The 57,671-nt window shown below is 61.7% G+C and carries 48 protein-coding genes and 1 pseudogene (1 of these 49 only partly in view); 33 read left to right on the plus strand and 16 right to left on the minus strand.

Translation table 11 applies throughout. From position 1 onward, the window contains the following. Positions 1-628 carry the 3' portion of a tRNA uracil 4-sulfurtransferase ThiI gene (gene thiI, locus J3D60_RS23195; RefSeq protein ID WP_253492958.1) on the plus strand. The gene continues 827 nt to the left of window position 1, outside the view, so the window shows 628 of its 1,455 coding nt (coding positions 828-1,455); its start codon lies off the left edge, out of view; the stop codon is at positions 626-628. A gap of 139 nt (positions 629-767) precedes the next feature. Then, positions 768-2,588 (plus strand): translational GTPase TypA, encoded by a 1,821-nt coding sequence (gene typA / locus J3D60_RS23200; RefSeq protein ID WP_253492960.1) that lies wholly within the window; start codon positions 768-770, stop codon positions 2,586-2,588. A gap of 193 nt (positions 2,589-2,781) precedes the next feature. Here the strand turns inward: typA and J3D60_RS23205 are convergent, their stop codons facing one another. Further along, on the minus strand, positions 2,782-3,216 hold the full coding sequence (locus J3D60_RS23205) for a YkgJ family cysteine cluster protein (protein WP_024072902.1): 435 nt from the start codon (positions 3,214-3,216) through the stop codon (positions 2,782-2,784). 240 nt (positions 3,217-3,456) lie between these two features. Here J3D60_RS23205 and J3D60_RS23210 point away from each other — a divergent pair, with 240 nt between their 5' ends. The 6 genes from J3D60_RS23210 to J3D60_RS23235 all read left to right on the plus strand — a co-directional run bounded on the left by J3D60_RS23210 (position 3,457) and on the right by J3D60_RS23235 (position 13,082). Next, positions 3,457-5,907, plus strand: a complete 2,451-nt coding sequence (locus J3D60_RS23210) for a glycogen/starch/alpha-glucan phosphorylase (protein WP_027605065.1) — start codon at positions 3,457-3,459, stop codon at positions 5,905-5,907. A gap of 157 nt (positions 5,908-6,064) precedes the next feature. Next, entirely contained in the window at positions 6,065-9,580 is a 3,516-nt protein-coding gene (locus J3D60_RS23215) for a DUF2339 domain-containing protein (protein WP_253492962.1), read from the plus strand. Beyond that, positions 9,580-10,932 (plus strand): DUF3999 domain-containing protein, encoded by a 1,353-nt coding sequence (locus J3D60_RS23220; RefSeq protein WP_253494030.1) that lies wholly within the window; start codon positions 9,580-9,582, stop codon positions 10,930-10,932. Before J3D60_RS23215 ends, J3D60_RS23220 begins: the two co-directional genes overlap by 1 nt. 108 nt (positions 10,933-11,040) lie before the next feature. Continuing rightward, positions 11,041-12,051 (plus strand): class 1 fructose-bisphosphatase, encoded by a 1,011-nt coding sequence (locus J3D60_RS23225; protein ID WP_027605062.1) that lies wholly within the window; start codon positions 11,041-11,043, stop codon positions 12,049-12,051. A 176-nt stretch (positions 12,052-12,227) separates the two neighbouring features. Further along, a complete protein-coding gene (locus tag J3D60_RS23230; RefSeq protein WP_027605061.1) occupies positions 12,228-12,482 on the plus strand; it encodes a hypothetical protein in 255 nt (84 codons plus the stop codon). Positions 12,483-12,512: 30 nt separating this feature from the next. Next, positions 12,513-13,082 carry a lipocalin family protein gene (locus J3D60_RS23235; RefSeq protein WP_027605060.1) on the plus strand — a complete coding sequence of 190 codons (570 nt, stop codon included), beginning with the start codon at positions 12,513-12,515 and terminating at the stop codon, positions 13,080-13,082. A gap of 53 nt (positions 13,083-13,135) precedes the next feature. On the opposite strand, the gene J3D60_RS23240 is transcribed toward J3D60_RS23235, so the two are convergent. Next, positions 13,136-14,500: a formimidoylglutamate deiminase gene (locus tag J3D60_RS23240; protein ID WP_253492964.1), complete on the minus strand. Its 1,365-nt coding sequence runs from the start codon at positions 14,498-14,500 to the stop codon at positions 13,136-13,138. A gap of 78 nt (positions 14,501-14,578) precedes the next feature. Here J3D60_RS23240 and hutC point away from each other — a divergent pair, with 78 nt between their 5' ends. From hutC to J3D60_RS23350, 22 genes and pseudogenes are all read left to right on the plus strand, one after another. After that, positions 14,579-15,358, plus strand: coding sequence for a histidine utilization repressor (gene hutC / locus J3D60_RS23245; RefSeq protein ID WP_169899740.1), 780 nt, complete (start codon positions 14,579-14,581; stop codon positions 15,356-15,358). Further along, complete coding sequence (locus J3D60_RS23250; RefSeq protein ID WP_253492966.1) at positions 15,355-15,915, plus strand: HutD family protein; 561 nt, start codon at positions 15,355-15,357, stop codon at positions 15,913-15,915. Before hutC ends, J3D60_RS23250 begins: the two co-directional genes overlap by 4 nt. A gap of 405 nt (positions 15,916-16,320) precedes the next feature. After that, positions 16,321-17,991 (plus strand): urocanate hydratase, encoded by a 1,671-nt coding sequence (gene hutU / locus J3D60_RS23255; protein WP_065940753.1) that lies wholly within the window; start codon positions 16,321-16,323, stop codon positions 17,989-17,991. A 69-nt stretch (positions 17,992-18,060) separates the two neighbouring features. Beyond that, complete coding sequence (locus tag J3D60_RS23260) at positions 18,061-19,509, plus strand: cytosine permease (protein WP_027605055.1); 1,449 nt, start codon at positions 18,061-18,063, stop codon at positions 19,507-19,509. A 70-nt stretch (positions 19,510-19,579) separates the two neighbouring features. Next, a complete protein-coding gene (locus J3D60_RS23265) occupies positions 19,580-20,545 on the plus strand; it encodes an ABC transporter substrate-binding protein (protein WP_027605054.1) in 966 nt (321 codons plus the stop codon). 71 nt (positions 20,546-20,616) lie between these two features. Then, positions 20,617-21,468 (plus strand): proline/glycine betaine ABC transporter permease, encoded by an 852-nt coding sequence (locus J3D60_RS23270; RefSeq protein WP_027605053.1) that lies wholly within the window; start codon positions 20,617-20,619, stop codon positions 21,466-21,468. After that, positions 21,465-22,289, plus strand: a complete 825-nt coding sequence (locus tag J3D60_RS23275; protein WP_051429333.1) for a glycine betaine/L-proline ABC transporter ATP-binding protein — start codon at positions 21,465-21,467, stop codon at positions 22,287-22,289. Before J3D60_RS23270 ends, J3D60_RS23275 begins: the two co-directional genes overlap by 4 nt. Positions 22,290-22,406: 117 nt before the next feature. After that, positions 22,407-23,915 carry a histidine ammonia-lyase gene (gene hutH / locus J3D60_RS23280; protein WP_253492968.1) on the plus strand — a complete coding sequence of 503 codons (1,509 nt, stop codon included), beginning with the start codon at positions 22,407-22,409 and terminating at the stop codon, positions 23,913-23,915. A gap of 33 nt (positions 23,916-23,948) precedes the next feature. Beyond that, entirely contained in the window at positions 23,949-25,487 is a 1,539-nt protein-coding gene (gene hutH / locus J3D60_RS23285) for a histidine ammonia-lyase (protein WP_253492970.1), read from the plus strand. Between the two features lie 160 nt (positions 25,488-25,647). Beyond that, positions 25,648-27,057, plus strand: coding sequence for an amino acid permease (locus tag J3D60_RS23290; RefSeq protein WP_065925740.1), 1,410 nt, complete (start codon positions 25,648-25,650; stop codon positions 27,055-27,057). A 15-nt stretch (positions 27,058-27,072) separates the two neighbouring features. Beyond that, positions 27,073-28,278 (plus strand): imidazolonepropionase, encoded by a 1,206-nt coding sequence (gene hutI / locus J3D60_RS23295; protein ID WP_253492972.1) that lies wholly within the window; start codon positions 27,073-27,075, stop codon positions 28,276-28,278. Between the two features lie 11 nt (positions 28,279-28,289). Then, positions 28,290-29,090, plus strand: coding sequence for an N-formylglutamate deformylase (hutG, locus tag J3D60_RS23300; RefSeq protein WP_253492973.1), 801 nt, complete (start codon positions 28,290-28,292; stop codon positions 29,088-29,090). Positions 29,091-29,221: 131 nt separating this feature from the next. Further along, entirely contained in the window at positions 29,222-30,169 is a 948-nt protein-coding gene (locus tag J3D60_RS23305; RefSeq protein WP_253492974.1) for a choline ABC transporter substrate-binding protein, read from the plus strand. Positions 30,170-30,501: 332 nt separating this feature from the next. After that, complete coding sequence (locus J3D60_RS23310) at positions 30,502-31,431, plus strand: alpha/beta hydrolase (protein ID WP_253492975.1); 930 nt, start codon at positions 30,502-30,504, stop codon at positions 31,429-31,431. A gap of 103 nt (positions 31,432-31,534) precedes the next feature. Beyond that, entirely contained in the window at positions 31,535-32,506 is a 972-nt protein-coding gene (gene pip, locus J3D60_RS23315) for a prolyl aminopeptidase (protein ID WP_027605045.1), read from the plus strand. Next, positions 32,503-32,940, plus strand: coding sequence for a D-aminoacyl-tRNA deacylase (gene dtd / locus J3D60_RS23320; RefSeq protein WP_065940761.1), 438 nt, complete (start codon positions 32,503-32,505; stop codon positions 32,938-32,940). The genes pip and dtd overlap by 4 nt, the downstream gene beginning before the upstream one ends. A 266-nt stretch (positions 32,941-33,206) precedes the next feature. Next, positions 33,207-34,943, plus strand: coding sequence for a glucan biosynthesis protein G (locus tag J3D60_RS23325; RefSeq protein WP_367399672.1), 1,737 nt, complete (start codon positions 33,207-33,209; stop codon positions 34,941-34,943). Next, positions 34,936-37,514: pseudogene (gene mdoH / locus J3D60_RS23330) on the plus strand (glucans biosynthesis glucosyltransferase MdoH); the annotation flags it as partial. The gene J3D60_RS23325 and the pseudogene mdoH, both read left to right, overlap by 8 nt. A gap of 169 nt (positions 37,515-37,683) precedes the next feature. Further along, positions 37,684-38,493 carry a transporter substrate-binding domain-containing protein gene (locus J3D60_RS23335; RefSeq protein ID WP_253492976.1) on the plus strand — a complete coding sequence of 270 codons (810 nt, stop codon included), beginning with the start codon at positions 37,684-37,686 and terminating at the stop codon, positions 38,491-38,493. Between the two features lie 210 nt (positions 38,494-38,703). Next, entirely contained in the window at positions 38,704-39,501 is a 798-nt protein-coding gene (locus J3D60_RS23340; protein WP_065940764.1) for a transporter substrate-binding domain-containing protein, read from the plus strand. 93 nt (positions 39,502-39,594) lie between these two features. Beyond that, positions 39,595-40,554 carry an amino acid ABC transporter permease gene (locus J3D60_RS23345; protein WP_065940765.1) on the plus strand — a complete coding sequence of 320 codons (960 nt, stop codon included), beginning with the start codon at positions 39,595-39,597 and terminating at the stop codon, positions 40,552-40,554. Further along, entirely contained in the window at positions 40,547-41,281 is a 735-nt protein-coding gene (locus tag J3D60_RS23350; RefSeq protein ID WP_027605038.1) for an amino acid ABC transporter ATP-binding protein, read from the plus strand. Before J3D60_RS23345 ends, J3D60_RS23350 begins: the two co-directional genes overlap by 8 nt. Before the next feature lie 12 nt (positions 41,282-41,293). On the opposite strand, the gene J3D60_RS23355 is transcribed toward J3D60_RS23350, so the two are convergent. The 11 genes from J3D60_RS23355 to ubiE form a co-directional block, all read right to left on the minus strand. Next, positions 41,294-43,201: a methyl-accepting chemotaxis protein gene (locus J3D60_RS23355; RefSeq protein WP_065940766.1), complete on the minus strand. Its 1,908-nt coding sequence runs from the start codon at positions 43,199-43,201 to the stop codon at positions 41,294-41,296. Between the two features lie 165 nt (positions 43,202-43,366). Then, entirely contained in the window at positions 43,367-45,283 is a 1,917-nt protein-coding gene (locus J3D60_RS23360; protein WP_065940767.1) for a methyl-accepting chemotaxis protein, read from the minus strand. 188 nt (positions 45,284-45,471) lie between these two features. After that, complete coding sequence (locus tag J3D60_RS23365) at positions 45,472-46,179, minus strand: 16S rRNA (uracil(1498)-N(3))-methyltransferase (protein ID WP_253492977.1); 708 nt, start codon at positions 46,177-46,179, stop codon at positions 45,472-45,474. Next, the gene (tatC, locus tag J3D60_RS23370) at positions 46,176-46,967 is read right to left on the minus strand and encodes a twin-arginine translocase subunit TatC (RefSeq protein ID WP_092490204.1); all 792 of its coding nucleotides are present in this window, start codon (positions 46,965-46,967) and stop codon (positions 46,176-46,178) included. The genes J3D60_RS23365 and tatC overlap by 4 nt, the downstream gene beginning before the upstream one ends. Next, positions 46,964-47,380, minus strand: coding sequence for a Sec-independent protein translocase protein TatB (gene tatB / locus J3D60_RS23375; protein ID WP_115486484.1), 417 nt, complete (start codon positions 47,378-47,380; stop codon positions 46,964-46,966). Before tatB ends, tatC begins: the two co-directional genes overlap by 4 nt. Positions 47,381-47,390: 10 nt before the next feature. Next, the gene (locus J3D60_RS23380) at positions 47,391-47,669 is read right to left on the minus strand and encodes a twin-arginine translocase TatA/TatE family subunit (protein ID WP_003171180.1); all 279 of its coding nucleotides are present in this window, start codon (positions 47,667-47,669) and stop codon (positions 47,391-47,393) included. A 26-nt stretch (positions 47,670-47,695) separates the two neighbouring features. Beyond that, positions 47,696-48,028, minus strand: a complete 333-nt coding sequence (locus tag J3D60_RS23385; RefSeq protein ID WP_027605032.1) for a phosphoribosyl-ATP diphosphatase — start codon at positions 48,026-48,028, stop codon at positions 47,696-47,698. A 2-nt stretch (positions 48,029-48,030) separates the two neighbouring features. Continuing rightward, positions 48,031-48,423, minus strand: coding sequence for a phosphoribosyl-AMP cyclohydrolase (hisI, locus tag J3D60_RS23390; protein WP_012721796.1), 393 nt, complete (start codon positions 48,421-48,423; stop codon positions 48,031-48,033). Between the two features lie 41 nt (positions 48,424-48,464). Beyond that, positions 48,465-50,069 carry a ubiquinone biosynthesis regulatory protein kinase UbiB gene (gene ubiB / locus J3D60_RS23395; protein ID WP_027605031.1) on the minus strand — a complete coding sequence of 535 codons (1,605 nt, stop codon included), beginning with the start codon at positions 50,067-50,069 and terminating at the stop codon, positions 48,465-48,467. Further along, positions 50,066-50,689 carry an SCP2 domain-containing protein gene (locus J3D60_RS23400; protein ID WP_065940771.1) on the minus strand — a complete coding sequence of 208 codons (624 nt, stop codon included), beginning with the start codon at positions 50,687-50,689 and terminating at the stop codon, positions 50,066-50,068. Before J3D60_RS23400 ends, ubiB begins: the two co-directional genes overlap by 4 nt. Beyond that, positions 50,689-51,459 carry a bifunctional demethylmenaquinone methyltransferase/2-methoxy-6-polyprenyl-1,4-benzoquinol methylase UbiE gene (gene ubiE / locus J3D60_RS23405; RefSeq protein WP_003171186.1) on the minus strand — a complete coding sequence of 257 codons (771 nt, stop codon included), beginning with the start codon at positions 51,457-51,459 and terminating at the stop codon, positions 50,689-50,691. Before ubiE ends, J3D60_RS23400 begins: the two co-directional genes overlap by 1 nt. Positions 51,460-51,603: 144 nt before the next feature. Here ubiE and J3D60_RS23410 point away from each other — a divergent pair, with 144 nt between their 5' ends. The 3 genes from J3D60_RS23410 (at position 51,604) to J3D60_RS23420 (ending at position 53,385) form a co-directional block, all read left to right on the plus strand. Beyond that, positions 51,604-51,879 carry a polyhydroxyalkanoic acid system family protein gene (locus tag J3D60_RS23410; RefSeq protein WP_065940772.1) on the plus strand — a complete coding sequence of 92 codons (276 nt, stop codon included), beginning with the start codon at positions 51,604-51,606 and terminating at the stop codon, positions 51,877-51,879. Between the two features lie 105 nt (positions 51,880-51,984). After that, positions 51,985-52,407, plus strand: coding sequence for a phasin family protein (locus J3D60_RS23415; protein WP_065940773.1), 423 nt, complete (start codon positions 51,985-51,987; stop codon positions 52,405-52,407). A gap of 12 nt (positions 52,408-52,419) precedes the next feature. Continuing rightward, on the plus strand, positions 52,420-53,385 hold the full coding sequence (locus J3D60_RS23420) for a phasin family protein (RefSeq protein ID WP_253492980.1): 966 nt from the start codon (positions 52,420-52,422) through the stop codon (positions 53,383-53,385). Between the two features lie 68 nt (positions 53,386-53,453). Here the strand turns inward: J3D60_RS23420 and J3D60_RS23425 are convergent, their stop codons facing one another. The 3 genes from J3D60_RS23425 to J3D60_RS23435 are packed head-to-tail and all read right to left on the minus strand — an operon-like array spanning position 53,454 to position 57,585. Continuing rightward, positions 53,454-53,984, minus strand: coding sequence for a fimbrial protein (locus J3D60_RS23425; protein ID WP_065940775.1), 531 nt, complete (start codon positions 53,982-53,984; stop codon positions 53,454-53,456). Positions 53,985-54,002: 18 nt separating this feature from the next. Then, entirely contained in the window at positions 54,003-55,022 is a 1,020-nt protein-coding gene (locus J3D60_RS23430; protein WP_367399673.1) for a fimbrial protein, read from the minus strand. Continuing rightward, complete coding sequence (locus J3D60_RS23435) at positions 55,009-57,585, minus strand: fimbria/pilus outer membrane usher protein (RefSeq protein ID WP_253492981.1); 2,577 nt, start codon at positions 57,583-57,585, stop codon at positions 55,009-55,011. Before J3D60_RS23435 ends, J3D60_RS23430 begins: the two co-directional genes overlap by 14 nt. Between the last annotated feature and the right edge of the window lie 86 nt (positions 57,586-57,671).

The following is a 57,671-nucleotide window of genomic DNA, read 5'->3' on the forward strand; positions in this document are numbered from 1 at the left end:
AATCGCCGATCAGTTGCAGATCGACGCGCTGGTGACCGGTGAAGCGATTTCCCAGGTTTCCAGCCAGACGCTGCCGAACCTGTCGCTGATCGACTGCGTGACCGAGAAGCTGGTATTGCGCCCGCTGATCGCCAGCCACAAGCAGGACATCATCGACTTGGCAGAAACAATCGGCACCGCCGACTTTGCCAAGCATATGCCTGAATACTGCGGGGTCATTTCGGTGAACCCCAAGACCCACGCCAAGCGCAACCGCGTGGAGTACGAAGAACAACAGTTTGATATGGCGGTTCTGGAGCGTGCGCTCGAGAACGCCAAGCTGGTCCCGATTGATCGTGTTATCGATGAACTGGGCCAGGATGTGCAGATCGAAGAAGTCAGCGAAGCCCTGGCCGGCCAGATCGTCATCGACATCCGTCACCCGGATGCCACTGAAGATGAGCCGCTGGAAATCGCCGGCATCGACGTACAAACGCTGCCGTTTTATGCATTGAACGTGCGTTTCAAGGAACTGGATAACAGCCGTCAGTACCTGCTGTATTGCGACAAAGGCGTGATGAGTCGCCTGCATGCCCACCATTTGCTCAGTGAGGGGCATGCCAATGTGCGCGTTTATCGACCGAGCTAAGAGCCCGGGGCTGTTTGCCTGTGGCCTGCGTCACCGGCCCCCCGACTCTGCCGTCAAGCTGTAACGGCAAGGCCTGACTCTACTGTTAATCGCTGCCACGACCTGTCAGCACACCGAATCCTCTGATCGAGATACACAAGTGATCGAAAATCTACGTAACATCGCCATCATTGCCCACGTTGACCATGGTAAAACCACCCTGGTAGACAAACTCCTGCGTCAATCCGGCACCCTGGAGCGCAACGAGCTCAACGACGAGCGCGTGATGGACTCCAACGACCAGGAAAAAGAGCGCGGTATTACCATCCTGGCAAAAAACACCGCCATCAACTGGAACGGCTACCACATCAACATCGTGGATACCCCGGGCCACGCCGACTTCGGCGGCGAAGTAGAACGCGTAATGTCGATGGTTGACTCCGTTCTGCTGCTGGTTGACGCTCAAGACGGCCCTATGCCGCAAACCCGTTTCGTGACCAAGAAGGCGTTCGAAGCCGGCCTGCGTCCGATCGTGTGCATCAACAAGGTTGACCGTCCGGGCGCGCGTCCGGACTGGGTTCTGGACCAGATCTTCGACCTGTTCGACAACCTGGGTGCTACCGAAGAACAGCTGGACTTCAAAGTCGTCTACGCCTCGGCCCTGAACGGCATTGCCGGTCTGGACCACACCGACATGGCCGAAGACATGACCCCGCTGTACCAGTCGATCGTCGACAACGTACCTGCGCCGAAAGTTGACCGTGACGGCCCGTTCCAGATGCAAATCTCGGCACTGGACTACAACAGCTTCCTGGGTGTGATCGGCGTTGGCCGTATCGCCCGTGGCAGCGTCAAGCCGAACACCCCGGTTGTGGCAATCGGCGCCGACGGCAAGAAGCGCAACGGTCGTATCCTGAAGCTGATGGGTCACCACGGCCTGCACCGTATCGACGTTGAAGAAGCCTTCGCCGGCGACATCGTGTGCGTCAGCGGCATGGACTCGCTGTTCATCTCCGACACCCTGTGCCAGCCGGACAATGTCGAGGCGATGAAGCCTCTGACCGTCGACGAGCCAACCGTTTCCATGACCTTCCAGGTAAACGACTCGCCTTTCTGCGGTAAAGAAGGCAAGTTCGTGACTTCCCGTAACATCAAGGAACGTCTGGACAAAGAGCTGCTGTACAACGTTGCACTGCGCGTTGAAGAAGGCGACTCGGCTGACAAGTTCAAGGTTTCCGGCCGTGGTGAGCTGCACCTCTCGGTACTGATCGAAACCATGCGTCGCGAAGGCTTCGAAATGGGCGTTGGTCGTCCTGAAGTGATCATCCGTACCGTTGACGGCGTGAAGCAGGAACCGTTCGAAAACGTCACCATCGACACCCCTGAAGAATCCCAGGGCAAGGTCATGGAAGAGATGGGCCTGCGTAAGGGCGACCTGACCAACATGGTGCCGGATGGCAAAGGCCGTGTGCGTCTGGAATACAACATCCCGGCTCGTGGTCTGATCGGTTTCCGTAACCAGTTCCTGACCCTGACCAACGGTGCTGGCATCCTGACCTCGATCTTCGATCGCTACGACACCATGAAGTCCGGCGACATGTCCGGCCGTCAGAACGGTGTCCTGGTATCGGTAGAAACCGGCAAGGCGCTGACCTACTCCCTGGAAACCCTCCAGGCGCGTGGCAAGCTGTTCGTTGAACACGGTCAAGAGATCTACAACGGTCAGATCGTTGGCCTGAACAGCCGTGACAACGACATGGGCGTCAACCCAACCAAAGGCAAGAAGCTCGACAACATGCGTGCTTCGGGTAAAGACGAAACCATCGCCCTGGTTCCACCTGTTCGCTTCACCCTGGAACAGGCCCTGGAATTCATCCAGGACGACGAACTGTGCGAAGTGACGCCGAAGTCGATCCGCCTGCGTAAGAAGATCCTGGACGAAGGCGAGCGCACCCGCGCTGCCAAGAAAGCCAAGAACTGAGTTAACTCAGGCTGAATGAAAAACGCCCCCGGTCGAAAGGCCGGGGGCGTTTTTTTATGCCTGCAGATTTTGGGGTGGCTGTACTGGTCTCATCGGGGGCAAGCCCCCTCCCACCTTTGAATGTGTTCACAGATCAAAATGTGGGAGGGGGCTTGCCCCCGATAGGGCCCTTGAGAGCCCCACAAAACCCGGATCAGAACTTGTCGAGGGTCTTGAACTTGGTCTCGCGCACCACTTCCTTCGGCTTGTACGCGCAATACCCCGGGCGCGGCCCGATCTTCGGGTGGTTGCGGCAAGTATCCGGGCGCTTGTCATAAATAGTGCAGAAGCGCGTCTTACGATCCAGGTACAGGCAGTCGTTGTTGCTCATGCGCTGCAGGGTAAAAATCTCGGATTTGTTGTTGTAGCGCTCGACGATACCTTCCTTCTGCAACCGCTTGGCGATGTTCTTCGGCGGGTCGCCGCGCTCGAACTCATCGACGATGCCAATGCGGATCAGGTCCTTGATCTTCACCTCAACCGGCAGCGTGCAGCAGCTGGACACGCAGCCGCCGCACATATGGGCGGAATATTTCTGCCAAGTCTCGAGACGGTCGAGTTCCGCGGCGGCGATCAGTTGAGGCTTCATCAGGGTTCCAAAAGGTGGGGCGGTATCCGGGCGCGCGATCATACCGGGATTGGTGGTTTTTTGAACAATATTTTGCGTATTTCAGCTCAAAGGCCTGGCCGTGGGCTGATCGGGCACGACCCCTGCATCAAAAGCGTATTAAAGGTGAATGAGTTAAAAAACTGCCGAACCAGAGCGTCTACCGTCTGTCAGACCGACTAGGCTCTAGCAACTCCTTCAATCTCGCCCGAGGTCACACCGATGTCTCAGGAACCGCTTGCACGAGAAGCAGAGGTAGCCGCATTCCGCGATGCTGTCTTGACCAAACTCACCTACGCGGTGGGCAAAGACCCGGACCATGCCTTCGACCATGACTGGTTCGAAGCCATTGCCCTGGCCGCCCGCGACCAGATGGTCGACCACTGGATGGACCACACGCGGCGTATCTACCGCAAAGGCCAGAAGCGGGTGTATTACCTCTCCCTGGAATTCCTTATCGGGCGCCTGCTCTACGACAGCCTGAGCAACCTCGGCGTGCTGGAGATCGCTCGCGAAGCCTTGTCCGAGCTGGGTGTGGACCTCGAACGCATTCGCCTGCTGGAGCCCGACGCGGCGCTTGGCAACGGCGGCCTCGGCCGTCTGGCGGCATGCTTTATGGAAAGCATGTCGACCTTGGGCATCGCCGGCCACGGTTATGGCATTCGTTATGAGCACGGCTTGTTCCGCCAGGCGATTGTCGATGGCTGGCAGCAGGAACAGACCGAACGCTGGCTGGATTTCGGCAACCCGTGGGAATTCGAGCGGGCCGAGGTGATTTACCCGATCGGCTTCGGTGGCAGCGTCGAGACCCTGCCGGATGCCTCCGGTAAGCTGATCCAGGTGTGGACGCCCAACGAAACCGTGCGCGCCGTTGCCTACGACACCCCGGTGGTCGGCTGGCGCGGCGCCAGCGTGAATACCTTGCGCCTGTGGCGTGCCCGTGCGGTGGAAGACCTGCACCTGGAGCGCTTCAACGCCGGTGACCACTTGGGCGCCGTCGCCGAAGTGGCCCGCGCCGAGAGCATCTCCCGAGTGCTTTACCCGGCGGACAGCACCGAAGCGGGGCAGGAGCTGCGCCTGCGCCAGGAATACTTCTTCGTCGCCGCCTCGCTGCAAGACCTGTTGCGTCGCCACAAGAACATGCACGGCTCGGTCCTCAGCCTGGGCGAGCACGCAGCGATCCAGCTCAACGACACCCACCCCTCGATCGCCGTGGCCGAGTTGATGCGTCAGTTGGTCGACCTGCACGACATTCCGTGGGAAGCCGCGTGGGATGTCACCGTCGAAACCCTGTCGTACACCAACCACACCCTGTTGCCCGAAGCCCTGGAAACCTGGCCGGTCGGCCTGATGGAGCGCATGCTGCCCCGGCACATGCAGATCATCTACCTGATCAACGCCCAGCACATCGATGCGCTGCGCGCCAAGGGTATTCATGACTTCGACGTACTGCGCGCCGTGTCCCTGATCGAAGAAGACAACGGCCGCCGTGTGCGCATGGGCAACCTGGCGTTCCTCGGCTCCCACAGCGTCAACGGCGTGTCCGGCCTGCACACCCAACTGATGCGCAGCACGGTGTTCTCCGAACTGCACAAGCTCTACCCGGAGCGCATCAACAACAAGACCAACGGCATTACCTTCCGCCGCTGGCTGTACCAGGCCAACCCCAAACTCACCGATATGCTGGTGGAAGCCTTGGGCCCGGACATTCTCGACACCATCGAAACCCGCCTGGGCGAGCTGGAAACCTTCGCCGAGAAACAGACCTTCCGCAAAGCCTTTGCCGACCAGCGCCTGCACAGCAAGCGTGCGCTGGCCGAGATCATCCATGAGCGCCTGGGCATTTCGGTGAACCCGGCAGCGATGTTCGACGTGCAGGTCAAGCGTATCCACGAATACAAGCGCCAGTTGCTCAACCTGCTGCACACCGTGGCGCTGTACCAGGCGATCCGTGCCGAGCCGGGCACCGACTGGGTGCCACGGGTGAAGATCTTCGCGGGCAAGGCGGCGGCCAGTTATCACCAGGCCAAGTTGATCATCAAGCTGACCAACGACATCGCGCGCACCGTCAACAACGACCCGACCGTACGCGGCTTGCTCAAGGTGGTGTTCCTGCCCAACTACAACGTCAGCCTGGCGGAAAGCATCATCCCGGCGGCGGACTTGTCCGAGCAGATCTCCACCGCCGGCTTTGAAGCCTCGGGCACCAGCAACATGAAGTTCGGCCTCAACGGCGCGCTGACCATCGGCACCATGGACGGCGCCAACGTGGAGATGCACGAGCGCGTGGGGGCCGATCACATGTTTATCTTCGGCCTCAGTGCGCAGCAGGTCGAGGCGCGTAAACATGCCGGTGAGTTCAACGCCGGGCCGGACATTGCGGCCTCCCATCGTCTGAGCGACGTGCTGCAAGCGATTCGGGGCGGGGTGTTCTCGCCGGACGATCCGGGCCGCTATGTGGGCTTGATCGACGGGTTGATCGACTACGACCGCTTCCTGGTCTGCGCCGACTTCGATTCCTACTGGGATGCCCAGGCGCGGGTCGAAGCGCATTGGCATGATTCCAAGGCGTGGTGGCGTTCGGCGGTGCTCAATACCGCACGGATGGGCTGGTTCTCGTCGGACCGGACGATCCGCGAGTACGCCACTGAAATCTGGAAAGCCCTCGACTAAACACCGCAATACAAAATGTGGGAGGGGGCTTGCTCCCGATGACGGAGTGTCAGTCGACAAATATGTCGACTGGTACACCGCTATCGGGAGCAAGCCCCCTCCCACATTGGTTGCGCGTCGATATACTGAGCGCCGGTTTGCTTAGGGAATATCGACCATGCAATGGATTTTCATGCTGATTGGCCTGGTGCTCGGCTGGACGCTCGATGAGTCGTTCTATGATGCGGGCATCGGTGCGCTGTTGGGGTTGGGCATCGGCCAGGCGATTCGCCTGTCGAAGCTGGCGACCCAGGCGCAGCAACAGGCTGTTCAGTTGGAAACCACGCAGAAGGCGTTGATCGCCCTGGGTGAGCGCCTGCGGCAACTGGAAGTACCCACACCGACACGCACTGTCATCGTCGAGCCGCCTGTGCCTGAGGCGGCACCTGTCGCCAAGGCGCCTGAACTGGTGTGGGAGCTGCCGGCTGAGTTGGCGCCTGTCGCCATGGTCGCCGAACCGAGCCAGCCATTGCCGGATGACGTCTGGACGCCTGCCCCGACGCCACGCCCGCCTCAAGAACCTGCCGCTCCCCGTGGCCCCAACCTGATCGAGCGCGCCATCGGCGGCGCACGCAATTGGCTGTTTGGTGGCAACACCGTGCTGCGTGTCGGCGTGGTGCTGCTGTTTCTCGGCCTGGCCTTCCTGTTGCGCTACGCCACCGAAGGCATGGTGGTGCCGATCGAACTGCGTTACGCCGGCGTTGCCGCGGCGGCCCTTGGCCTGTTGGGCCTGGGCTGGTGGCTGCGGTTGCGTAACAGTAACTACGGCTTGATGCTGCAAGGCACCGGGATCGCGGTGCTATACCTGACGGTGTTTGCCGCGATGCGCCTGCACCCGTTGATCGACCCGAGCGCGGCGCTGGGCCTGCTGGTGGCGGTCACGGTGTTCTCGGCGATCCTGGCGATTACCCAGGATGCGTTGGGACTGGCCTGTGCGGCCGCGCTCGGCGGCTTCGCGGCGCCGATCCTCACGTCGACCGGCGCCGGTAATCATGTCGCGCTGTTCAGTTATTTTGCCCTGCTCAACGCCGGTATCCTCGCCATCGCCTGGTTCAAGGCCTGGCGCTTGCTCAACCTGATCGGCTTTGTCGGCACCTTCGGTATCGGCTTTGCCTGGGGCATGCGTTCCTATACGCCGGAACTGCTGTGGAGTACCGAGCCGTTCCTGATCCTGTTCTTCCTGATGTACCTGGCTATCGGCCTGTTGTTCGCCCGGCGCAAATTGCGGGAGATGGGCGACGCGCCCGAAGGCCGCGATGCGTTGTTGCGCTGGTCGGCGGCCAAGGGCGATTACGTTGATGGCAGCATGCTGTTCGGCCCGCCGCTGGTGGGTTTTGGCCTGCAGTTCGCGCTGGTGCAGCACCTTGAGTTCGCCGCTGCGTTCAGCGCGCTGGGCCTGGGCATCCTCTACATGGGCCTGGCCCGCGTGCTCAGTGGCGGGCGCGCCTTGCTGTTGGCGGAAACCTGCCTGGCTCTGGGGGTGATCTTTGCCAGCCTGGCGATTCCCCTAGGCCTCGATGCGCGTTGGACCGCAGCCGCCTGGGCGGTGGAAGGTGCCGGGATCTTCTGGCTCGGCTTGCGCCAGCAACGGCCATTGGCGCGCGCCTTTGGCGTGTTGCTGCAATTGGGTTCGGCGCTGGCGTTTCTTAGTGAATTGCGCGTCGGCGAACACACGTTGCTGGAGGGCGCTCCCTTGGGGGCGCTGCTGCTGGGCGCGGCGTTGCTGTTCAGTTTTGACCAACTGCGCAAGGCCTCGACGGAGCAGGCGGCAGAGTGGGAGCGCAAGGGCCTGCCGGTTCTGGCCAGCCTCGGCCTGACCTTCATGTACCTGCTCGCGCCGCTGCTGTTGCTGACTCAAGGCACCGCGATCAGTTGGGCGCTCGCCGGTCTGGCGACACTGTTTATCGGCTTGCGGATTGGCTCGCGCACGTTCCTGTTCACGGCGTTTGCCGTGCAACTGCTGGGTGGGGCGTTGTTCCTGCTGCGCTTGCAAGGCGGTGACTCGGCGGCGGTACTCAATGCAGGCTGGAGCGGCTTGCTCACCGCCTCGTTGATCGGCCTGGCGTTGATCGGCGGCATGCTGCTGGCGGCCCGCGACGATATGGTGCGCAGCGATGTACGGCTGTTGCGCGGGCTGTCTGTGGTGCTGCTGGCCGGGTTGGTGCTGATCAACCTCGCCGTGCTGTTTGTACTGCCATGGGAAAGCGCCAGCGGTGTGTGGGCGGCCAGTGGGTTGTTGATCATCTGGTTGAGCCTGTACCTGCAACAGCGCGTCAGTTTCGTGTTCGGGTTGCTGCTGCAGGTGATCGGCGGCGCCTCGTTCCTGCTGGCGGTGCCGGAGCTGCTCGGGCCTCTGACCAGCGAAGGTTTGCGTCCGCTGGGACATAGCGGTTTCTGGACACCGATGGTGTTGGGCCTGGCCGCCTTGGTCGGCGCCTGGCGCTTGCAACGTGAGCCCCATGCGCCGGTGTTTGCCGTACTCAAGCTGCAACGCCTGTCTGACCTGCTGCTGGTGTGGGGCGCGGCGTGGTGGGCGTTGGCGCTGATCGCTGAAGTGCTGCGGTTTGTTCCCGCTGAGCTGCGTGCCTCGCTGCTGCTGGGCATTGCGGCGGTCAGCGTGGCGATCTGGGCGTTGCTCGCGACGCGGCTGCGCTGGGCCTCGCTGGGCGTGCTCTGCACCGTGTTGATGCCGGCGGCGGGGATGGTATTGCTGGTGTCTGCGCATAATTATTACCACCCGGCAGCGCACTACGGCTGGCTGGCCTGGCTGGCGGTGTTCGGGGTGCATTTCATCGCGCTGCGGCTTTTGGCGACGCTGGTGCCGGCAACCGTCCTGAGCATTGCTCATGTGTTGGGTAGCTGGATGTTGATCGGCGTATTAGCGCTGGAACTGCGCTACGGCCTGTTGTTGCTGTCGAGCGAATACAACGCCTGGCGCTGGCTGGGCTGGGCGATCCTGCCAAGTCTGTACCTGGTGCTGGCTGCCGCACCGCGCAACTGGCCGTGGCCGGTGTCGGCGTATCCACGGGAATATCGCGTGTTGGCGGCGCTGCCCTTGGCGGTACTGATGCTGGGCTGGTTCTGGCTGGCGAATACCTTCAGTGACGGCACGGCCAAGCCGTTGCCCTATGTGCCGTTGCTCAACCCGCTGGATCTGGGCTTGCTGTTTGCGCTGCTGGGCGTGTACCTGTGGTCGCGCAGCGTGGCGCCGCAACGCGGGCCGCGTGCCGAATTGCTTGCCCAGGGCATTGCCGGTGTTTCGCTGTTCGCGTTCTTTACGGCCCTGGTGATGCGCACCGCCCACCACTGGGGCGGCGTGCCGTTCCATCTGGATGGGTTGCTGGAATCGATGTTGGTGCAAGCCGGCCTGTCGATTGTCTGGACCCTGATCGCCCTCGGCCTGATGATCGGTGGCCACCTGCGCCATCGCCGCGAAGTCTGGCTGATCGGCGCGGCGCTGATCGCGGTGGTGGTGGCCAAGCTGTTCTTTGTCGAGCTGAGCAACCGTGGCGGCCTGGCGCGGATCGTGTCGTTTATCGGCGTGGGCGGGTTGTTGCTGGTGGTGGGCTACTTTGCGCCGCTGCCGCCCAAGCGTGCCGAACCTGTGTTGGAAACTGAAGGAGCATCCTCTTGATCGGTAAGTTAAGCGTGGTCGTGCTGGGCATCTGTACGACGTTGTCGGCGTGGGCGCAGGAAACGCCGGCCGACTTCAGCAGCCAGGTGCCGCTGAGCGTCAGCGGCAACGGCCCCTGGTATCGCCTTGAGTTGCCCTTGGCCGTGCAACTGAATGCGCGCCAGGCTGACCTCAGCGATGTGCGCGTGTTTAACGCTGCCGGTGAACCCCAGGCCTACGCGCTGGCGCGTCAAGCGTCGCAACGCACCGAAAGTCGTGAAGTCGCCGACGTGAAGTGGTTCCCGCTCTACGCCGCCGACACCCAGGCAACCTTGCCCGGTGTGGTGATGAAAACCACGGCCGAAGGCACCCTGGTGGAAATCAAACCGTCCACCGCACCCAAGCCCGGCAAGCAGGTGCTGCGTGGCTGGGTGCTCGATGCCAGTAAAATCAAGGCGCCGTTGCAGCAGTTGAGCCTGGACTGGAGCCGCGAGCAGGAGGGCTTCCAGCGCTTCAGCATTGAAGCCAGTGATGACTTGCAGCACTGGCAATCCTGGGGGGAAGGGCAAGTGGCGCGTTTGTCGTTTGCCGACGAGCGGGTCGAGCAGCATGACGTCAGTTTGCCGGGCCAGTCCGTGCGTTACCTGCGCCTGGTGTGGAAGGGGCAAGCGGCGCCGTTGCTGACCTCGGCCAGGTTGGCCAGTGCCACCAGCAGCAGCCTGCCGCTGCCGCTGGTTTGGTCGCAGCCGCTCTCGGGCACGCGGCTCAAGGCGGGTGAGTACACTTGGAAGTTGCCCACCGGGCTGGGTGTCGAACGCTTGCGTGTCGAGCTGAAGCAGGCCAATACGCTGGCGCCGGTGACCTTGGCGGGGCGACGCGATGGCAATCAAGCCTGGCAGCCGCTGAGCAATGGTCTGCTCTACCGCCTGACCCAGAATGGACAGGACGTGGTGCAGGACGAGTTGCAACTGCCCGGCCAGACGGTCACCGAACTCAAGTTGCAGGTCGACGAGCGCGGCGGCGGCCTGGGCGTCGAAGCGCCGGCCCTGCGCTTCGCGGTGCGCGCCACGCAGTTGGTGTTCCTGGCGCGGGGCGAGCCGCCGTTCACGCTGGCGCTGGGGAATGCCTCGGTGAAGGCGGCGAACCTGCCGTTGTCGACGCTGATCCCGGATTACACCGCCGAGCGCCTCAACACCTTGGGACAAGCCAAGGTGGCCGGGGCCGTCGCAGTCACTTCGCCACCGGTCCCGGCGGCTGTCGACAGCGGGCCGAACTGGAAAAAACTCGGACTCTGGGCCGTATTACTGCTCGGCGTGGCGGCGCTGGGAGGCATGGCCTACAGTTTGCTGCGCAAGCCGCCGGTGGCACGTTAAATAAAGTCCATGAACTCTATTGGGTTTAAATCCTCTGATAGGAGGAAATACGCCCCGACTCGCGTTAAACTGCGCGGGTTTTTAGCCCCCCCTTCATCGGAGCCTTCCATGTCCCGCGTTACCTTGAGTCGCTATTTGATTGAGCAGACCCGCAGCAACAACACGCCTGCCGATCTGCGCTTCCTTATCGAAGTGGTGGCGCGTGCTTGCAAGGAAATCAGCCACGCCGTGTCCAAAGGCGCATTGGGTGGTGTCCTGGGCAGCATGGGCACTGAAAACGTGCAGGGCGAAGTGCAGAAGAAGCTCGACGTGATTTCCAACGAAATCCTGCTCGAAGCCAACGAATGGGGCGGTCACCTGGCCGGCATGGCGTCCGAAGAAATGGACAATGCCTACCAGATCCCGGGCAAATACCCGAAAGGCGCCTACCTGCTGGTGTTCGATCCACTGGACGGTTCTTCCAACATCGACATCAACGCCCCGGTTGGCACCATCTTCTCGGTACTGCGTTGCCCGAACGAATACCTGAGCCAGAACGAAGCCCTGAACGAAAAGGCCTTCCTGCAGCCAGGCACCGAGCAGGTCGCTGCCGGCTACGCGATCTACGGCCCACAGACCATGCTGGTGCTGACCCTGGGCGATGGCGTCAAGGGCTTCACCCTGGACCGTGAAATGGGCAGCTTCGTCCTCACCCACGAAGACATCACCATTCCGGCTTCCACCCAGGAATTCGCGATCAACATGTCCAACCAGCGCCACTGGGAAGAACCGGTCAAGCGCTACGTGAACGAGTTGATGGAAGGCGAAGAAGGCCCGTTGAAGAAGAACTTCAACATGCGTTGGGTCGCGGCGATGGTGGCCGACGTACACCGTATCCTGACCCGTGGCGGCCTGTTCATGTACCCACGTGACAGCCGCGAGCCGTCCAAGCCGGGCAAACTGCGCCTGATGTACGAAGCCAATCCGATGTCCTTCCTGGTCGAGCAGGCGGGCGGTGCGTCCACCGACGGCCACCAGCGCATCCTCGACATCCAGCCCGACGGCTTGCACCAGCGTGTGGCGGTGTTCCTGGGTTCCAAGGAAGAAGTTGAGCGTGTGACCGCCTACCACAAGAAGTAAGCTGCGGCGATAAGTGAACGGCGTTGTTGTGAGCCGGTTCACCCTTAAAGAAGCCCCGAAACGTTTCAGCGTTTTCGGGGCTTTTTTGTTTTCGTTCGTCGGGAACCAGACACCCCTTTTCCCTTCTAAGCTTCTGGCAGATACCCAAGCTGCTTCGTCCCTCCAGGAGTTATTCCATGTCGTTACGCCGTCTCGCTTTGCTGGCTTTTTGCGTGCTGTTGGCCGCTTGCAGCAAGGTCAATCAAGAAAACTACGCAAAGTTGTCGGCCGGCATGCCTAAGGCCGAGGTGGAGTCGCTGCTGGGCAAGCCGACCGATTGTTCCGGCGCACTGGGCATGTCCAGCTGCACATGGGGCGATAAAAACAGCTTTATCAGCGTTCAATATGCCGGTGACAAAGTTCTGATGTTTTCCGGGCAAGGCCTGAAGTAAACCGGGGCGAAAGCCTGCGGGAGAAGAAGAATGATGCGTTTTGTTTTGTTCCTTTGCGCCAGCCTGTTTTTGGCGGGCTGCGCCAGCCATTCTGGCGATGATCTGCAACCCAAGACAGCGAGCAACGTCAACCTGAAGCGTTACCAGGGCACCTGGTATGAGTTGGCCCGATTGCCGATGTACTTCCAGCGTAACTGCGCGCAGTCCGAAGCCCGCTACACATTGCTGCCTGATGGCGATATGTCGGTATTCAACCGCTGCCTCACCACCGAGTGGAAGTGGGAAGAAGCCAAGGGCACGGCCACGCCGCAGGTGCCTGGCAAGACCGACAAGCTCTGGGTGGAATTCAACAACTGGTTTACATCGCTGCTGCCAGGCGTCGCCAAGGGCGATTACTGGGTGCTGTACGTCAGCGATGACTACAAGACCGCCATCGTCGGCAGCCCGAGCCGGCGCTATATGTGGATCCTGTCACGCACGCCGACGGTCAGCGCGGACACCCGCGAAGACCTGTTGAGCAGGGCGCGGCAGCAAGGGTATGACACCACGCGGTTGATCTGGCGTACGTCGGATAAGCAGATGGCGAAGACTTCGCAGTAACGCGAAAACCCCATCAATTAAATGTGGGAGGGGGCAAGCCCCTTCCACATTAGTCAGCCCAACAAATCCCTCAAGACCTGCGTGAACGCTCGGCTGCTGTCTTCCTCGCCAGCATGTCGCCCATCGCGCACGACCCACTTGCCGTTGACCAGCACATCGCGCACCTGCCGATCACCCCCAGCGAACAGCCAACGGTTGAGAATCGCGTCTTCGGTGGCTGTCGCCAGGTAAGGATCATTACCGTCCAGCACGATCCAATCCGCACGCTTGCCCACTTCCAGTCGACCGATCGGCTGCCCCAGCGCCTGTGCGCCACCGTCCAGCGCCGCCTCGAACAACGTACGCCCGACCATCGGCTGATCGCTGCGATACAAGCGGTTGCGCCGTTGATCGCGCAGGCGTTGGCCGTATTCCAGCCACCGCAGTTCTTCCACCACGCTCAGGGACACATGGCTGTCGGAACCGATGCCCAGGCGTCCGTCCTGGGCGAGATAATCCACGGCCGGGAAAATCCCGTCGCCCAGATTCGCCTCGGTGGTCAGGCACAAACCGGCAATTGCGCGGCTCTTGGCCATGCGCGTCACTTCTTCCGGGTTGGCGTGGGTCGCGTGCACCAGGCACCAACGTTCATCGACCTCGACGTTGTCGTACAGCCATTGCAACGGGCGTTTGCCGCTCCAGGCCAGGCAGTCGTCGACTTCCTTTTGCTGTTCGGCGATATGGATATGCACCGGGCACGTCTTGTCGCTGGCGGCCAATACCTCATTGATCTGCTGTGGCGTAACCGCGCGCAGGGAGTGGAAGCACAAGCCCAGTTGCTGCGCCGGTTGCGCCGCGAGGATCGGTTTGAGGTGCGCCTGCAGGTCCAGGTAGTTTTCGGTGCTGTTGATAAACCGTCGCTGGCCTTCGTTCGGCGCCTGCCCGCCAAAACCCGAGTGGGTGTAGAGCACGGGCACCAAGGTCAGGCCAATACCGCTGCTGGCGGCCGCGTGGCTGATCTGCCGCGACAGTTCCGTACGGTCGGCGTACGGCTGACCGCTGACGTCATGATGCACGTAGTGGAATTCGGCCACCGAGGTGTAGCCGGCCTTGAGCATCTCGATATACAACTGCCGCGCGATCACCTGCAGTTGCTCCGGGCTGATCTTGCCGACCATGCGGTACATCAGGTCGCGCCAGGTCCAGAAACTGTCATTCGGGTTGCCGGCTACTTCGGCCAACCCCGCCATGGCGCGCTGAAAGGCGTGGGAGTGCAGGTTCGGCATGCCCGCCAATACCGGGCCCCTGAGCCGTTCGGCACCGGCTGCGCTGGCGTTGGCCTCAACCTGTGTCAGCAGGCCATCGGCGCTGACTTCAAGACGTACATCGTTGGCCCATCCACTAGGCAGCAGCGCGCGTTCGGCAAAGAAAGCGGACATGATTAGAGCACCCCGGTCGTGTGTTTATTTGTATATACATATACAGACGTTTGCCTGCTCGGTAAACTCCGGCAATCTATGCATCTTTTCCCCTTGCAAGGATTCCCTGTGCCGACTCCGCCCGCCAAGTCTTCACTGGCTGCCCATATGGACGAAAGTCCGGCGCCCTTGTATGCCCGCGTCAAACAGATGATCAGCCAGCAGATCCTCAACGGCAACTGGCCGCCCCATTACCGCGTACCGTCGGAGAGCGAACTGGTCAGCCAGTTGGGCTTCAGCCGCATGACCATCAACCGCGCGCTGCGTGAGCTTACTGCCGAAGGTTTGCTGGTGCGCATGCAAGGCGTCGGCACGTTCGTCGCCGAGCCCAAGAGCCAGTCGGCGCTGTTTGAAGTGCACAACATTGCCGATGAGATCGCCTCCCGCGGTCATCGGCATACCTGCCAGGTCATCACCCTGGGCGAAGAGGCTGCCGGTTCCGAACGCGCCGTCGCCCTGGAAATGCGTGAAGGCGGGCGGGTGTTCCACTCGCTGATCGTGCATTACGAAAACGATATTCCCGTGCAAATCGAGGACCGTTTCGTCAACGCCCTGGTCGCGCCGGAATACCTGCAACAGGACTTCACCCTGCAAACCCCCTATGCCTATCTCAACCAGGTGGCGCCGTTGACAGAGGGCGAGCACGTGGTCGAAGCGATTCTCGCCGACGTTGCCGAGTGCAAGTTGCTGCAGATCGAGCCGAGCGAGCCGTGCCTGTTGATTCGCCGGCGTACCTGGTCCGGCCGTCAGCCGGTGACTGCCGCGCGTTTGATCCACCCCGGTTCCCGCCACAGCCTGGAAGGACGGTTCAGTAAATGAGTGCAGTAAAAGTCTGGCGCGCCGCCGATTACGTGCGCATGCCGTGGAAAAACGGCGGCGGCAGTACTGAAGAAATCACCCGCGATGCCGGCGAGGGCCTGGAAGGCTTCGGCTGGCGCCTGTCGATTGCCGATATCGGCGAGTCTGGCGGGTTTTCCACCTTTGCCGGCTACCAGCGCGTGATCACCGTGATCAAAGGCGCAGGCATGGTGCTGATCGTGGATGGTGAGGAGCAGCGCGGGTTGTTACCGCTGCAACCGTTCGCCTTCAAGGGCGACAGCCAGGTTTCATGCCGCTTGATTACCGGGCCGATCCGCGACTTCAACCTGATCTACTCGCCCCAGCGTTACCATGCGCGGTTGCAGTGGGTGGATGGTGTACAGCGGTTCTTTACTACGGCGCAGACGGTGCTGGTGTTCAGCGTGGCGGATGAAGTGAAGGTGCTGGACGAGGTACTGGGCCATCACGATTGCCTGCAAGTGGACGGTAACAGCGGTCTGCTGGATATTTCCGTCACGGGTCGCTGCTGCATTATCGAACTGACCCCGCGGGGTTAAAAAATGTGGGAGGGGGCTTGCTCCCGATAGCGGTGGATGAGTGGGTATATCCTGGGCTGACACACCGCAATCGGGAGCAAGCCCCCTCCCACATTTGTTTCTCACTGTTCTTGCGATCTGTTTCCAGGTCTCGCACCAATTTGTTACCGAACGCCCCAGCGTGGCGCAAAGCCGCGCTGTCGTGACACACCTCCTTCGCTATAAAACCCCTTCGCAAGAAATTTCATCACGCCTCGAAGCCCTGATTTCCAAGGCTCGTACGCGCTTTTCAGAAAAATCCGAATACCTTCCTCAGAAAGTTGGCCGCTTGATTGCATATGCTTGTATGTACAAGTAAAGATGTGTGCGTAAGACTCTCCTTCGCACCATCCATGTTCGCGCATCGATCGCCGAGGAGTTCTTGTTGTGACCAAGCCTACAAAATACCGTGACGTCGAAATCCGCGCCGCCCGCGGTAACAAGCTCACCGCCAAAAGCTGGCTGACTGAAGCGCCGCTGCGCATGCTGATGAACAACCTCGACCCCCAAGTGGCTGAGAACCCCAAGGAACTGGTGGTGTACGGCGGTATCGGCCGTGCAGCGCGCAACTGGGAGTGCTACGACCAGATCGTCGAGAGCCTCACCCACCTGAATGACGATGAAACCCTGCTGGTGCAGTCCGGCAAGCCGGTCGGCGTGTTCAAGACCCACAGCAATGCCCCACGCGTGCTGATCGCCAACTCCAACCTGGTGCCGCACTGGGCCAGTTGGGAGCACTTCAACGAACTGGATGCCAAGGGCCTGGCCATGTACGGCCAGATGACCGCCGGCAGCTGGATCTACATCGGCAGCCAGGGCATCGTCCAGGGCACCTACGAAACCTTCGTCGAAGCCGGTCGCCAGCACTACGATTCAAACCTCAAGGGCCGTTGGGTCCTCACCGCCGGCCTCGGCGGCATGGGCGGTGCCCAGCCTCTGGCCGCGACACTGGCCGGCGCGTGCTCGCTGAATATCGAGTGCCAGCAGGTCAGCATCGATTTCCGCCTCAACAGCCGCTACGTCGATGAGCAAGCCACCGACCTCGACGACGCCCTGGCCCGCATCGCCAAGTACACAAAGGAAGGCAAGGCCATCTCCATTGCGCTGCTGGGTAACGCCGCTGAAATCCTGCCGGAACTGGTCAAGCGTGGCGTACGCCCGGACATGGTCACCGACCAGACCAGCGCCCATGACCCGCTCAACGGTTACCTGCCGGCCGGCTGGACCTGGGACGAATACCGCGCCCGCGCCAAGACCGAACCGGCTGCCGTGATCAAGGCCGCCAAGCAGTCGATGGCGGTGCACGTCAAAGCCATGCTGGAATTCCAGAAGCAAGGCATCCCGACCTTCGACTACGGCAACAACATCCGCCAGATGGCCCAGGAAGAGGGCGTGGAAAACGCCTTCGACTTCCCAGGCTTCGTACCGGCGTACATCCGCCCGCTGTTCTGCCGTGGCATCGGCCCGTTCCGCTGGGCTGCGCTGTCGGGCGACCCGCAGGACATCTACAAGACCGACGCCAAAGTCAAAGAGCTGATCCCCGACGACGCCCACCTGCACAACTGGCTGGACATGGCGCGCGAGCGCATCAGCTTCCAGGGCCTGCCGGCGCGTATCTGCTGGGTCGGCCTGGGCCAACGCGCCAAGCTCGGCCTGGCGTTCAACGAGATGGTGCGCAGCGGCGAGCTGTCGGCACCGGTGGTAATCGGTCGTGACCACCTGGACTCCGGCTCGGTCGCCAGCCCCAACCGCGAAACCGAATCCATGCAGGACGGTTCCGACGCCGTGTCCGACTGGCCGTTGCTCAACGCCTTGCTCAACACCGCCAGCGGCGCGACCTGGGTTTCGTTGCACCACGGCGGCGGCGTGGGCATGGGCTTCTCCCAGCACTCCGGCATGGTCATCGTCTGTGACGGTACCGACGAAGCGGCCGAGCGCATTGCCCGCGTGCTGCACAACGACCCGGCCACCGGTGTGATGCGTCACGCAGACGCTGGTTACCAGATCGCCATCGACTGCGCCAAAGAGCAGGGCCTCAATCTTCCAATGATCAAGTAACCCGATGTGGGAGGGGGCTTGCCCCCGATGGCGGCGAACCCAGGACAATCCATCAGAGGTTGAATACACATGGCTGCAAACGACACCACCCCGTTGATCGAAAGGCGTTCGATCGACTACATCCCGGAAGCGGAAAGACACGGTCGTCTATTGAGCCAGTTCACCCTGTGGCTGGGTGCCAACCTGCAGATCACGGCGATCGTCACCGGGGCCCTGGCCGTGGTGCTGGGCGGTGATGTGTTCTGGTCGTTGCTCGGTCTGTTGATCGGTCAACTGCTGGGCGGCGGCGTCATGGCGTTGCATGCGGCGCAAGGGCCCAGGCTGGGCCTGCCGCAGATGATCTCCAGCCGGGTGCAGTTCGGTGTGTACGGCGCGGCGATCCCGATCGTGCTGGTCTGCCTGATGTACCTCGGTTTCACCGCAACCGGCACCGTGCTTTCCGGCCAGGCCCTGGGCCAGTTGTTTGGTGTCAGCGACAGCGTCGGGATCCTGATCTTCGCCAGTGTCATCGTGCTGGTCACGGTGCTCGGTTACCGGGTGATCCACTTCATCGGCCGCGTTGCCAGCGTCATTGGCGTGATTGCCTTTGTCTACCTGTTCAGCCGTCTGATGAGCCAGGCCGATGTCGGCGCACTCCTGCAAATCCGCCACTTCAGCTGGAGCAGCTTCCTGCTGGCGGTGTCGCTCGCGGCCTCCTGGCAAATCGCCTTCGGCCCGTACGTGGCGGACTATTCACGCTACCTGCCGAGCAACACGTCCTCGCTGAAAACCTTTCTTGCCGCAGGCGCAGGTTCGGTGGTTGGCGCGCAGGTGGCGATGATCCTCGGCGTGTTTGCCGCGGCCATGTCCAACGGGCAATTTGCCGGTCACGAAGTGGCCTACATCGTCGGCCTGGGCGGTACCGGAGCCACTGCGGCGCTGCTGTATTTCAGCATCGCGTTCGGCAAGGTCACCATCTCCACGCTGAACTCCTACGGCAGCTTCATGTGCATTGCCACGATCATCAGCGGCTTTCGCGGTCGCCTCGAGGTCACGCGCTTGCAGCGCCTGTTTTTCGTACTGGCCATCGTCGGTACGGCGACCCTGATCGCCTTGCTCGGGCAGCACTCGTTCCTGGGGGCGTTCAAGTCCTTCATCCTGTTCCTGCTGGCGTTTTTTACCCCATGGAGCGCGATCAACCTGGTCGACTACTACTGCATCACCCGCGATCGCTACGACGTGCCGGCGCTGGCCGATCCGAACGGGCGCTATGGCCGTTGGAACCTGCTCGGTATCAGCGTGTATGTCTTCGGTGTGCTGGTGCAATTGCCGTTCATCTCCACCAAGTTCTACACCGGTCCCCTGGTGGCGGCCCTGGGGGATGTGGATATTTCCTGGATCATCGGCCTGGTTCTTCCCGCCGCGCTCTATTACTGGGCGGCGAAAAAGTGGCCTCGCGCAACGCCTGAACACCTGACCCTGCCGACAGAGCAGGGCGCTGCACCGACGACGACAAACGGGCTGGTTGCACAGGCCTGATGGGACGTGGACAGGGCAGGATGCCTACTGACTGCCGTAATCCATTTCAAGATTTGGGAGCGTCACAACAATGAAAATGCATAAGACCCTGTTGGCCACCGTGTTTTCCGCGGGCTTGCTGGCCACTGCTGGCGCCCAGGCGGCCGGTTGGTGTGAATCCGGCAAACCGGTGAAATTCGCCGGCCTGAACTGGGAAAGCGGCATGTTGCTCACCGACATCCTGCAAACCGTGCTGGAAAAAGGCTACGACTGCAAAACCGACAGCCTGCCGGGCAACTCCATCACCATGGAAAACGCCTTGAGCAGCAACGACATCCAAGTGTTTGCCGAAGAGTGGGTCGGCCGCAGCGAAGTCTGGAACAAGGCCGAGAAGGCCGGCAAAGTCGTCGGTGTCGGTGCCCCGGTGGTGGGCGCCGTCGAAGGCTGGTACGTACCGCGCTACGTGATCGAAGGCGACGCCAAGCGCAAGCTGGAAGCCAAGGCGCCGGACCTGAAAAACATCGCCGACCTGGCCAAGTACGCCGCGGTGTTCAAGGACCAGGAAGAACCGTCCAAGGGCCGTTTCTACAACTGCCCGGCCGGCTGGACCTGCGAGCTGGACAACAGCGAAATGCTCAAGAGCTATGGCCTGGAAAGCACCTACACCAACTTCCGCCCAGGCACCGGCCCGGCGCTGGATGCGGCGGTGCTGTCGAGCTACAAGCGTGGCGAGCCGATCCTGTTCTACTACTGGTCGCCAACCCCGCTGATGGGCCAGGTCGACCTGGTCAAGCTGGAAGAAAAACCCGGTGTGGATAAGACCGTGAGCATCAAGGTCGGCCTGTCCAAGACCTTCCACGAGCAAGCCCCGGAACTGGTGGCCGTGCTGGAAAAAGTCAACCTGCCCATCGACCTGCTGAACCAGAACCTGGGGCGCATGGCCAAGGAGCGCATTGAGTCGCCGAAACTGGCGAAAATTTTCCTCAAGGAACATCCTGAAGTCTGGCACGCCTGGGTGAGCGACGAGGCAGCCAAGAAAATCGACGCGGCCTTGTAGGTCAAGTGTGCACGGCTACCCTCATGGGTAGCCGGGCGCCTGGCCACAACCCACTGGATCGAGAGCACGCTATGTTTCCTGAGAGTTTTACGTTTTCCATCGCCGACTGGGTCAACGGTTGGGTGGATTCACTGGTCACCAACTACGGCGATGTGTTCCGGCACATCTCCGACACCCTGCTGTGGGCCATCGTCAACCTGGAAGGGCTGCTGCGCGCCGCCCCATGGTGGCTGATGCTGGCCATCGTCGGCGCCGTTGCCTGGCATGCCACCCGCAAGGTGCTGACCACGGCGGTGATCGTCGGTCTGCTGTTCCTGGTGGGCGCGGTCGGCCTGTGGGACAAGCTGATGCAGACCCTGGCGCTGATGATGGTCGCCACGGTGATCTCGGTGTTGATCGGCATCCCGCTGGGCATCCTGTCGGCGCGCAGCAATCGCCTGCGTTCGGTGTTGATGCCGCTGCTCGACATCATGCAGACCATGCCCAGCTTCGTGTACCTGATCCCGGTGCTGATGCTGTTCGGCCTGGGCAAGGTGCCGGCGATTTTCGCCACGGTGATCTATGCCGCACCGCCTCTGATTCGCTTGACCGACCTGGGGATTCGCCAGGTTGACGGCGAAGTCATGGAAGCCATCAACGCCTTTGGTGCCAACCGCTGGCAACAGCTGTTCGGCGTGCAATTGCCGCTGGCGCTGCCGAGCATCATGGCCGGTATCAACCAGACCACCATGATGGCGTTGTCGATGGTAGTGATCGCCTCGATGATCGGCGCCCGTGGCTTGGGTGAAGACGTATTGGTCGGCATCCAGACCCTCAACGTCGGCCGTGGCCTCGAAGCCGGGCTGGCGATCGTGATTCTCGCCGTGGTCATCGACCGCATTACCCAGGCCTATGGTCGTCCACGGCATGAGGCGAGCAAATGACTACTGTCAGCAAAATCGAAGTTAAAAACGTCTTCAAGATCTTCGGCGCCCGCTCCAAGGAGGCACTGGCGATGGTCGGCCAGGGCAAGACCAAGGACCAGGTGCTGGCCGAGACCGGCTGCGTGGTCGGCGTGAACGATTTGTCCCTGAGCATCGGCACCGGCGAGATCTTCGTGATCATGGGCCTGTCGGGCTCGGGCAAATCCACGCTGGTGCGCCATTTCAACCGCCTGATCGACCCCACCAGCGGCGCGATCCTGGTGGACGGCGAAGACATCCTGCAACTGGACATGGACGCCCTGCGCCAATTCCGTCGGCACAAGATCAGCATGGTGTTCCAGAGCTTCGGCCTGCTGCCCCACAAGAGCGTGCTCGACAACGTCGCCTACGGCCTCAAGGTGCGCGGCGAAACCAAGCAGGTCTGCGCCGAACGCGCGCTGCACTGGATCGAAACCGTGGGCCTCAAGGGCTACGAAAACAAATACCCGCACCAGCTTTCCGGTGGCATGCGCCAGCGTGTCGGCCTGGCCCGCGCCCTGGCCGCTGACACCGACATCATCCTGATGGACGAAGCCTTCAGCGCCCTCGACCCGCTGATCCGCGCCGAGATGCAAGACCAGTTGCTCGAGCTGCAAAAGACCCTGCACAAGACCATCGTATTCATCACCCACGACCTCGACGAGGCCGTGCGTATCGGTAACCGCATCGCGATCCTCAAGGACGGCAGGCTGATCCAGGTCGGCACGCCGAGGGAGATCCTGCATTCGCCGGCGGATGAGTACGTGGATCGGTTTGTCCAGCGGCGTGCGGCGGTGGTCTGACCCAGGTTCTGTGGTAAGGCTCAAGCGCCCTCCCACATTTGCAATGCATTCCCCTGTGGGAGGGGGCTTGCCCCCGATGAGGCCGGCAAAGCTGTAGAGAATATGAAGAGGTCAACAATGTCCCAGGCAGTAAAAATCATCATCGCCGACACTCCGCTGCGCTGGCAGGACGTGGTCGCCGTGGCCCGTCACGGTGCGGTGCTCGAACTCTCGGGCCAGGCCTGGGCGCGGATCGACAATGCCCAGGCCATCGTGCAGCGCATCGTCACCAGCGGCGAACGTGCCTATGGCGTGAACACCGGGCTGGGCGCGCTGTGCAACGTGTCCCTTAAGGGCGAGCAGCTGAGCCAGTTGTCGCGCAATACCTTGCTCAGCCACGCCTGTGGCGTCGGCCCGGTCCTCAGCGACGAGCAGACCCGCGCGATCATCTGCGCGGCGGTCATCAACTACAGCCACGGCAAATCCGGCCTGCATCCGCAGGTGGTGCATTCGCTGCTGGCACTGCTCAACCACGGCATCACGCCGCAAGTACCGTCCCAGGGCTCGGTGGGTTACCTGACCCATATGGCTCATGTCGGTGTGGCGCTGCTGGGTGTAGGAAATGTGAGCTATCGCGGCCGGATCGTGCCGGCGCAACAGGCCCTGGACGAAGAAGATTTGCGGCCGGTGGTGCTCGGCGCCAAGGACGGCCTGTGCCTGGTCAACGGCACGCCGTGCATGACCGGCCTGAGCTGCCTGGCCCTGGCCGACGCCCATCACTTGCTGCAATGGGCCGACGTGATCGGCGCCATGAGCTTCGAGGCACAACGCGGCCAGATCGATGCCTTCGACGAAGAAATTATCGCCCTCAAGCCGCACCCGGGCATGCAGCATGTCGGCCGCAACCTGCGTGCGTTGCTCGATGGCAGTGAAGTGATTGCGAGCAGCAAAGGCATCCGCACCCAGGACGCCCTGAGCATCCGCTCGATCCCGCAGATCCACGGCGCGGCGCGCGACCAGGTGGAACACGCCACTCGCCAGATCGAGACCGAACTCAATAGCGCCACCGACAACCCGCTGGTGCTCGGCACGCCGGACCACTACCGCGTGGTGTCCCAGGCCAACCCCCACGGCCAGTCCGTCGCCCTGGCCGCCGACCTGCTGGCGATTGCCCTGGCCGAAATCGGCTCGGTGGCCGAGCGCCGCCTCGACCGCCTGATCAACCCCCACGTCAGTGGCCTGCCGGCGTTCCTGGTGAGCAACCCCGGGGTCAACTCCGGGATGATGATCGTGCAGTACGTCGCCGCCTCGCTGTGCGGACAGAACCGCCAATTGGCGCAACCGGCGGTGCTCGACAACTTCGTCACCTCGGGGCTGCAGGAAGACCACCTGAGCATGGGCACCAACGCCGCGCTCAAGCTGCACCAGGTAGTGGCCAACGTCACCCAGATCCTCGCCATCGAGTACCTGCTGGCGGCCCAGGCCTTCGAATTCCTGAAAGACCAGCGCTTCGGCGCGGGCACCGATCGCGCCTGGCGCCTGTTGCGTGAAGTGGTGCCGGCCTATGAGCAGGACCGTTGGCTGGCGCCGGATATTGCGGCCGCCGCCAAGGTGCTCAAGGACACCGCATTACCGAATCTGCACTGAACACTTATTTCAAAAGAATAATTCACAAGGAGTATGAATGTGACTGCGCTAAACCTGATTCCAGGCCAATTGAGCCTCGCCCAACTGCGGGCCATCTACCAGCAGCCGGTAACCCTGCGCCTGGATGACAGTGCCTCGGCCCAGATCGAAGCGAGTGTGGCCTGCGTGGAACAGATTCTCGCCGAGAACCGCACCGCCTATGGCATCAACACCGGTTTCGGCCTGCTGGCCTCGACCCGCATCGCCAGCGAAGACCTGGAAAACCTCCAGCGTTCCCTGGTGTTGTCCCACGCCGCCGGCGTCGGTGAGCCGATCAGCGATGCGCTGGTGCGGCTGGTCATGGTGCTCAAGGTCAACAGCCTCAGCCGTGGGTTCTCTGGGATTCGCCGACAGGTGATCGACGCGCTGATTGCGCTGATCAATGCCGAGGTGTACCCGCATATTCCTCTGAAAGGCTCCGTTGGTGCTTCCGGTGACCTGGCGCCGTTGGCGCACATGTCCCTGGTGCTGCTGGGCGAAGGCAAGGCGCGCTACAAGGGCGAATGGCTGGAAGCCACCGACGCGCTGAAAGTCGCCGGCCTGACGCCGCTGACCCTCGCCGCGAAGGAAGGCCTGGCGCTGCTCAATGGCACCCAGGTGTCCACCGCCTATGCCCTGCGTGGCCTGTTCGAAGGCGAAGACCTGTTCGCCGGCGCCCTGGCGTGCGGCAGCCTTACAGTGGAAGCGGTGCTGGGCTCGCGCTCGCCGTTCGACGCGCGTATTCATGCGGCTCGCGGTCAACGTGGGCAGATCGATTCGGCGGCGGCCTATCGTGACCTGCTCGGTGAGAGCAGCCAGGTGTCGCAATCGCACCAGAACTGCGACAAAGTGCAAGACCCGTACTCCCTGCGCTGCCAGCCACAAGTCATGGGTGCCTGCCTGACTCAGTTGCGCCAGGCGGCCGAGGTACTGGTGGTCGAAGCCAACGCCGTGTCCGACAACCCGTTGGTATTTGCCGCTGAGGGTGACGTGATCTCCGGTGGCAACTTCCACGCCGAACCGGTGGCCATGGCCGCTGACAACATGGCCCTGGCCATCGCCGAAATCGGCTCCCTGAGCGAGCGTCGTATCTCGCTGATGATGGACAAGCACATGTCGCAACTGCCGCCGTTCCTGGTGGGCAATGGTGGGGTGAACTCCGGTTTCATGATCGCCCAGGTGACCGCCGCCGCCCTCGCCAGTGAGAACAAGGCATTGGCTCATCCCCATAGCGTCGACAGCATCCCGACGTCCGCCAACCAGGAAGACCACGTGTCGATGGCCCCGGCGGCCGGCAAGCGCCTGTGGGAAATGGCCGAGAACACCCGCGGCATCCTCGCGGTGGAATGGCTGGCCGCGTGCCAGGGCCTGGACCTGCGCGAAGGCCTGAAGACCTCGCCGAAACTGGAAAAAGCCCGTGGCTTGTTGCGCGACAAAGTGGCGTTCTACGACAAGGACCGCTTCTTCGCCCCGGACATCATCGCCGCCAGCGAACTGCTCGCCAGCCGCTGCCTGAATGAGTTGGTGCCGGCCACGTTGCTGCCGAGCCTGTAAGCGGTTCAGAGAACGGCATGGCTCTCTGTGGTGAGCGAGCTTGCCCGCGCCGGGCTGCGCAGCAGCCCCAAAAAAGGCCGCGAGCGCTTCGCACTCGAGCGCGAGCAAGCTCGCTCACCACAAACAACTTTCTCAGGATAAAAATAATTAGGGACGAGAAATGCACCAGCAAGAAAAGGGTTTGAAACGCGGGCTGAGCGCCCGACATATTCGCTTCATGGCCCTCGGTTCCGCGATCGGCACCGGGCTGTTCTACGGTTCCGCCTCGGCCATCCAGATGGCTGGCCCCGCCGTGCTGCTGGCTTACCTGATCGGCGGCGCCGCGGTGTTCATGGTGATGCGCGCCCTCGGTGAAATGGCCGTGCACAACCCGGTCTCCGGCTCCTTCGGCCAATACGCCAGCACCTACCTGGGCCCGTTGGCCGGTTTTATCCTGGGCTGGACCTACGCCTTTGAAATGATCATCGTCTGTCTCGCCGACGTTACCGCCTTCGGCATCTACATGGGCTTCTGGTTTCCCGAGGTCGCGCGTTGGGTCTGGGTGCTCGGCATCGTGTTTTTGATCGGCGGCCTGAACCTGTGCAACGTCAAGGTCTTTGGCGAGATGGAGTTCTGGCTGTCGCTGCTCAAGGTCGGCGCCATCGTGGCGATGATCCTCGGCGGTTTCGGCATCATGCTGTTCGGCATCCACTCGGCCGGCGAAACCCAGGCCAGCGGCCTGAGCAACCTGTGGGCCCACGGCGGCTTCATGCCCAACGGCATTGGTGGGCTGATCGCCTCGTTTGCCGTGGTGATGTTCGCGTTTGGCGGCATCGAGATCATCGGCATCACCGCCGGTGAAGCCAAGGACCCGCAGCGCGTGATCCCCAAGGCGATCAACGCCGTGCCGCTGCGCATCCTGTTGTTCTACGTGCTGACGTTGTTTGTCTTGATGGCCATCTACCCATGGCCGCAGATCGGCAGCCAGGGCAGCCCGTTCGTGCAGATCTTCAGCAACCTCGGGATAGGCTCGGCGGCGACCCTCCTCAATATCGTGGTGATTTCGGCGGCCGTGTCGGCCATCAACAGCGACATCTTCGGTGCCGGCCGCATGATGTACGGCCTGGCGCAGCAAGGGCAGGCGCCCAAGGGCTTTGCCCGGTTGTCCAGGCAAGGCGTACCGTGGATGACGGTGGTGGTGATGGGCGCCGCCTTGCTCGGCGGTGTGCTGCTCAACTACCTGATCCCGGAAAACGTGTTCCTGCTGATCGCGTCGATTGCCACCTTCGCCACCGTATGGGTGTGGCTGATGATCCTGTTCACCCAGGTCGCCATGCGCCGCTCGATGACGAAAGAGCAGGTCGCCGAATTGAAATTCCCGGTGCCGTTCTGGCCCTACGCGCCGGCTGCGGCCATCGTGTTCATGCTGTTTGTGTTTGGCGTGCTCGGTTACTTCCCGGACACCCAGGCGGCCTTGCTGGTCGGTGCGGTGTGGATCGTGTTGCTGGTCGTTGCCTACCTGCTGTGGGTCAAGCCCGCCGCCGGGCAAGCGGCCAAGGTCCATTACGACCCGGCCTTGTCTCATCGATAACTTAGGGAGGCGTTGATGAAAACCCTTTGGCAACACTGCCACGTTGCAACCATGGCCCAGGGCAAATACTCGATCATCGAGGATGCCGCCCTGGTCACCGCCGGTTCGCTCATCGAGTGGATCGGTCCGCGCAGCGAAGTACCGACGGCGGATTACGCCCAGGTGCATGACCTGCACGGCGCGTGGGTCACCCCCGGGCTGATCGACTGCCACACCCACGCGGTGTTTGGCGGCAATCGCAGCGGCGAATTCGAGCAGCGCCTCGAGGGCGTGAGCTATGCCGACATCGCGGCCAAGGGCGGCGGTATTGCCAGCACCGTGCGTGCCACCCGCGCTGCCACGGAGGATGAACTCTTCGCCAGCGCCCATAAGCGCCTGCGCAGCCTGCTGCGCGACGGCGTTACCACGGTGGAGATCAAGTCCGGCTACGGCCTGGACCTGGCCAACGAGCGCAAGATGTTGCGTGTGGCTCGGCGCCTGGGCGAAGCGCTGCCGGTCAGCGTGCGTGCCACGTGCCTGGCGGCCCATGCATTGCCGCCGGAGTACAAGGACCGCGCCGATGATTACATCGAGCACATCTGCGCCGAGATGCTGCCGGCCTTGGCGGAGGAAGGATTGGTGGACGCGGTGGATGCGTTCTGCGAATACCTGGCGTTTTCCACCGAGCAGGTGGAGCGGGTGTTCAAGGTCGCCCGGCAACTCGGCCTGCCGGTAAAGCTGCACGCCGAGCAGTTGTCGTCGCTGCACGGCTCCAGCCTGGCGGCGCGTTACCACGCGCTGTCGGCGGATCACCTGGAATTCATGACCGAAGAAGACGCCACCGCCATGGCCGCTGCCGGCACCGTCGCGGTCTTGCTGCCGGGGGCGTTCTACTTCCTGCGCGAAACCCAGCTGCCGCCGATGGACGCCCTGCGCAGGCACGGTGTGAAGATCGCCATCGCCAGCGACCTCAACCCCGGCACCTCGCCGGCGTTGTCGGTGCGCCTGATGCTGAACATGGCCTGCACCCTGTTCCGCATGACCCCGGAAGAAGCCCTGGCCGGTGTCACACAACATGCGGCCACTGCCCTGGGCATGGGCGACACCCATGGGTCCCTGGAAGTGGGCAAGGTGGCCGACTTTGTCGCCTGGCAGATCGATCGCCCCGCCGACCTCGCCTATTGGCTGGGCGGTGAGCTGGATAAACGCGTCGTGCGCCACGGCGTCGACGTCACTGTATAAGGAGCACTGCTGTGGATAAGGTTCTGAGCTTCAAACAAGGCCGTGTGCCGCTGCTGATCAGCATGCCCCACGCCGGCCTGCGCCTGACGCCTGCGGTGGAAGCCGGGTTGATCCCCGAAGCGCAAAGCCTGCCGGACACCGATTGGCACATCCCCACGCTGTATGACTTCGCCGAAGCGCTGGGTGCCAGCACCCTGTCGGCGGAGTACTCGCGGTTTGTCATTGACCTGAACCGGCCTTCGGACGACAAGCCGCTGTACGCCGGTGCCACCACCGGTCTGTACCCGGCGACCCTGTTCGATGGCGTGCCGTTGTTCCGCGAAGGGCTGGAGCCGAGCGAGACAGAGCGCGCCAGTTACCTGCAAAAGATCTGGGGCCCGTATCACCGCACGCTGCAAGAGGAACTGGCGCGGCTCAAGGCTGAGTTCGGTTATGCGCTGCTGTTCGATGCGCACTCGATCCGCTCGGTGATCCCGCACCTGTTCGAGGGCAAGCTGCCGGACTTCAACCTCGGCACCTTCAACGGCGCCGCCTGCGATCCGGAACTGGCGAGCCAGCTCGAGGCCATCTGTGCCACCCATCCTCAGTACACCCATGTGCTGAACGGGCGCTTCAAGGGCGGGCATATCACCCGCCATTACGGCAATCCAGCGCAGGATATCCATGCGGTGCAGCTGGAATTGTGCCAGAGCACGTATATGGAAGAGTTCGAGCCGTTCCGCTATCGCCCGGATCTGGCCGAGCCGACGCAAGTGGTGTTGAAGCAGCTGCTGGAAGGCTTGCTGGCGTGGGGGCGCAAGCGCTACGAGTGACGAACGGTCGCCCCTGTGCAACTCACAGTCGCCACAGGTCGTGTTGGGAGAGGTCTCGCTCGGTAAGGTTGTGGTTATGGCGCACCAGACGCCACTTCCCATAATAAAAGCTGCCGAGTGAGACCTCTTTCATGAAAAGGCTGTTCAACCGTTACCTGTTGACCCTCACCGGCGCCGCACTCCTCAGTGCCCAAGCCATGGCCGCCGAACCGGCCTCCTGCAAAACCGTGCGCATGGGCGTGGTCAGTTGGACCGATGTGGTCGCCACCTCGGGCATGGCCGACGTGCTGCTCAGCGGCCTGGGCTATGACAGCAAGCAGACCAGCGCCGTGCAGCAGATCATTTTTGCCGGTATCCGCGATAAACGCCTGGACGTGTTCCTCGGCTATTGGAAGCCGGCGATGGACAACAACATCGCGCCGTTTCTGGCCACGAGGCAGGTCAAGGTCTTTGATAAACCCAGCCTCGCCGATGCCCAGGCCACCCTGGCCGTGCCGCAATACGTGGCTGACGCCGGGCTGAAGACCTTTGCCGACATCGCCCGTTTCAAGGACAAGCTGGGCGGCAAGATCTACGGCATCGAGCCCGGCAGCGGCGCCAATACCGATATCCAGAAAATGATCGACACCAACCACTTCGGCCTGGGCGGCTTCAAGCTGGTGGCTTCCGGTGAGGCTGGCATGTTGGCGGCGGTGCAGCGCGCGGTGAACCGCAAGGAGTTCGTGGTATTTGTCGGGTGGACCCCGCACCCCATGAACATCAATATGAAAATGGCCTATCTCACTGGCAGCGAAGACGTGTTCGGTCCTGACGAAGGGCGTGCCACGGTCTCCACCGTGACCGCGCCGGACTTTGCCGAACGCTGCCCCAACGCTAACCGATTGCTGGAAAACCTGACCTTCACCGCGGCCCAGGAAAGCCAGCTGATGGTGCCGATCATGGAGCGCCAGTCGCCGCAGGACGTGGCCAGGCAATGGCTGCGCGACCACCCCGAGGATTTGCAGCGCTGGTTGGCCGGGGTTACAGCATTTGATGGCAGCGATGGCTTGGCGTCGCTCCAGGCCTACCTCAAACCCTAAGCCAAGTGCAGCCCCGATAGCCATGGGTATCTTAAGGGTTGACGCATAACGCTGTGGTGAGCGGGCTTGCCCCGCGCCGGGCTGCGAAGCAGCCCCAATAAAGGCGCCGGGATTTTTCTGTTAGTACTCAGCGTGTGGGGTTTTAGGGCTGCTTCGCAGCCCAGCGCGGGGCAAGCCCGCTCACCACAAGGACTTCATTACCTCAGGTTATGCTTTCACCGAAGTAGATACGACTGCCCCGATAGCGCCATGCCGGGCAACCTATCAAGTGATTGATCCATCGCAATCGGAAGCCCCCGACCTTGAACCTGCCGCGCCAGAGATCATCGCGTATGTACCCGATATCCCCGCAACTCGCCGCCTTCGTCGCAAAAACCGAGTCCTTCACCTGCGCCGACTCTTCCCTGACGAGCCAGCGCCAAAGTTACCAGCACATGTGCCAGGCATTCACCCCGCCGAAACCGGAAGGCTTGCAGCTCACGGACTTCACCCTGGCCGGCGTGGACGTGCGCAGTTATCTGCCCCCCACACCGCCCCCCGCCGACGGCTGGCCATGTCTCCTCTATATACACGGCGGTGGCTGGGTGGTCGGCGGCCTGGATTCCCATGACTTCATCTGCTTCGAGCTGGCCAATGCCCTCCGGGTGCTGGTGATCGCCATCGACTACCGCCTGGCGCCCGAGCACCCATTCCCGGCTGCATACGACGACTGTCGCGCGGTGTGGCAGGCGATCCAGGCAGAGGAGGGCCCGCACGCCATCGATCGGCAACGCCTGGCGGTGGTCGGTGACAGCGCAGGCGGCAACCTGGCGGCGGCGTTGTGCCTGGGGTTGCGCGATGATGCCCAGCCTATGCCGCGGGCCCAGGTCCTTATTTACCCCGGGCTGGGCGGCCCGGCTGATTTGCCCTCGCGCCGTGACTGCATGGACGCACCGCTGCTCAGCACTGCCGACACCGATTACTACCTGGCGCTCTACCTGCGCGATTTGGCTAAACCATCGCCCTATGCCATGCCGCTGCTGGCCGATGATTTCAGTGGTTTGCCCAAGGCCTTGATCGCAGTAGCCCAATTCGACCCGCTGCGCGACGACGGCATGCTGTACGCCGAGCGCCTGCAACAGGCCGGTGTGCCTGCACTGTTGTATCCGGGCAAAGGCCTGGTCCACGGCTGTCTACGCGCAAAGGGCCAGGCCCCGGAGGTGGATCGGCTGTACGGTTACCTGTTGGATTACCTGAGGAGCGAACTACTGACGCAGCTCTAAGCGCTCAAGGACATGCTCATTGCACAATTCGGGTTTATAGTGCCAGACGGCAAAATAAAAGACGTCCCCCCAGGGATGAACCCGACCCCCTACGGAGCGCGCAATGCAGACTTGGTACCCGCAGATCAAACCCTACGCCCGGCACGATCTGGCAGTCGATGACACCCACACGCTGTACGTCGATGAAAGTGGCTCCCCCGAAGGCTTGCCTGTCGTATTCATCCACGGTGGCCCTGGCGCCGGTTGCGATGCCCAGAGCCGCTGCTATTTCGATCCCAACCTGTACCGCATCGTCACCTTCGACCAGCGTGGCTGCGGCCGTTCCACCCCGCGCGCGAGCCTGGAGAACAACACCACCTGGGACCTGGTCGCCGACCTCGAGCGCATCCGCGAACATCTTGGCATCGACAAATGGGTGCTGTTCGGCGGCTCCTGGGGCTCGACCCTGGCCCTGGCCTACGCGCAAACCCACCCCGAACGTGTGCATGGCCTGATCGTGCGCGGTATTTTCCTCGCCCGCCCCCAGGACATCGAATGGTTCTACCAGGCCGGTGCCAGCCGCCTGTTCCCGGACTACTGGCAGGACTACATCGCGCCGATTCCCGCCGATGAGCGTCACGACATGATCGCGGCCTACCACAAGCGCCTGACCGGCAACGACCAGATCGCCCAGATGCACGCCGCCAAGGCCTGGTCCGGCTGGGAAGGGCGCATGCTCGGCCTGTGCCCGAGCCCGCAGCACGTGGAGCGTTTTTCCGAGCCTCAGCGCGCGCTGTCCATCGCCCGTATCGAGTGCCACTACTTCACCAATAACTCCTTCCTGGAGCCCAACCAGCTGATTCGCGATATGCACAAGATCGCCCATCTGCCTGGCGTCATCATCCATGGCCGCTACGATATGATCTGCCCGCTGGATAACGCCTGGGAGCTGCATCAGGCCTGGCCGAACAGTGAACTGCAGGTCATCCGTGAAGCGGGCCATGCGGCGTCCGAGCCCGGGATTACCGATGCACTGGTGCGCGCGACCGGCGAAATGGCGCGGCGCCTGCTTGATCTGCCGCCAGAAGAAGCATGAAGGGCTTGCTGCAACGGGTGCGCGGCGCCCGGGTCGAAGTGGCGGGCGAAATTGTCGGGGCGATCGACCAGGGTTTGCTGGTGCTGGTGGCCGTCGAACCTTCAGATACGCCCGAGAGCGCCGACAAACTGCTGCACAAGCTGCTTAACTACCGGGTGTTCAGCGACGACGAGGGCAAGATGAACCTGTCGTTGAAGGATATCGAGGGGGGATTGCTGCTGGTGTCGCAGTTCACTTTGGCGGCGGATACCAAGAGCGGCCTGCGGCCGAGCTTTTCCACCGCTGCCCCGCCGGCCCTGGGAGCGGCGCTTTTTGATCACTTGCTGTTACAAGCGCAACAATTGCATGGCAAGGTGGCCTCGGGGCGTTTTGGCGCGGATATGCAGGTGCATTTGGTCAATGATGGCCCTGTGACCTTTCTCTTACAGACATGAATGTATTAAAAACGACTTTAATGCCTAAAAACGTAGGGTTTCGCTACAAATACTTCGTTGTCCCTGATGCGTTGTCTCGCGGGCTACTAGATAATCGCGCGCTACGGGGATCAGCGTTGTTTGGTCCATTTTTGACTTAGGTAGAGACTTGTCCGATAACCACTGGGGAATCATTTTGACCCAGGGGAGTCGGAACAATGCTCGCCAACCTGGCATATAGATAGCTGGCCGTTGGTTTTTTGATCTGTTTTCGGCGAGGGTTGCTCGTGATTGTTAGTCCCTGTAATGCACCAAAATTGTCTGCCAAACGGTTACGAAACGCACTGGTGACGGGCTCCGCCCTGTTTTGCCTGTTCGGCGCGGGTCAACTGTGGGCATTCAGTCTGGATGATGTGTCGGCCAAGGCAAAAGAGCTGGCCGGGCAGAAATACGAAGCTCCGCGCAGCAATCTGCCGAACGAATTCCGCGAAATGAAGTTCGCGGACTACCAGAAGATTCGTTTCCGCAATGAAAAAGCCGAATGGGCCGATCAGAACACCCCGTTCAAGTTGTCCTTCTATCACCAGGGTATGCATTTCGATACACCGGTGAAAATCAACGAAGTGACCGCCGACAGCGTCCAGGAAATCAAATACGACCCGACTCGCTTCGATTTCGGCGACGTGAAGTTTGATCCTAAAGCCACCGAACAGCTGGGTTACGCCGGTTTCCGTGTGCTGTACCCGATCAACAAGGGCGACAAGCAAGACGAAATCATGACCATGCTCGGCGCCAGCTATTTCCGCGTCGTCGGCAAGGACCAGGTCTATGGCCTGTCCGCCCGTGGCATGGCGATCGATACCGCGCTGCCGTCGGGTGAAGAGTTCCCGCGTTTCACCGAGTTCTGGATCGAACGTCCAAAACCGGGTGACAAGCACCTGGTGATCTTTGCCCTGCTGGATTCCCCACGTGCGACCGGCGCCTATCGCCTGATCCTGCGTCCGGGCACCGACACGGCTGTCGATGTGAAATCCCAGATGTTCCTGCGTGACAAGGTCAGCAAACTGGGGGTTGCCCCGTTGACCTCCATGTTCCTGTTCGGCGCCAACCAGCCGTCCAAGGTGCTCAACTACCGTCGCGAGCTGCATGACTCCAGCGGCCTGTCGATCCATGCCGGCAACGGCGAGTGGATCTGGCGCCCCCTGAACAACCCTAAACACCTGTCGGTCAGCAACTTCACCGTGGAGAACCCGCGTGGGTTCGGCCTGCTGCAACGCGGTCGCAACTTCAGCCACTACGAAGACCTCGACGATAACTACGACAAGCGCCCAAGCGCGTGGATCGAGCCTGAAGGCGACTGGGGCAAGGGTTCCGTCGACCTCGTGGAGATCCCGACTGCCGATGAAACCAACGACAACATCGTTGCGTTCTGGAGCCCGGCCGAGTTGCCGGAAGTCGGCAAGCCGCTGGAAGTGGCCTACCGCCTGCACTGGACCCTCGATGATGCCGCGTTCCATTCGCCGGACAGTGCCTGGGTCAAGCAGACCCTGCGCTCCACCGGTGATGTGAAGCAATCCAACCTGATCCGTCAGCCGGATGGCAGCGTGGCATACCTGGTGGACTTCGAGGGCCCGTCCCTGAAGAAACTGCTGCCGGACGCCCCGGTGCGCAGCCAGGTGAGCGTGAGTGACAACGCCGAGCTGGTAGAAAACAGCGTGCGCTACAACGAACACACCAAAGGCTGGCGCCTGACCCTGCGTATGAAGATCAAGGACGCAGGCAAGCCGACCGAGATGCGTGCAGCCCTGGTCCAGGACATCACGCCGCCTGAGCCTGAGCATGTTTCGACCCAGGTGCTGAAGGCCGACAAGGTCCTGGCCAAGCAGCACGAGAAACAGGCCAAGAAAGACGCGAAAGACAAGGAAGCCAAGCAGCCAGAAGCTGCCCCAGCCACACCGGAGCCGATCAAGACCGAGCAAGTCCTGACCGAAACCTGGAGCTATCAGTTGCCTGCCGATGAGTAATTCTCAAGTCCAGCCAGAGACTCTCTCCGAGTACCTGGCGCATCTTCCGATGACCGCTGAGCAGCGCGCCGAGTTGGCGGGCTGCACATCCTTCACCGAGTTGCACGAGCGCTTGTCGTCCAAGGCGTTCGATGCACCCGTCGACGCCGCCCAGGCGTCGGTGGGTCGCCGCTTGACCCTCAGCACTGCCGAAGAGCTGCAAGACGCCGAAATGCTCGGGCTCGACGCCAGTGGGCGCGTGTGCCTCAAGGCCACGCCGCCGATCCGCCGTACCCGCGTGGTGCCTGAACCGTGGCGCACCAATATCCTGGTGCGCGGCTGGCGGCGGATCACCGGCCGCAGCAACCCGCCGGCCCCGCCGAAGGATGAGCGCGTATTGCCTGCAGCCCGCTGGCGTACCGTGGGTTCGATTCGTCGTTACATCCTGCTGGTGCTGATGCTCGGCCAGACCATCGTGGCCGGCTGGTACATGAAAGGCATCATGCCGTACCAGGGCTGGTCGCTGGTCGACTTCGACGAGATCCGCAACCAGACCCTGCTGCAAACCGCCACCCAGGTGCTGCCTTACGCCCTGCAGACCAGCATCCTGATCATGTTCGGGATCCTGTTCTGCTGGGTCTCGGCCGGTTTCTGGACTGCATTGATGGGCTTCCTCGAACTGCTCACCGGCCACGATAAATACCGGATTTCCGGTAAAAGTGCCGGCGACGAGCCGATCCCGAAAGACGCGCGCACCGCGCTGGTCATGCCGATCTGCAACGAAGACGTGCCGCGGGTATTCGCCGGTTTGCGCGCGACGTTCGAATCGGTGGCCGCCACCGGTGACCTCGATCGTTTCGACTTCTTCGTGCTCAGCGACAGTAACGAGGCCGACATCTGCATCGCCGAGCAGCAAGCCTGGCTCGACGTTTGCCGTGAGGCGGGTGGCTTCGGCAAGATCTTCTATCGCCGCCGTCGCCGTCGCGTGAAGCGTAAAAGCGGCAACCTCGACGACTTCTGCCGTCGTTGGGGCGGCGACTACAAGTACATGGTGGTTCTCGACGCCGACTCCGTGATGAGCGGCGAATGCCTGACCAGCCTGGTGCGCCTGATGGAAGCCACGCCGGATGCCGGGATTATCCAGACCGCGCCCCGTGCGTCGGGCATGGACACCCTGTATGCGCGCATGCAGCAATTCGCCACCCGGGTGTACGGCCCGCTGTTCACCGCCGGCCTGCACTTCTGGCAGTTGGGTGAATCCCACTACTGGGGTCACAACGCGATCATCCGCATGAAGCCGTTTATCGAGCACTGCGCCCTGGCGCCATTGCCGGGTAAAGGTGCATTCGCAGGTTCCATCCTGTCCCACGACTTCGTTGAAGCAGCGCTGATGCGCCGTGCCGGCTGGGGCGTGTGGATTGCCTACGACCTGCCGGGCAGCTACGAAGAACTGCCGCCGAACCTGCTGGATGAACTCAAGCGTGACCGTCGCTGGTGCCACGGCAACCTGATGAACTTCCGCCTGTTCCTGGTCAAGGGCATGCACCCGGTGCACCGCGCGGTGTTCCTGACCGGCGTGATGTCCTACCTGTCGGCACCGTTGTGGTTCCTGTTCCTGGTGCTGTCGACGGCCTTGCTGGCGGTCAACACCCTGATGGAGCCGCAGTACTTCATGGCGCCACGCCAGTTGTACCCGCTGTGGCCGCAATGGCACCCGGACAAGGCGGTGGCGCTGTTCTCCACCACTATCGTGCTGCTGTTCCTGCCGAAATTGCTGAGCATCATCCTGATCTGGGCCAAGGGCGCGAAAGAGTTCGGTGGCAAGTTCAAGGTAACCATGTCCATGCTGCTGGAGATGCTGTTCTCCATGCTGCTGGCGCCGGTGCGGATGATTTTCCATACCCGTTTCGTGCTCGCCGCGTTCCTCGGCTGGGCCGCGACCTGGAACTCGCCGCAGCGTGACGACGACTCCACCCCGTGGGGCGAAGCGATCAAGCGTCACGGCACGCAGACCCTGCTTGGCTTCTTCTGGGCCCTGCTGGTGGTGTGGTTGAACCCGAGCTTCCTGTGGTGGCTGGTGCCGATCGTGGGTTCGTTGATGCTGTCGATCCCGGTATCGGTGATCTCCAGCCGGGTCAACCTCGGCCTGAAGTCTCGGGATGAGAGCCTGTTCCTGATCCCTGAGGAATACAATCCGCCGCAAGCGTTGCTGTCCACCGACAAGTACACCCACGAAAACCGTTGGCACGCGCTGAAAGACGGCTTCGTACGCTCGGTGGTCGACCCGCAGCAGAACGCCCTGGCCTGTGCCCTGGCGACCTCGCGTCACGGTCAGGCCGAGCCGATCGAGTACCTGCGTACCGAACGTGTGCGCCATGCGTTGAAAGTCGGCCCTGCCGGCCTCAACAACGGCGAACGCCTGGCGTTGCTCAGCGACCCGGTAGCCCTGGCCCGCTTGCATGAGCAGATCTGGAGCGAAGGGCATGCCGAGTGGCTCGCTGCCTGGCGTAATTCGATCAAGGCCGACCCGCACGCGCCGTTACTGCCGCTGCAACCGCTGTCGTCCCAGGCCCAACCGGCCTGATTCAGGCGCCCCCGAGGGTTCACTTCGGGGGCGTTCGAAGCGCTGGTCCTACAGCGTTTCTCTATCGCCCTAACTCCTTGTTATTTCGAAACAAAAGTCCCTTGTCCGAGGCATATTTGCGTGCCCGCGAGTGGGGTAGGATCGCCCCCCAAATTCGGCTCGATCACAGGGGGATTCATGATCAAAAGGTATTGTTCGGCATTGCTGATCGGCGTTATCACATTGATTCACAGTGGTCTGGTGCAGGCCGGTGCCATCGACGATGCGGTTCGGCGTGGTGTGTTGAAAGTGGGTACTACGCCCACCTATGTCCCCTTTGAAATGACCGATAAAGAGGGTCGTATCGTGGGCTTTGAAATCGACCTGCTCAAGGTGATGAGCCAGGCCCTGGGTGTTGAACTTGAATTGGTCAGCGTGCCCTATACCGAGTTGCTGCCTGGGCTGCAGGCGAAAAGGTTCGACCTGATCGGCAGCGGCATGACCGTCACCCAGGAGCGCAACCTGAAGCTGAATTTCAGCGACTCCTTTATCGTGGTGGGGCAAACCGTATTGCTGCACCCCAGCCTGAGGGGCAAGGTCACCAGTGTCGAAGACCTGGACGACGCCACTTACCGCGTCACCACCGTCCAGGGCACCACTGGCGAGGCGGCGGCGCAACGTTTCCTGGGGGCGGCGCGCTTGAGCAGTTTTGCAACGCCCCGGGAGGCTGTGCGCCAAGTGGTGAACGGCGCCGCCGATGCCTTTATTTATGATGCGCCCTACAACCTGATCGCCCTGAGCTTGCCGGAAAACCGCGAGCTGCTGGCGCTTGAACAGCCATTCACCTTTGAACCCTTGGCGTTTGGTGTGAAAAAAGGCGATTTTGACAGCCTCAACTGGATCAACCATTTCCTCAATCAAGTCGCCCAGGACGGGACCTACGATCGCTTGCACGACAAGTGGTTCAAGGACATGGACTGGCTGGTAGAGGTCGACTGGAAGTCATAACTTCTTGCACATCAATCCGTTGCCAGCGCTGCCAACGCAAGCGTCTATCCCAGCAGTTGGCTGCGTTGTTGTGGGACTTTTCCGACATACGCAGATAACAAATACCCGTGAAACCTTTGTGACAGGCAATGAGTGGGTTAGGATCGCACCCCGAATTGGTGCAGCCCTTTTGCGCGCCGACCGTATAAGAATCGTTCAGGGGACTTGATGATGAAAAAGTATCTTTCGATGCTGCTGCTCGGCGTCGCCGCGCTGGTTGCGGCCAATGCCGCCCAGGCCGGTGCCATCGATGATGCGGTCAAGCGCGGCACGCTGAAAGTCGGCATGGACCCGACCTACATGCCGTTCGAAATGACTGACAAACGGGGCGAAATCATTGGGTTCGAGGTCGATATCCTCAAGGCCATGGCCAAGTCCATGGGCGTCAAGCTCGAGCTGGTGTCTACCGGCTATGACGGCATCATCCCGGCGTTCCTCACCGGCAAGTTCGACATGATCGGCAGCGGCATGACCCTGACCCAGGAACGCAACCTGCGCCTGAACTTCAGCGAGCCCTTCATCGTGGTTGGCCAGACCCTGCTGATCCGCAAGGACCTGGAAGGCACCATCAAGTCCTACAAAGACCTGAACGACGAGAAGTACCGCCTGACCTCCAAGCTCGGCACCACCGGTGAGATGGTCGCCAAGAAGCTGATCTCCAAGGCCAAGTACCACGGCTATGACAACGAGCAGGAAGGTGTGCTGGACGTGGTCAACGGCAAGGCCGATGCCTTCGTGTATGACGCGCCGTACAACGTGGTCGCCGAGAAAAAAGTCGGTAACGGCAAGTTGGTGTTCCTCGAAGAACCCTTCACCTTTGAACCGCTGGCGTTCGGCCTGAAGAAGGGTGACTACGACAGCATCAACTTCATCAACAACTTCCTGCACCAGATCAAGAACGACGGCACCTACGATCGCATCCATGACAAGTGGTTCAAGAGCTCCGAGTGGCTCAAGGACATGGAATAAAGCGGGACTGTTTTCTGGTGTGAGAGGGCTTGCTGTGGGGAGCCCGCTCGCCACCTCAGGTGTGCGGGCCTCGATTTTTTGGATGCTGAGTAGATGAAACAGAAAAAAGCCCAATGGCCCTGGCACCTGCTGACCGTGGTCGTGCTGGTCGGCCTGGCCGGCGCCTTGTATTACGCCACCTCGCTGATGTCCTACGAATGGCGCTGGAACCGGGTCCCGCAATACTTCGCCTACCAGGCCGAAGAGTCCCAGCGCGCTGCGGACATCTCCACTGTCGTGGAGCTGGTCCGCAAGGGCGATGTGGCCGAAGTCACCCTGCGCAACGATACCGGCGTCGAACAGCGCGTGAGCGTGGCCGACAACAGCCTGCAAGTGGCGCGCGGCGACGATGTGGCCGAGGGCGATGTCATCGGGGTTAACCGCCATTGGGCGTTGGGCCCCTTGATGTGGGGCCTGTGGACCACGTTGTGGCTGTCGGTGGTGTCCGGGATCCTCGGCCTGGCGATTGGCCTGGCCACGGGGTTGTGCCGACTCTCCACTAATCCGACCCTGCGCGACCTGTCGACGATCTACGTCGAGCTGGTGCGGGGCACGCCGCTGTTGGTGCAGATCTTCATTTTCTACTTCTTTATCGGCACGGTGCTCAACCTGTCCCGGGAATTCGCCGGGATCGCCGCCCTGTCGCTGTTCACCGGCGCCTATGTGGCGGAAATCGTCCGCGCGGGCGTGCAGTCCATCACCCGTGGTCAGAACGAAGCCGCGCGCTCCCTGGGCCTGAGTGCCAGCCAGTCGATGCGCCATGTGGTGCTGCCGCAGGCCTTCAAGCGCGTGTTGCCGCCGCTGGCCGGGCAATTTATCAGCCTGGTGAAAGACACCTCGCTGGTCTCGGTGATCGCGATTACCGAGCTGCTCAAAAGCGGTCGCGAAGTGATCACCACCTCGTTCTCGCCGTTTGAAATCCTGTTCTGTGTCGCAGGGCTGTACCTGCTGATCAACCTGCCGCTGTCGAAAATGGCCAGCCGGCTTGAGCGGAGGCTCGCCCAAAGTGATTGAAGTCCGCGATCTGGTAAAAGTCTTCGATACCCGCGGGCACGTGGTGCGCGCGGTGGACCATGTGACCACCCAGGTGGCCAAGGGCGAAGTGTTGGTGGTGATCGGCCCGTCCGGCTCCGGCAAGTCCACGTTCCTGCGTTGCCTCAATGGCCTGGAAGAATTCGATTCCGGCTCGGTGAGCATCGATGGCCTGCAACTGGCCGACCCGAAAACCGATGTGAATGCCTATCGCCGTGAAGTCGGCATGGTGTTCCAGCACTTCAACCTGTTCCCCCACATGACCGTGCTGGAAAACCTGTGCCTGGCGCAAAAAGTCGTGCGCAAGCGCGGTAAGAAAGAGCGAGAAGCCAAGGCCCTGGCGCTGCTGGAAAAGGTCGGCATTGCGCAGAAAGCCAACGAGTTCCCGTCGCGGCTTTCCGGCGGCCAGCAACAGCGGGTGGCGATTGCCCGGGCGTTGGCGATGGAGCCCAAGGTGATGCTGTTCGACGAGCCCACCTCGGCCCTCGACCCGGAAATGGTCGGCGAGGTGCTGGACGTGATGAAGACCCTGGCCCTGGAGGGCATGACCATGGTCTGCGTCACTCACGAAATGGGTTTTGCCCGTGAAGTGGCGGATCGTGTGCTGTTCTTCGATCATGGCAAGTTGCTGGAAGATGCGGCCCCGGCCGAGTTCTTCGCGGCGCCCAAAGACCCGCGCGCCCAGGCGTTCCTGCGCCAGGTGCTATAGGGCGCGGGGCGTTCATACCTTGAACCGCCCCACGCATTGCTGCAAATCCGTTCCCAGCCGCGCCAGTTCGATACTGGCCGCTGCCGTCTGTTCACTGGCGGCGGCGGTTTGCTCCGAGGCGTCGCGTACTTTCAATACGCTGCGGTTGATCTCTTCGGCCACCGCACTTTGCTCCTCGGCGGCAGCGGCGATCTGCGGGTTCATTTCCTGGATGACCGACACCGTGCGGGCGATCTCCGTCAGAGAGTCCCCGGCATTGCGGGCCAGGCCGACGCTGTTGTCGGTCAGGGTGCGGCTGTAGTCCATGATGTCGGCCACTTGTTGGGTTCCGCTGTGCAGGCCGCCAATCAGCTCTTCGATTTCCTCGGCGGACTGCTGGGTCCGTTGGGCGAGACCGCGCACCTCATCGGCGACCACCGCGAAGCCTTGACCGGCCTCGCCGGCCCGTGCGGCTTCTATCGCGGCGTTGAGCGCCAGCAGGTTGGTCTGCTGTGACACGGACTTGATCACATCCAGCACACTGCTGATTTTCTGGCTTTCCCGTTGCAGCCCCACCATGGCCTGACCCGCGCGCGCCATTTCATGGGCAAGGTGCTCGATTTGCGCCACGGCATCCGTCACCACCTGATCGCCCAGCTCAGTCTGTTGATTGGCCTGTCCGGCGGCGAGCGAAGCCTGCTCGGCGTGGCGCGCAACCTCCTGGGCGGTGGCGAGCATCTGGTTCATGGCGGCGGCGACCTGCTCGGTTTCATCGCGCTGATGATTCACCCCGGCGCGAGTTTGTTCGGTCACGGCGGAAAGCTCTTCGGCGGCGCTGGCAATTTGCCGAGCGTTGTCGCTGATGTTGCCAATCAGCCCCCGCAGGTTCAGCGTCATTTGGCTCATGCTGCGTTGCAGTTGGCCCAACTCGTCACGCCGTCGGGATTGCACGTCATGGCTCAGGTCGCCCTGCGCAATGCGATTGGCAGCGGACAGCGCTTTGCGCAGCGGTTTCACGATCTGCCCGGCAATCAGCCAGGCCGCGAGGGTGCCCAACAGCAAGGCGGCAGCAGTTGTACCAAGGGTTTGGGTGCGGGCTTGTTCGGCTTCGCGTTCGCGCCGTTGAGTCTGGTCCTGGCTCAAGAGATCGCTCTGGGCGAGCAGTTGGTCCAGTTGCTGTTCCAATTGATTTTGCGCGCCTTCGGTTGTGAGTTGCGTGTCTTTGAGGCGTGTGAGGTGGGTGTGGATACTGAGCACGGTATTTTTCAGGGCGCCGCTGTCGACCGGCAATTTTGCTACGCCCGCCTGGGCGAGTTCGAGGTTGCGCTCGGCGTCGCTGACGGCCTGGGCGTAGGCATCCAGCGAGCTGGCGGCCCAGGCAGGGGTTTGGGCACGATCCTCCGCCTGCTCTATGGCCTGGCGCAGGTTTTCGATGGCATCGAGGGCTTTTTCATCCTCCTGGTCGGGTAAGTCGCTGGCCAGTTGTGCGAGTACATCGCCGGTGCGTACGGAGCTCTGCTTGAGCTGTTCACGGGCACTCTCACGTGTCTCGACCAGCGCGGGCACCTCCTTGAGCGTGGCTTTGAACGTTGCAGAAAGGCGGGTCATCTCCTGCAGGTACTGAATGGGTTTTGGGGCTTTGAGGCGGTTGGAAAGCTCGCTCAGGAGCCCGTCTATTTTTTCTATGCTCACGCTCAATTTGTTGAGGCTGTTGGTATCGTCCAGGGTGCGGTAAACGATTCGGTCAGCCCGCAGTTCTTCACCCGTCACGGCCAATTGCGCGAGCACGGTCAGGGTCTGCGAGCGGTAAAGGGACGCGGCCAGCGCCTGCCAGCCAGTCACGGCAATCACAAGGCTCAATGCCAGGACCAGGGAGAAGCCCAGGGCCAGTTTGAGAGTGACACTGGCGTCACCCAACAGGTAAGTCATTCGACGAAGCATGATCAACCTCCGACAAGTGAACAGTGGGCGTTCTCAACGTGCGCAGGCACATTGAGCTGAATTGAACGCTAGTTCTCTCGGCGCAGAGGTGGGGCTGATAAACGCGTAGGAAATTTCACAGATTGCAGGCGGCGACCCAGGGCGGGTCGCCACGCGGGGACGGGGTCAGACCCGGAAGCGGCCGACCAGCGCCTGGAGATGAGTGCCCAGGCGCGCCAGTTCGGTACTCGATGCGGCGGTCTCTTCACTGGCCGAAGCCGTCTGCTCGGAGATATCGCGCACGTTCAACACACTGCGATTGATCTCTTCCGCCACGGCGCTTTGCTGCTCGGCGGCGGTGGCGATCTGGGAGTTCATCGCCTGGATGGTCGAAACCGTACGTGTGATGTTCTCCAAGGCGCTGCCGGCGCGGCGCGTCAACTCGACACTGCTGTCGGTGAGGCCACGGCTGTTGTCCATGATGTTCGCCACCTGCTGGGTGCCGCTTTGCAGGCCGACGATCAGCTCTTCGATCTCTTCGGTGGACTTCTGGGTGCGCTGGGCCAGGCTGCGCACTTCATCGGCCACCACCGCGAAACCGCGTCCGGCCTCACCGGCCCTTGCCGCTTCAATGGCTGCGTTGAGCGCCAGCAGGTTGGTTTGCTGGGCCACGGACTTGATCACATCGAGCACGCTGCCGATCTTGTCGCTTTCGCGCTTCAGATCGGCCATGGCGACCGTAGAGTTGCCGACTTCAGTGGCCAGGCGTTCGATCTGGGCGATCGCTTCGCCGACCACTTTGTCGCCTTCGCGGGCCTGCTGGTCGGCGGCCACTGCGGCTTCCGAGGCTTCCTCGGCATTGCGCGCCACTTCCTGCACGGTGGCGGCCATTTCATTCATGGCGGTGGCCACTTGGTCGGTCTCGACTTTCTGGCTGTTGACCCCGGCGTTGGTTTGTTCTGTGACGGCCGACAGTTGCTCGGCGGCGCTGGCGATCTGGGTGACCCCTTCGCTGATGCCGCCGATCAACTCGCGCAGGCCCACGGTCATGCTTTGCATGGCCCGTTGCAGTTGGCCCAGCTCATCCTGGCGCAAGGAGGTGAGGTTGTGGCTCAGGTCGCCCGACGCTACGCGCTCGGCGACCTGCAGGGTCTGGTTCAGGGGGAGGATGATCTGGCGGGTGATGGCCCAGGCGGCAACCAGGCCGAAGATCAGCGCCAGCACGGTGGCCATTAGCAGCAAGTATTTGGCTTGCGCGGCATCCGCATCGCGTACCGCGGTCTGGGAAACCGTCAGTTTGTCACTGTGGCCCAGCAGGATATCGCCCTGGGCAGACATGGTCTTGAGTGCCGCTGCGCTGGCCACTTGAGAGTCGCGGTATTGGCTGACGGCAGCGCGGTAGGCTTGCAGTGAGACGCTGGCCTGTTGCAGGTTGGCTGAATACTGATCAGGTATTTGGCTGGTGAGGCTGGTGATTTTTTTCAGCGCGTTGTCGATGGCATCCAGCGCGGGCTGCTCGGCCTCCACCTTGCCGCTGTAGGTGTAGCCCCGTACTTGGAAGCGTGCTTGCTGGATCAGTTTGCTCAGGTCCACCACGCTGTTGAACAGCGTGACACTGTCGCCTTGCAGCAGGGATTTCTCCACTTCGCTGACTTTGAGTACCGCATTATCGGCGGTATCGCCCAGCTTGCTGCGGGCATTTTCGCGGTTGGTGCCTGCCTGCACCATATCGTTGAACGCGCGCTTGTACTGGTCCACGGCGGCCAATTGCTCATCGACCAGGGCGGCATCCGTGGGTTGTTCGATCAGGCTGCGTGCGGTCTTCAGGCCAGTGTCCAGCTTGTTCAGCAGCTCGCTGACGGCGGTCGGGCCTTGTTCGCCACGGCGCATCTCGTAGTCAAGGCGTGCCAGGCGCAGGTCTTTGGTCAAGCCGTTGAGGCTGGAGATGTAACCCAGCTTGTCACCACGGCTGATCACGTCGCCCAGGCCGGTCCAGCCGGTGAAGGTGATCATCAGTGTCAACAGCAATACCAGGCCAAAGCCCACCGCCAGCTTGGTTTTGACGCTGACATTCCCCAGCTTTTCGGCTAACCAACGATACATGTTGCGAACTCCCCTGGAACAAGGCTTGGACTTATTCACGGGTTATCGGCTTGCATACGGAATTCTGTAGCGACGCTGTCTCCTGTGGGAGGGGGCTTGCTCCCGATAGCGGTGGTTCAGTATCAGAAATGCTGACTGACCCACCGCTATCGGGAGCAAGCCCCCTCCCACAGGGTTATGCGGTGTGGTTAGAAAAGGCGGGCGAGCAGGGCCGTGACGGCCGTTTCGACGCGCAGGATGCGGGCGCCCAATTGCACCGGCTGCAAGCCGGCCTTGGCCAGCAGGTCCACCTCATAGGGGATCCAGCCACCTTCCGGGCCTATGGCCAGGGTAACCGGTTCATTCAGCCCACGGGGGCAGGCTGGGTAGTCGCCGGGATGGCCGATCAGGCCAAGGGTGCCTGCGGTCATGGCCGGCAGGCGGTCTTCGACGAAGGGCTTGAAGCGCTTTTCGATAACGATTTCTGGCAGCACCGTGTCCCGCGCCTGTTCCAGGCCGAGGATCAGTTGTTCGCGAATGGCCTCGGGTTCCAGGAAGGGGGTCTGCCAGAAGCTTTTTTCCACCCGGTAGCTATTGACCAGCACCACTTTCGGCACGCCCATGGCCGCCACGGTTTGCAGCACCCGACGCAGCATCTTCGGACGTGGCAGGGCCAGCAGCAGGGTCAGGGGCAGTTTGGCCGGCGGTGGTTGGTCGAAGCTCACTTGCAGTTCGGCTTCGCGGGCTTCCAGGCGCAGCAATTGCGCGTTGCCCATCAACCCGCCAAGGCGCCCGACCCGCAGGCTGTCGCCTACGGCGGCGCGGTGGACTTCCTGCATATGCACCAGGCGCCGATCACGCAGGATCACCCGGTCGGCCGCAATGAAGTCGGCATCGAACAGCAGCAGCAGGTTCACGGCTGGGTCGCTGGCGGCTGGTCGTCGTCGGCGGGTTGGTCATCCGGGTGATCGCCACGCTTGCTGATCAGGCCGCTGAACAGGATGCCAATCTCGAACAGCATCCACATCGGCACGGCCAGCAGGGTCTGGGAGAAGATGTCCGGCGGCGTGAGGATCATGCCGACCACGAAGCAGCCGATGATCACGTACGGGCGGATTTTCTTCAGGTACGCCACGTTGACCACGCCGATCCACACCAGCAGCACCACGGCCACGGGGATTTCGAACGCCACGCCAAAGGCGAAGAACAGCGTCATCACGAAGTCGAGGTAGCTGGTGATGTCGGTCATCATTTCCACGCCGGCCGGGGTGGCGGCGGCGAAGAACTTGAAGATCAACGGGAACACCAGGAAGTAGGCGAAGGCCATGCCGGTGTAGAACAGCAGGATGCTCGACACCAGCAAGGGCACGGCGATGCGCTTCTCATGCTTGTACAGGCCCGGCGCGATAAAGCCCCAGATCTGGTGCAGGATCACCGGGATCGCCAGGAACAGCGAGACCATCATCGTCAGCTTCAACGGTGTGAGGAAGGGCGATGACACATCGGTGGCAATCATCGTCGCGCCGGCCGGCAGGTACTGGCGCAGCGGCGTGGAGACGAAGGTGTAGATCTGCTGAGTAAAGGCGAACAGCCCGGCAAAGATCACGAAGATCGCGGCCACGCAACGCAGCAGGCGGGTCCGCAGCTCGGTCAGGTGCGAGACCAGCGGCATATGCTGGTCGTTTTCCGGTTTATCAGCGCTCATGGGGCTCGCGGCGGCAATGTAGGGTCATGGGGCGCGGGCGACGCAGCGGGCGTCGGCGCAGGCTCGGTTGCAGCGGTCGGGGTCGGGGCGGCTGGCGGGGTATCCACCGCAGGCGCAGGCGCGATGCTGTGCTCGGCCACAGGCTCCACCGGTTTGGTGGGCTCCTGCACCGGCGACAGGATCTTCCGGGCTTCCTGCTCCAACGACAGAATATGTTCGTTGTGCAGTTGGCGACGGATCTCGTCGGCGCCGATTTCCCGTTCAACTTCCTGTTTGATGGCGTTGAAACTGCGTTTCAGGCGCCCGATCCACAGGCCGGCCGTGCGTGCGGCACCGGGCAGGCGTTCCGGCCCCAGTACCAGCAAGGCAACCAGGCCGACGAGCAGCAGTTCAGAGAAGCTGATACCAAACATTAGTCAGTGCTCACGAGTCTTTGCGGGTCGGCTCTTCGACTTTTTCAGCCTGCACGTCGAAGGTACGACGCTCGGTGATCGGCTGGGTGGCCTGGGGGTGCACAGGCTGTGCCGGTGGCACCGGGTTGGCGGCCGGGTCGGCAGGCTTCTCATCGTCGTTCATGGCTTTACGGAAGCCCTTGATCGACTCGCCCACGTCGGTGCCGAGGTTTTTGAGTTTCTTGGTGCCGAATACCAGTACCACCACCACCAGAATGACGATCCAGTGTTTCCAGTCAAAAATGCCCATGCTGCAAATCCTCTAGTAAAAGTTATTCAGGCGGACGGGCGCGAGGCCTTTTCGGCGTGCCCGGACAAGCCGAAGCGACGGTCCAGTTCATCCAGCACGGCCTGTGGATGCTGCCCCAGTTGGGCGAGCATGACCAGGCTATGGAACCACAAGTCGGCGGTCTCATAGATGACATCGCTGCAATCGCCGCTGATTTGTGCGTCCTTGGCGGCGATGATGGTCTCGATGGACTCTTCGCCGAGTTTTTCCAGGATCTTGTTCAGGCCCTTGTGGTACAGGCTGGCGACGTAGGAGCTGTCGGCGTCCGCACCTTTGCGGTCCTCCAGCACCTGGGCCACACGGTTGAGGGTATCGCTCATGGTCAGTGTCCTGCCGAGTAGATGGCGTGCGGGTCTTTGAGCACCGGCTCTACAACCTTCCATTCGCCGTTCTCGAACACGCGATAGAAGCAGCTGTGGCGGCCGGTGTGGCAGGCGATGTCGCCGATCTGCTCGACCTTCAGGATCACCACGTCGGCGTCGCAGTCGATGCGCATCTCGTGCAGGGTCTGCACGTGCCCGGACTCTTCGCCCTTGCGCCACAGTTTGCCACGGGAACGTGACCAGTAAATGGCGCGCTGCTCAGTGGCGGTGAGGCTCAGGGCTTCGCGGTTCATCCAGGCCATCATCAGCACGCGCCCGGTCTTGTAGTCCTGGGCAATGGCCGGCACCAGGCCGTCACTGTCCCACTTGATCTCGTCCAGCCAGTCTTTCATCTTCGGCTCCGGCAATTTGCGACAGTGTATAACCGGATTGGCTATCGACGCACGATCAGATAAACACCCACGGCGACCATGATGCCGGCCGGCCAGTGGCCCAGTTGGTTCAGCGGCCCGCCAATGGCCAGCATCACGCCACCGACCAGGTGCGCGGCCCCCAGCAGGCGCAGGAACCAGTCGTCCTTGCGCTTCTGCCAGGGCGGCGCGGGGTCTTTGGCATGGGGCTGGGACATGCGCTCCAGCAGGTCGCGGGTCATGTTGGCCAGGTGCGGCAACTGTTCGAACTGGCTGTGCAGGTTGCCCAGCAGGGTTTTCGGGCTGACCCGCTCGCGCATCCAGCGTTCCAGGAACGGCTGGGCGGTGTTCCACAGGTCGAGGTCCGGGTACAGCTGACGGCCCAGGCCTTCGATGTTGAGCAGGGTTTTTTGCAGCAGCACCAGTTGCGGCTGCACTTCCATATTGAAGCGCCGCGCGGTCTGGAACAGGCGCATCAGCACCTGGCCGAAGGAGATATCTTTCAGTGGCTTTTCAAAGATCGGCTCGCACACGGTGCGGATCGCCGCTTCGAATTCATTGAGCTTGGTTTCCGCCGGCACCCAGCCCGAATCGATGTGCAACTGCGCCACGCGGCGGTAGTCGCGCTTGAAGAAGGCGAACAGGTTACGCGCCAGGTAGTCCTGGTCTTCCGGGGTCAGGCTGCCGACGATGCCGCAGTCGATCGCGATGTACTGCGGGCTCCACGGGTTGACGGTACTGACGAAGATATTGCCGGGGTGCATGTCGGCGTGGAAGAAACTGTCGCGGAACACCTGGGTGAAGAAGATCTCCACACCGCGCTCGGCAAGCATCTTCATGTCGGTGCGTTGGTCGGCCAGGGTCGCGAGGTCGGTGACCTGTACGCCGTAGATGCGCTCCATCACCAGCACTTTCGGGCGGCACCAATCCCAATACACCTGCGGCACGTACAGCAGCGGCGAGCCTTCGAAGTTGCGCTTGAGCTGGCTGGCGTTGGCTGCTTCGCGCAGCAGGTCGAGTTCGTCGTAGATGGTTTTTTCGTAGTCGGCGACCACGTCCACCGGGTGCAGCAGGCGCGCATCGGCAGAGAAACGTTCGGCGGCGCGGGCCAGGATAAACAGCCACGCCAGGTCCTGGCCGATGATCGGCTTGAGGCCCGGGCGAATCACCTTCACCACCACTTCTTCGCCGCTCTTCAACTGCGCGGCGTGCACTTGCGCCACCGAGGCCGAGGCCAGCGGTTCGACGTCGAAGCGGCTGAACACCTCGCTGATCTTCTTGCCCAGTTGCTCTTCGATCAGCTTCATCGACTGCTGGGAATCGAACGGCGGCACGCGATCCTGCAGCAGCATCAGTTCGTCGGCGATGTCTTCGGGCAGCAGGTCGCGGCGCGTGGAGAGGATCTGCCCGAACTTGATAAAGATCGGTCCCAGGTCCTGCAGCGCCAGGCGCAGGCGCGCGCCCCGGCTCAGCTCCAGCTGTTTGCGTGGGAACCAGCGCCACGGCAGCACATAGCGCACCGCCAGCAGGAACCATGGCAAGGGCAGGGCGAACAGCAGGTCATCGAGGCGGTAGCGGATTACGACGCGCTGGATACGGAACAAACGGCGGACGGCGAGCAGCTTCATGCGTTATCGCTTGGATCAAGGGAACGGCTCAGGCGCTCGAAGCGGGCCTCGAGGCGTTCCAGGTCGATTTTGGCCTTGTCGAGCTCACGAAAGCGCGCTTGCGCTTCGCGTTCTCCGACCAGGGTGCGCGATTCTTCGCTCAGGTATTCGGCGAGGTTCTGGTTGAGGCTGGCGAACCCCTGCTGGTACCAGCGCGTGCGACTGCGCAGGTGCCCGCTGATCAGTTGGGTGGCGACGGGGCCGATCCAGCGTGACAGCTCGTATTCCCAGTCCAGCTCCAGGTCCTGCAGCACGGCGGCCAGGTCCATCAGGACCGCACTGTCGCCTTCCAGGTGCACTTCGGGGCCGTGGAGGATGGCGGTCTTGTTGCGGCTCAGCGCCAGGTGCAACAGGCTGGAGGCCGGTGCGCGCAGGGTGCAGTCGGCTTCGGCGGCCCATTGAGTGGCGAGCAGCAGGCCTTCATCGCTGGGCAGGATAAACAGCTGCAGGGCGGGGCTGGTGCAGTCCACGGCGATGACCTTGCCGTTCAAGTGCGCGAGCCGTGCCAGGGCGGTGCTGTCCAGGCGCAGTACACGGTTGATACCGTGTTCGACGCTGGCGAGAAGGCCTTTGAGCAGCATCAGGGCTTGATGCCACGGTGCAGGGCGACAATGCCCGAGGTCATGTTGTGGTAGGTCACGCGGTCGAAACCGGCCTCTACCATCATCGACTTCAGGGTTTCCTGGTCGGGGTGCATGCGGATCGATTCGGCCAGGTAGCGGTAGCTTTCGGCGTCATTGGTGATCAGCTTGCCCATCAGCGGCATGAAGGCGAAGGAGTAGGTGTCGTAGACCTTGGACATCAGCGCGTTGGTCGGCTTGGAGAACTCCAGTACCAACAGGCGGCCGCCTGGCTTGAGGACGCGCAGCATCGAGCGGATCGCGTCTTCCTTGTGGGTCACGTTGCGCAGGCCGAAGGCGATGGTCACGCAGTCGAAATGGTTGTCGGGGAACGGCAGCTTTTCAGCGTCGGCCTGGACGAATTCGATATTGCCGGCCACGCCCTTGTCGAGCAGGCGATCACGGCCGACCTTGAGCATCGAGCCGTTGATGTCCGCCAGCACCACCTGGCCGGTAGGGCCGACGAGCTTGGAGAACTTGGCCGCCAGGTCACCCGTACCGCCGGCGATGTCCAGCACACGGTTGCCGGTGCGTACGCCCGACAGCTCGATGGTGAAGCGTTTCCACAGGCGGTGCATGCCGCCGGAGAGCACGTCGTTCATCAGGTCGTACTTGGCTGCCACGGAGTGGAACACCTCAGCGACTTTTTCCGCCTTCTGGCTTTCCGGGACGTTCTTGAAACCGAAGTGAGTGGTGGGTTCGGCATCGCTGCCTTTGCGCTGATCAGTCATATCGCTGTCACCAAAAGAGAATGCGGGACATGATAATCCCCAAGGCCTGCTTTGTCTTGGCAAGGCTGCAGGTAAGATAGGCACGCACCGAGACCTTTTGCCGCATTCAAGGTATTCAAATCCCTATAAAGAGGAGTCATCGTAATGGCCCGTATAACCGTTGAGCGTGCACATTCCCTGGGTAAAGAAGGGGCACGCGCAAAGGCCGAGAAGTTGGCGCATAAACTCCAGGAGCAATATGGCCTGGAGCCCTCGTGGTCCGGCGACACCTTGAACCTCAAGCGTTCGGGGGTTAAAGGCACCGTGTTGGTGGCGGATGATTTGCTGCGCATTGATGTGGAACTGGGCCTGTTGATGTCCGCCATGAGTGGCACCATCAAGTCCGAAATCGAGAAAGCCCTGGATAAAGCCTTGGCCTGATGCGCGAGTACTTAGGGTGCCGATTCTAATTTTCCAGCCTACTTTGTGCCCAGGTCCTCAACTCCTGCGGGCCGTTCCTCCCCCCTTTCCTGCGTGAGGTGCACCATGGCCAAAGTTATCCTGAAGAAAAAAATCGATGCTCAGACCGGCGCGTTGAGTGACGTTAAAACCTATGCCCGCAAGATCTGGTTGGCGGGTCTTGGTGCCTACGCGAAGGTCGGCAGCGAGGGCGGCGACTACTTCAAAGAGCTGGTTAAAGCTGGTCAACATGTTGAAAGTAAAGGCAAAAAAGTTGCAGTGGAACAACTTGATGCGGCCAACAGTCAGATTGATCAAGTAAAGAGTAATGTCTCCGCGGTCAAAGGTCTGGTAGAAGTTCAGCTGGATAAAGTTGAAAAAGCTTTTGATACTCGCGTTGCCAGTGCCTTGAATCGAATTGGCATTGCGTCTAAACATGACGTGGAGACACTCTCTGCTAAGCTCGAAGAGCTGACGGCATTGCTCGAACGTGTCGCGCGTAAACACTAAGGAGACATCGGGATGGCTGTTAAAAAGACTACTCAGAAAGAAGGCAGCTCGTGGGTCGGGAAAGTTGAAGAGTATTCCCGCAAGATCTGGCTGGCTGGTTTAGGCGTTTACTCGAAGATCGACAGTGACGGCAGTAAACTCTTCGAGACGTTGGTTAAAGACGGCGAGAAAGCCGAGAAGTTGACCAAGAGCGCAGTGGGTAAACAAGTAGGTGCTGCCAAAGCGACTGCCGGTTCGCGCATCAGTGATGCGAAAAAACAGGTATTGGGTACTTGGGGCGAACTCGAAGGGGCTCTGGACAAGCGCCTCAACAGTGCTATTTCGCGCCTGGGCGTGCCGAGTAAAGCTGAGCTGAAGACCCTGCACAGCAAGGTCGATACCCTGACAAAGCAAATTGAAAAACTGACCGGTGCCAAAGTGGCTCCAGTGAAAGCGGCTGCCGCTAAACCGGCTGCCAAGCCTGCTGCAAAAACGGCCGCTGCCAAACCGGCGGCTAAAACGGCTGCCAAACCTCTGGTGAAAGCTGCCGCCAAGCCAGCTGCAAAACCTGCGACCAAGGCTGCTGCAAAAGCAGTCGCTAAACCGGCTGCCAAAACCGCAGCGGCCAAACCGGCTGCCAAGGCCACCGCTAAACCCGTGGCTGCGAAAGCCGCTGCCAAACCTGCGGCCAAGCCAGCAGCCAAAGCCGCTGCCAAACCGGCCGCTAAGCCAGCCGCCAAACCCGCGGCCAAGTCTGCCGCTGCTAAACCTGCAGCCAAGCCTGCTGCCGCGAAACCGGTGGCCAAGCCAGCCGCCAAACCTGCTGCGGCGAAGAAGCCAGCTGCAGCGAAAAAACCGGCAGCGCCTAAGCCTGCTGTTGCCGCCAAGCCGGCAACCACGGCACCGTCTGCTTCGACAGCCAACTCGGTGTCGGCACCCACGCCTGCTGCCGCCCCGACTGCAACGCCGGTCACCCCGACGCCAACCAGTCAGTCCTGATTTTTCCGGGACACAAAAAATGCCCCACCTGAGAAGGTGGGGCATTTTTTTTGCGCGTTGTCAGTGCCTCAGTTGTAGGTGATCGAAACAGTCACCGCGCTGGCCAGGGTTCCTTGGGTGATCGCTACGCCGGTTTTGTGATAGGCCGCCGTGAGTGGTATCACGGCTTTCTTGCCTTTTGTTGCAATCGTACGGCTGCGCTGCTCGACCTTGCCGTTCGCTGGGATGGCGTACGCCTTGGCCGCGCGGTGTGATAACGCCAGGGCCGTCCCTGTCGACGTTCCGGTATTGGAGAACAACAAGGGGTTCGCCTCTGCGGGTGTGCCCCCGAACTGGAAAACCACCTTGCGTATATCCGAGTCGCATTCGGCAGAAATCTCAAAATCAAGCGAGCCTGCCGTGGAGGTCGAATCGAAGTCCGAAATCTTGATGGCCGGCAGGGCGAGGCTGCGGTTCAGGTCACCTGCGGCAAGGTCGCAGGTACCGGCGTTGATTTGGCCGGTAAAGTTTAAAGTGCCGGTGGTATCGGCGTGCACGGCAGGCAGGAAGGCCAGGCTCGCAGTCATTGTCAGCAGCAGGGCGCGCGTTCGGATCTTCATCAAAGAGTGCTCAGGGTTTCAGTTGTAGGTAATGGTGACGGTGGCGGTACTGGCGAGCGTGCCCTGGCTGACCGTGCCGTTCAGGTGGTACGCCGCGCCAAGCGGCAAGACTGCACGGTTGCCGGAAACCGGTACCGTGCGGCTATTCTCGGTGCCATTGGCGAGAATGTTCTGGACGCCCCCATCGAGGCGGGAGTAAAGCCATAGGGCCACTCCGCCAGCGGTGCCGGTATTGGCGAACAGCCGGTCATTGCCTGGTGCGGGGGTGCCAGAAAAACTGAAGGTGACGTTGGAGGCGTTGGTGCACTGCGCCGACAGCTCAAATTCGCGGGCGCCGACGGTGGTGGAGTGTTCGAATGCGCCGACTTGCACCGGGTCTAGGGAGATCGTGCGGTTGGCGTCGCCGGCTGCCAGATCGCAGGTGGCGGCGGGCCTGACAAAGCGTACTGCGTTGCCGAGCCTCAGGGTAAAACTCTCCGGGCGGTTATCCAGTCTCTGCACCCAAATGTCTCCGGCAGGCACTGTCCCGTCTGTTACAGGCCCGGCCTTATAGAACCTCAACTCCGCAGCCATGAAGCTCGTGAGCGCACCGCTGATGGTGTTTTTTTGACTATGCATGCCAAAGAAAGGGTAAAGCGCGCCGGAATGTCGGATGCGCATGTGTACACCCACACCGGGAACCTCGGTCTCGTAGTACTTTGCGTGAGACCTTGGGCCATAGCGCCCGGTAATCGTTAATAAAGTGTTGCTGCAGTACATAGTGAAATAGGGGGCCGTGCCAGTGAACTCCTTAATGACAATTTCAGACTCCACCGGGAGGCTGTCCGGTACGACGATTGTGGAAGGAAGGGTGAGTGTGAATGTGTCGTTCTGATACCTGTCACACGCCGCTTGAGCCGCGATTGGCGAGCCAAGGATCAGCACTGTTGATATGAGTTGTATGGCGCGTTTCATCTTCAGTCCCGCAAAAGAAATAGGGCGTTTGCAGGCAAGCAGTGCAATGGCATTACTCGCCTGCGCCGGATCAACTGCTTGCATTGCTCTCGCTCGAGGGTGTCATGCGCTGTGCTGTATCGGGCCGGCAGGTGCCCGCGTTCAGATTGAGTAAGCGCTGGGTGCCGGCAGTGTTCGACTGTGTAGCCAAGTCGTAATGCAACTGACATGCGGCACCGGCATGGGGACCCCACTTGATCGTCAATGGCCCCTGTGTACGGGGCACGCGCACAAAAGCCTGACCGCCCTGCCCGACCACCCCGACGCTCGCGCCGTCCTCATCGAACACATCCGCACCGAACGGCAACGAGCTGCCATCCTCGCGCAGTGCCGTGATCAACAAGGCCTGGCCGCTGGTCGTCTCGAACTGCAGTTTCACCACTGCTCCGGCGCGCGGCGCCACATTCCGGGCCGCGGTCTTGAGCTCCACATCGGTGGACAGATCCTTCGGGTCCAGTTCCACGATGTTCTGGCGGTAAGGGGTGAGGTGCGGCACCACGGCAAAGCCGCCTTTGCCGATTTGCGCGCTGTGATTGCCATTGATTCGCGCGCCTTGGGCGTCAGGCGCCTGGACGATGCCGATGGTATCGCCGAGTTCTGGGGCGAGGGTCACACCGTCTGCGTGGGCGACAATGCCTCCGGTCATGCCAAGCGATGTGGAGCGGTATGTGCTGCTCTGGCCATGGCTGGCGGAGAGTACGCCATGGCGGGTGTGGTATTTCATGTCGGCACTGGTGGCGTTGCTGTTGCCCTGGGTCCGGTTGGCACTGACGCTGTAGCTGAACTGATTGTGCTCACCCAGGCTGCCGCCCAGGCTGGCGCGCTCGCCGCTGCCTTGATCGCCGCCATAGGCCGTGGTGGTCAATGTCGGCGAATGGGCGTGGCTGCCCAGTGGCAGGCTCAAGGTGAGCTCCAGTTGCTTGTCCCCGTGCTCACTGCGCAGATCACGGCTGCGCTGTGCGCTCAGCAGATAGTGGAGACCCCGCCACGTGCCGCTGTACCCGGCGGTAAAGGTCAGGTTGCCATGGGTGCGGTTCCAATAATGTTGTGAAGAACCGGTCAGGTACACCGAACCGTTGCCCAGGCTCTGGTTGAGGCTGATGTCCATTCTGTTGCGCAGCCGCGACAGGTTATCGGGGTTCAGTCCGTCGATGGCCAGGTCGCGAATGCGTGCGGCATCAGCCACATTCAGGAAACCTTCGGTGGAGTAGCGGTACGCCCCGAGGGCAAAGTGGGTGCCGGTGTCCGTGAAGTTCTTGCTGTAGCGCAGTTGTACGCTTTGCCCCTGTCGTGAACCATGCCCCGGCAGATGCGCGCTCGAATGCGTCAGGTCGCACGACAACGCACCTACTGAGGTGTTGACCGCCGTACCCAGCAACTGCGACTGGTAGTCGTCGCCGAGCGTCGCGCCGGTGTACCCCGTGAGGAGATTGCTCAGGCCATGCTGATAAGTGGCCTGCACCAGCGCGGGCGGATGGTGCAGGCCCACTTCATCCAACTGGCCGACGCTCAATGCATAGCGGCTGTGGCCGGGACGCAAGAGGTTGGCGTTGGCGGCGAACGGTACGATGAACTCACGCTGGCGGCCGTCGGCCTCGGTGATGGTGACGCTCAGGTCGCCCCCGTACCCGGTGGGAAACAGGTCGTTGAGGACAAACGGGCCGGGTGCTACAGACACTTCGTCCAATAACACGCCGCGTTGGCGCACGCTGACCCGCGCGTTGGTCTCGGCAACGCCACGCACTACCGGTGCAAATCCGCTCAATGAGTCGGGCAGCATCCGATCGTCGCTGGACAGGCTGGCACCCCGCAGGCGCACGCTATCGAACAGTTCGCCCGGCGTGTAGATTTCGCCCGCCATCAGTTGGGACTGCAACGTGTCCACTTCGTGCTGCACATAGGTGGCGCTGCTTTGATAGCTCGAGGCAACCTCTGAATGGCTGTAGCTGCCGCTATGTCGCCAGTGCCAGTCGCCCAGATTGAGCCCAGTGTTCAGGCCCAGGTAGCTGGAGCCGAGTGCGCGCGTATCGGTCTGGGTGGCGAACGTATTAACGTTGTACCGCACAAAGGCGGCATCGATCCCGCTGTCCCAGTGCTGCGGGTCGACATAGCCCCGCGCCTTGCGCGCCAGGAAAACCTGCGGCACTTGCAAATCCAGACGGTTTTCACCTGAATCAAATTGGCTGCTGGCTCCCGGCAGGTAGGTGCCGATATCCGCACAGCGCGCAAACGGCGTACGGGACGCCTGATTGGCTTCAGTGGTTTGCAGGTCAATGCCAAACCTGAGCAGCACATCACGCTCCAGGCACAACTGCGCGACCTGCTGACCTTCCACCGCAATGAACGTCAGGGTTTCACGCCCAACCCATTGGCCATTGAGGTGGATGTCGGTGCGATAGTTGCCCGGGAGCACGACGTTGCCTTGGCTGAACCGTGCAATATCGATCTGCAGCCCGCCCCGGCCACCGGTAAAGAAAGCCGGGTTGAACTCGGCCTGCTCTGCACTATTGGCGGCCATGGCATGGGCTCCGCTTACCAACAGCATGCCACGCAGCGTCTGCTTTAAACGGGGCCGGCTTACGAGGCTGGCAGGCGTGTAAAAACTCATTTTTCGCGTTTCCATAAACGGGCTCCCCGAATGTCGGCAAAGGGCATCCCTACCCACTGAATGGGGTATCAATCGACGGTGCTTTC

The organism is Pseudomonas sp. S3E17, from assembly GCF_024168685.1.
Taxonomy (GTDB): Bacteria; Pseudomonadota; Gammaproteobacteria; order Pseudomonadales; family Pseudomonadaceae; genus Aquipseudomonas; species Aquipseudomonas marginalis.

Coding starts and splice junctions, on each gene's coding strand:
- J3D60_RS23380 (WP_003171180.1), bottom strand. CDS start 47,669: ATGGGCATTTTTGACTGGAAACACTGGATCGTCATTCTGGTGGTGGTG.
- J3D60_RS23230 (WP_027605061.1), top strand. CDS start 12,228: ATGTCGTTACGCCGTCTCGCTTTGCTGGCTTTTTGCGTGCTGTTGGCC.
- J3D60_RS23340 (WP_065940764.1), top strand. CDS start 38,704: ATGAAAAAGTATCTTTCGATGCTGCTGCTCGGCGTCGCCGCGCTGGTT.
- hisI (WP_012721796.1), bottom strand. CDS start 48,423: ATGAAAGACTGGCTGGACGAGATCAAGTGGGACAGTGACGGCCTGGTG.
- ubiE (WP_003171186.1), bottom strand. CDS start 51,459: ATGACTGATCAGCGCAAAGGCAGCGATGCCGAACCCACCACTCACTTC.
- J3D60_RS23215 (WP_253492962.1), top strand. CDS start 6,065: ATGCAATGGATTTTCATGCTGATTGGCCTGGTGCTCGGCTGGACGCTC.
- J3D60_RS23355 (WP_065940766.1), bottom strand. CDS start 43,201: ATGCTTCGTCGAATGACTTACCTGTTGGGTGACGCCAGTGTCACTCTC.
- dtd (WP_065940761.1), top strand. CDS start 32,503: ATGAAGGGCTTGCTGCAACGGGTGCGCGGCGCCCGGGTCGAAGTGGCG.
- ubiB (WP_027605031.1), bottom strand. CDS start 50,069: ATGAAGCTGCTCGCCGTCCGCCGTTTGTTCCGTATCCAGCGCGTCGTA.
- J3D60_RS23435 (WP_253492981.1), bottom strand. CDS start 57,585: ATGAGTTTTTACACGCCTGCCAGCCTCGTAAGCCGGCCCCGTTTAAAG.
- J3D60_RS23420 (WP_253492980.1), top strand. CDS start 52,420: ATGGCTGTTAAAAAGACTACTCAGAAAGAAGGCAGCTCGTGGGTCGGG.
- J3D60_RS23250 (WP_253492966.1), top strand. CDS start 15,355: ATGAGTGCAGTAAAAGTCTGGCGCGCCGCCGATTACGTGCGCATGCCG.
- hutI (WP_253492972.1), top strand. CDS start 27,073: ATGAAAACCCTTTGGCAACACTGCCACGTTGCAACCATGGCCCAGGGC.
- hutH (WP_253492968.1), top strand. CDS start 22,407: ATGTCCCAGGCAGTAAAAATCATCATCGCCGACACTCCGCTGCGCTGG.
- J3D60_RS23210 (WP_027605065.1), top strand. CDS start 3,457: ATGTCTCAGGAACCGCTTGCACGAGAAGCAGAGGTAGCCGCATTCCGC.
- hutC (WP_169899740.1), top strand. CDS start 14,579: ATGCATCTTTTCCCCTTGCAAGGATTCCCTGTGCCGACTCCGCCCGCC.
- J3D60_RS23225 (WP_027605062.1), top strand. CDS start 11,041: ATGTCCCGCGTTACCTTGAGTCGCTATTTGATTGAGCAGACCCGCAGC.
- J3D60_RS23260 (WP_027605055.1), top strand. CDS start 18,061: ATGGCTGCAAACGACACCACCCCGTTGATCGAAAGGCGTTCGATCGAC.
- J3D60_RS23240 (WP_253492964.1), bottom strand. CDS start 14,500: ATGTCCGCTTTCTTTGCCGAACGCGCGCTGCTGCCTAGTGGATGGGCC.
- J3D60_RS23360 (WP_065940767.1), bottom strand. CDS start 45,283: ATGTATCGTTGGTTAGCCGAAAAGCTGGGGAATGTCAGCGTCAAAACC.
- J3D60_RS23385 (WP_027605032.1), bottom strand. CDS start 48,028: ATGAGCGATACCCTCAACCGTGTGGCCCAGGTGCTGGAGGACCGCAAA.
- J3D60_RS23205 (WP_024072902.1), bottom strand. CDS start 3,216: ATGAAGCCTCAACTGATCGCCGCCGCGGAACTCGACCGTCTCGAGACT.
- J3D60_RS23305 (WP_253492974.1), top strand. CDS start 29,222: ATGAAAAGGCTGTTCAACCGTTACCTGTTGACCCTCACCGGCGCCGCA.
- J3D60_RS23430 (WP_367399673.1), bottom strand. CDS start 55,022: ATGCAAGCAGTTGATCCGGCGCAGGCGAGTAATGCCATTGCACTGCTT.
- tatC (WP_092490204.1), bottom strand. CDS start 46,967: ATGAGCGCTGATAAACCGGAAAACGACCAGCATATGCCGCTGGTCTCG.
- tatB (WP_115486484.1), bottom strand. CDS start 47,380: ATGTTTGGTATCAGCTTCTCTGAACTGCTGCTCGTCGGCCTGGTTGCC.
- hutH (WP_253492970.1), top strand. CDS start 23,949: ATGAATGTGACTGCGCTAAACCTGATTCCAGGCCAATTGAGCCTCGCC.
- J3D60_RS23310 (WP_253492975.1), top strand. CDS start 30,502: ATGTACCCGATATCCCCGCAACTCGCCGCCTTCGTCGCAAAAACCGAG.
- J3D60_RS23265 (WP_027605054.1), top strand. CDS start 19,580: ATGAAAATGCATAAGACCCTGTTGGCCACCGTGTTTTCCGCGGGCTTG.
- J3D60_RS23290 (WP_065925740.1), top strand. CDS start 25,648: ATGCACCAGCAAGAAAAGGGTTTGAAACGCGGGCTGAGCGCCCGACAT.
- J3D60_RS23275 (WP_051429333.1), top strand. CDS start 21,465: ATGACTACTGTCAGCAAAATCGAAGTTAAAAACGTCTTCAAGATCTTC.
- J3D60_RS23400 (WP_065940771.1), bottom strand. CDS start 50,689: ATGCTGCTCAAAGGCCTTCTCGCCAGCGTCGAACACGGTATCAACCGT.
- J3D60_RS23425 (WP_065940775.1), bottom strand. CDS start 53,984: ATGAAGATCCGAACGCGCGCCCTGCTGCTGACAATGACTGCGAGCCTG.
- J3D60_RS23410 (WP_065940772.1), top strand. CDS start 51,604: ATGGCCCGTATAACCGTTGAGCGTGCACATTCCCTGGGTAAAGAAGGG.
- pip (WP_027605045.1), top strand. CDS start 31,535: ATGCAGACTTGGTACCCGCAGATCAAACCCTACGCCCGGCACGATCTG.
- J3D60_RS23415 (WP_065940773.1), top strand. CDS start 51,985: ATGGCCAAAGTTATCCTGAAGAAAAAAATCGATGCTCAGACCGGCGCG.
- J3D60_RS23345 (WP_065940765.1), top strand. CDS start 39,595: ATGAAACAGAAAAAAGCCCAATGGCCCTGGCACCTGCTGACCGTGGTC.
- J3D60_RS23270 (WP_027605053.1), top strand. CDS start 20,617: ATGTTTCCTGAGAGTTTTACGTTTTCCATCGCCGACTGGGTCAACGGT.
- J3D60_RS23335 (WP_253492976.1), top strand. CDS start 37,684: ATGATCAAAAGGTATTGTTCGGCATTGCTGATCGGCGTTATCACATTG.
- J3D60_RS23235 (WP_027605060.1), top strand. CDS start 12,513: ATGATGCGTTTTGTTTTGTTCCTTTGCGCCAGCCTGTTTTTGGCGGGC.